General features: G+C 33.3%; 50 protein-coding genes (2 of these 50 only partly in view). 29 read left to right on the top strand and 21 right to left on the bottom strand.

Annotated features, from left to right (window positions below; all coding sequences use genetic code 11):
* The 4 genes from N4A35_09265 to N4A35_09250 all read left to right on the top strand — a co-directional run.
* Positions 1-1,009 carry the 3' portion of a hypothetical protein gene (locus tag N4A35_09265; protein MCT4581593.1) on the top strand. 677 nt of this gene lie to the left of the window's left edge, so 1,009 of the gene's 1,686 nt are visible here — the last part of the coding sequence; the start codon falls outside the window, past its left edge; it ends in the stop codon at positions 1,007-1,009.
* 31 nt (positions 1,010-1,040) lie between these two features.
* A complete protein-coding gene (locus N4A35_09260) occupies positions 1,041-1,490 on the top strand; it encodes a hypothetical protein (protein ID MCT4581592.1) in 450 nt (149 codons plus the stop codon).
* A gap of 49 nt (positions 1,491-1,539) precedes the next feature.
* Positions 1,540-2,451, top strand: a complete 912-nt coding sequence (locus N4A35_09255; protein ID MCT4581591.1) for a DUF4846 domain-containing protein — start codon at positions 1,540-1,542, stop codon at positions 2,449-2,451.
* A 138-nt stretch (positions 2,452-2,589) separates the two neighbouring features.
* Positions 2,590-3,456 (top strand): sigma-70 family RNA polymerase sigma factor, encoded by an 867-nt coding sequence (locus N4A35_09250; GenBank protein MCT4581590.1) that lies wholly within the window; start codon positions 2,590-2,592, stop codon positions 3,454-3,456.
* A gap of 94 nt (positions 3,457-3,550) precedes the next feature.
* Here N4A35_09250 and N4A35_09245 read toward each other — a convergent pair whose 3' ends face one another.
* Positions 3,551-5,209, bottom strand: a complete 1,659-nt coding sequence (locus N4A35_09245) for a metallophosphoesterase (protein MCT4581589.1) — start codon at positions 5,207-5,209, stop codon at positions 3,551-3,553.
* Between the two features lie 163 nt (positions 5,210-5,372).
* On the opposite strand from N4A35_09245, the gene N4A35_09240 reads away from it, so the two are divergent.
* Together N4A35_09240 and N4A35_09235 are read left to right on the top strand one after the other, a co-directional pair.
* Entirely contained in the window at positions 5,373-6,707 is a 1,335-nt protein-coding gene (locus tag N4A35_09240; protein MCT4581588.1) for a PhoH family protein, read from the top strand.
* Between the two features lie 62 nt (positions 6,708-6,769).
* On the top strand, positions 6,770-7,762 hold the full coding sequence (locus N4A35_09235) for a c-type cytochrome (GenBank protein ID MCT4581587.1): 993 nt from the start codon (positions 6,770-6,772) through the stop codon (positions 7,760-7,762).
* Positions 7,763-7,838: 76 nt separating this feature from the next.
* On the opposite strand, the gene N4A35_09230 is transcribed toward N4A35_09235, so the two are convergent.
* Positions 7,839-9,728, bottom strand: a complete 1,890-nt coding sequence (locus tag N4A35_09230; GenBank protein MCT4581586.1) for a M1 family metallopeptidase — start codon at positions 9,726-9,728, stop codon at positions 7,839-7,841.
* Positions 9,729-9,904: 176 nt separating this feature from the next.
* Here N4A35_09230 and N4A35_09225 point away from each other — a divergent pair, with 176 nt between their 5' ends.
* The gene (locus N4A35_09225; protein ID MCT4581585.1) at positions 9,905-11,020 is read left to right on the top strand and encodes a DEAD/DEAH box helicase; all 1,116 of its coding nucleotides are present in this window, start codon (positions 9,905-9,907) and stop codon (positions 11,018-11,020) included.
* A gap of 5 nt (positions 11,021-11,025) precedes the next feature.
* Here N4A35_09225 and N4A35_09220 read toward each other — a convergent pair whose 3' ends face one another.
* Together N4A35_09220 and N4A35_09215 are read right to left on the bottom strand one after the other, a co-directional pair.
* Entirely contained in the window at positions 11,026-11,679 is a 654-nt protein-coding gene (locus N4A35_09220; protein MCT4581584.1) for a hemolysin III family protein, read from the bottom strand.
* A 77-nt stretch (positions 11,680-11,756) separates the two neighbouring features.
* Complete coding sequence (locus tag N4A35_09215; protein ID MCT4581583.1) at positions 11,757-12,404, bottom strand: hypothetical protein; 648 nt, start codon at positions 12,402-12,404, stop codon at positions 11,757-11,759.
* 210 nt (positions 12,405-12,614) lie between these two features.
* Between N4A35_09215 and N4A35_09210 the strand changes: the two genes are divergently transcribed.
* From N4A35_09210 to N4A35_09185, 6 genes are all read left to right on the top strand, one after another.
* A complete protein-coding gene (locus N4A35_09210) occupies positions 12,615-13,220 on the top strand; it encodes a sigma-70 family RNA polymerase sigma factor (GenBank protein MCT4581582.1) in 606 nt (201 codons plus the stop codon).
* Positions 13,210-14,682 carry a hypothetical protein gene (locus N4A35_09205; protein ID MCT4581581.1) on the top strand — a complete coding sequence of 491 codons (1,473 nt, stop codon included), beginning with the start codon at positions 13,210-13,212 and terminating at the stop codon, positions 14,680-14,682. The genes N4A35_09210 and N4A35_09205 overlap by 11 nt, the downstream gene beginning before the upstream one ends.
* Positions 14,683-14,699: 17 nt before the next feature.
* Positions 14,700-17,063, top strand: a complete 2,364-nt coding sequence (locus N4A35_09200; GenBank protein ID MCT4581580.1) for a choice-of-anchor L domain-containing protein — start codon at positions 14,700-14,702, stop codon at positions 17,061-17,063.
* 109 nt (positions 17,064-17,172) lie between these two features.
* Positions 17,173-17,655 carry a 30S ribosomal protein S16 gene (locus N4A35_09195; GenBank protein MCT4581579.1) on the top strand — a complete coding sequence of 161 codons (483 nt, stop codon included), beginning with the start codon at positions 17,173-17,175 and terminating at the stop codon, positions 17,653-17,655.
* An 89-nt stretch (positions 17,656-17,744) separates the two neighbouring features.
* On the top strand, positions 17,745-18,269 hold the full coding sequence (rimM, locus tag N4A35_09190) for a ribosome maturation factor RimM (protein ID MCT4581578.1): 525 nt from the start codon (positions 17,745-17,747) through the stop codon (positions 18,267-18,269).
* 60 nt (positions 18,270-18,329) lie between these two features.
* The gene (locus N4A35_09185) at positions 18,330-18,653 is read left to right on the top strand and encodes a hypothetical protein (GenBank protein MCT4581577.1); all 324 of its coding nucleotides are present in this window, start codon (positions 18,330-18,332) and stop codon (positions 18,651-18,653) included.
* 65 nt (positions 18,654-18,718) lie between these two features.
* Here the strand turns inward: N4A35_09185 and N4A35_09180 are convergent, their stop codons facing one another.
* The 5 genes from N4A35_09180 to N4A35_09160 form a co-directional block, all read right to left on the bottom strand.
* Positions 18,719-22,270 carry an efflux RND transporter permease subunit gene (locus N4A35_09180; protein ID MCT4581576.1) on the bottom strand — a complete coding sequence of 1,184 codons (3,552 nt, stop codon included), beginning with the start codon at positions 22,268-22,270 and terminating at the stop codon, positions 18,719-18,721.
* A gap of 82 nt (positions 22,271-22,352) precedes the next feature.
* On the bottom strand, positions 22,353-23,495 hold the full coding sequence (locus tag N4A35_09175; GenBank protein MCT4581575.1) for an efflux RND transporter periplasmic adaptor subunit: 1,143 nt from the start codon (positions 23,493-23,495) through the stop codon (positions 22,353-22,355).
* 26 nt (positions 23,496-23,521) lie between these two features.
* Complete coding sequence (locus N4A35_09170; protein MCT4581574.1) at positions 23,522-24,856, bottom strand: TolC family protein; 1,335 nt, start codon at positions 24,854-24,856, stop codon at positions 23,522-23,524.
* A 26-nt stretch (positions 24,857-24,882) separates the two neighbouring features.
* Positions 24,883-25,488, bottom strand: coding sequence for a TetR/AcrR family transcriptional regulator (locus N4A35_09165; GenBank protein MCT4581573.1), 606 nt, complete (start codon positions 25,486-25,488; stop codon positions 24,883-24,885).
* A gap of 153 nt (positions 25,489-25,641) precedes the next feature.
* Positions 25,642-26,079 (bottom strand): DUF2141 domain-containing protein, encoded by a 438-nt coding sequence (locus N4A35_09160; GenBank protein ID MCT4581572.1) that lies wholly within the window; start codon positions 26,077-26,079, stop codon positions 25,642-25,644.
* A 118-nt stretch (positions 26,080-26,197) separates the two neighbouring features.
* Here N4A35_09160 and N4A35_09155 point away from each other — a divergent pair, with 118 nt between their 5' ends.
* Positions 26,198-26,725: a TetR family transcriptional regulator C-terminal domain-containing protein gene (locus tag N4A35_09155; GenBank protein MCT4581571.1), complete on the top strand. Its 528-nt coding sequence runs from the start codon at positions 26,198-26,200 to the stop codon at positions 26,723-26,725.
* 6 nt (positions 26,726-26,731) lie between these two features.
* Here N4A35_09155 and N4A35_09150 read toward each other — a convergent pair whose 3' ends face one another.
* Positions 26,732-27,757 carry a hypothetical protein gene (locus N4A35_09150; GenBank protein MCT4581570.1) on the bottom strand — a complete coding sequence of 342 codons (1,026 nt, stop codon included), beginning with the start codon at positions 27,755-27,757 and terminating at the stop codon, positions 26,732-26,734.
* A 155-nt stretch (positions 27,758-27,912) separates the two neighbouring features.
* Here N4A35_09150 and N4A35_09145 point away from each other — a divergent pair, with 155 nt between their 5' ends.
* From N4A35_09145 to N4A35_09125, 5 genes are all read left to right on the top strand, one after another.
* A complete protein-coding gene (locus N4A35_09145) occupies positions 27,913-29,244 on the top strand; it encodes a hydroxymethylglutaryl-CoA reductase, degradative (protein MCT4581569.1) in 1,332 nt (443 codons plus the stop codon).
* A gap of 19 nt (positions 29,245-29,263) precedes the next feature.
* Complete coding sequence (gene dapB, locus N4A35_09140; protein MCT4581568.1) at positions 29,264-29,980, top strand: 4-hydroxy-tetrahydrodipicolinate reductase; 717 nt, start codon at positions 29,264-29,266, stop codon at positions 29,978-29,980.
* Positions 29,981-30,065: 85 nt separating this feature from the next.
* A complete protein-coding gene (locus N4A35_09135) occupies positions 30,066-31,841 on the top strand; it encodes a S26 family signal peptidase (GenBank protein ID MCT4581567.1) in 1,776 nt (591 codons plus the stop codon).
* A gap of 144 nt (positions 31,842-31,985) precedes the next feature.
* Positions 31,986-34,025: an OmpA family protein gene (locus tag N4A35_09130; GenBank protein ID MCT4581566.1), complete on the top strand. Its 2,040-nt coding sequence runs from the start codon at positions 31,986-31,988 to the stop codon at positions 34,023-34,025.
* A 57-nt stretch (positions 34,026-34,082) separates the two neighbouring features.
* The gene (locus tag N4A35_09125; GenBank protein ID MCT4581565.1) at positions 34,083-36,494 is read left to right on the top strand and encodes a DUF5723 family protein; all 2,412 of its coding nucleotides are present in this window, start codon (positions 34,083-34,085) and stop codon (positions 36,492-36,494) included.
* Between the two features lie 90 nt (positions 36,495-36,584).
* On the opposite strand, the gene N4A35_09120 is transcribed toward N4A35_09125, so the two are convergent.
* The 5 genes from N4A35_09120 to N4A35_09100 form a co-directional block, all read right to left on the bottom strand.
* Positions 36,585-37,016 carry a hypothetical protein gene (locus N4A35_09120; GenBank protein MCT4581564.1) on the bottom strand — a complete coding sequence of 144 codons (432 nt, stop codon included), beginning with the start codon at positions 37,014-37,016 and terminating at the stop codon, positions 36,585-36,587.
* A gap of 45 nt (positions 37,017-37,061) precedes the next feature.
* A complete protein-coding gene (locus N4A35_09115) occupies positions 37,062-37,877 on the bottom strand; it encodes a purine-nucleoside phosphorylase (protein MCT4581563.1) in 816 nt (271 codons plus the stop codon).
* 76 nt (positions 37,878-37,953) lie between these two features.
* Positions 37,954-38,817 carry a ChaN family lipoprotein gene (locus N4A35_09110; protein ID MCT4581562.1) on the bottom strand — a complete coding sequence of 288 codons (864 nt, stop codon included), beginning with the start codon at positions 38,815-38,817 and terminating at the stop codon, positions 37,954-37,956.
* 62 nt (positions 38,818-38,879) lie between these two features.
* Positions 38,880-39,248: a hypothetical protein gene (locus tag N4A35_09105; GenBank protein ID MCT4581561.1), complete on the bottom strand. Its 369-nt coding sequence runs from the start codon at positions 39,246-39,248 to the stop codon at positions 38,880-38,882.
* Positions 39,249-39,551 carry a hypothetical protein gene (locus N4A35_09100; GenBank protein MCT4581560.1) on the bottom strand — a complete coding sequence of 101 codons (303 nt, stop codon included), beginning with the start codon at positions 39,549-39,551 and terminating at the stop codon, positions 39,249-39,251.
* Positions 39,552-39,698: 147 nt separating this feature from the next.
* On the opposite strand from N4A35_09100, the gene N4A35_09095 reads away from it, so the two are divergent.
* From N4A35_09095 to N4A35_09075, 5 genes are all read left to right on the top strand, one after another.
* Entirely contained in the window at positions 39,699-40,052 is a 354-nt protein-coding gene (locus N4A35_09095; GenBank protein MCT4581559.1) for a hypothetical protein, read from the top strand.
* A gap of 181 nt (positions 40,053-40,233) precedes the next feature.
* Positions 40,234-41,835, top strand: a complete 1,602-nt coding sequence (locus N4A35_09090) for a peptide chain release factor 3 (protein MCT4581558.1) — start codon at positions 40,234-40,236, stop codon at positions 41,833-41,835.
* A gap of 3 nt (positions 41,836-41,838) precedes the next feature.
* Positions 41,839-42,408, top strand: a complete 570-nt coding sequence (locus N4A35_09085; protein MCT4581557.1) for a hypothetical protein — start codon at positions 41,839-41,841, stop codon at positions 42,406-42,408.
* A gap of 116 nt (positions 42,409-42,524) precedes the next feature.
* Positions 42,525-43,103, top strand: a complete 579-nt coding sequence (locus tag N4A35_09080; GenBank protein MCT4581556.1) for a TetR family transcriptional regulator — start codon at positions 42,525-42,527, stop codon at positions 43,101-43,103.
* 45 nt (positions 43,104-43,148) lie between these two features.
* The gene (locus N4A35_09075) at positions 43,149-44,528 is read left to right on the top strand and encodes an AAA family ATPase (GenBank protein MCT4581555.1); all 1,380 of its coding nucleotides are present in this window, start codon (positions 43,149-43,151) and stop codon (positions 44,526-44,528) included.
* A 34-nt stretch (positions 44,529-44,562) separates the two neighbouring features.
* Here N4A35_09075 and N4A35_09070 read toward each other — a convergent pair whose 3' ends face one another.
* The 3 genes from N4A35_09070 to N4A35_09060 all read right to left on the bottom strand — a co-directional run bounded on the left by N4A35_09070 (position 44,563) and on the right by N4A35_09060 (position 47,226).
* Entirely contained in the window at positions 44,563-45,231 is a 669-nt protein-coding gene (locus N4A35_09070) for a response regulator transcription factor (protein MCT4581554.1), read from the bottom strand.
* 2 nt (positions 45,232-45,233) lie between these two features.
* Positions 45,234-45,995 carry an ATP-binding protein gene (locus tag N4A35_09065; GenBank protein ID MCT4581553.1) on the bottom strand — a complete coding sequence of 254 codons (762 nt, stop codon included), beginning with the start codon at positions 45,993-45,995 and terminating at the stop codon, positions 45,234-45,236.
* A gap of 607 nt (positions 45,996-46,602) precedes the next feature.
* A complete protein-coding gene (locus N4A35_09060; protein MCT4581552.1) occupies positions 46,603-47,226 on the bottom strand; it encodes a hypothetical protein in 624 nt (207 codons plus the stop codon).
* Between the two features lie 249 nt (positions 47,227-47,475).
* Here N4A35_09060 and N4A35_09055 point away from each other — a divergent pair, with 249 nt between their 5' ends.
* Both N4A35_09055 and N4A35_09050 read left to right on the top strand, forming a co-directional pair.
* Positions 47,476-50,097, top strand: coding sequence for a hypothetical protein (locus tag N4A35_09055; GenBank protein ID MCT4581551.1), 2,622 nt, complete (start codon positions 47,476-47,478; stop codon positions 50,095-50,097).
* An 11-nt stretch (positions 50,098-50,108) separates the two neighbouring features.
* Positions 50,109-50,675: a hypothetical protein gene (locus N4A35_09050; GenBank protein ID MCT4581550.1), complete on the top strand. Its 567-nt coding sequence runs from the start codon at positions 50,109-50,111 to the stop codon at positions 50,673-50,675.
* Positions 50,676-50,872: 197 nt separating this feature from the next.
* Here N4A35_09050 and N4A35_09045 read toward each other — a convergent pair whose 3' ends face one another.
* The 3 genes from N4A35_09045 to N4A35_09035 all read right to left on the bottom strand — a co-directional run bounded on the left by N4A35_09045 (position 50,873) and on the right by N4A35_09035 (position 55,079).
* The gene (locus N4A35_09045) at positions 50,873-53,653 is read right to left on the bottom strand and encodes a bifunctional aconitate hydratase 2/2-methylisocitrate dehydratase (GenBank protein MCT4581549.1); all 2,781 of its coding nucleotides are present in this window, start codon (positions 53,651-53,653) and stop codon (positions 50,873-50,875) included.
* A 185-nt stretch (positions 53,654-53,838) separates the two neighbouring features.
* Entirely contained in the window at positions 53,839-53,997 is a 159-nt protein-coding gene (locus N4A35_09040; protein MCT4581548.1) for a hypothetical protein, read from the bottom strand.
* A gap of 5 nt (positions 53,998-54,002) precedes the next feature.
* Complete coding sequence (locus N4A35_09035) at positions 54,003-55,079, bottom strand: PorV/PorQ family protein (GenBank protein ID MCT4581547.1); 1,077 nt, start codon at positions 55,077-55,079, stop codon at positions 54,003-54,005.
* A gap of 280 nt (positions 55,080-55,359) precedes the next feature.
* Here N4A35_09035 and rpmB point away from each other — a divergent pair, with 280 nt between their 5' ends.
* The 3 genes from rpmB to N4A35_09020 all read left to right on the top strand — a co-directional run.
* A complete protein-coding gene (gene rpmB / locus N4A35_09030) occupies positions 55,360-55,596 on the top strand; it encodes a 50S ribosomal protein L28 (protein MCT4581546.1) in 237 nt (78 codons plus the stop codon).
* Positions 55,597-55,762: 166 nt separating this feature from the next.
* Entirely contained in the window at positions 55,763-57,196 is a 1,434-nt protein-coding gene (locus tag N4A35_09025; GenBank protein MCT4581545.1) for an aminopeptidase P N-terminal domain-containing protein, read from the top strand.
* Positions 57,193-57,671: the 5' portion of a PHB depolymerase family esterase gene (locus tag N4A35_09020; GenBank protein ID MCT4581544.1), read on the top strand. The gene runs 730 nt beyond the window's last position; the window shows 479 of its 1,209 coding nt (coding positions 1-479); the start codon lies at positions 57,193-57,195; its stop codon lies off the right edge, out of view. Before N4A35_09025 ends, N4A35_09020 begins: the two co-directional genes overlap by 4 nt.

The raw sequence follows: 57,671 nt of genomic DNA, 5'->3' as shown, positions 1-57,671 counted from the left end.
GAATTTTTTAATGAGTAATACACTCAAACAAACAACAACATTTGAACAAGACAAAACACATTCCTTTGATGAAACTAGTTGGAAATTAGCATACAAAGAACAAAATATTGCCAATCAAAAATGGGAAAGAGCTCAAAAGGAACTTCACAAACATCTAACAACAGAACCTGTAGCTCCCAAGAAATTAATCAATAAAGAGGAGAGCTTTACATTAGATATTGACAAATACGAATTTCCAGAATTAGCAAGCTTTGGATCAGTTCAATTTGCCCCAATAAAATCAAGTAAAAACATACAGTACATCTACAATACAGAATGGGATGATATACAATTAAGGCCACACCATAAAGCAATGACGTATGAATTAGTTTTAAAAAATAAAACCGATGTTGAACTGGTAGTTGCTCAACCTGTATATACAGGAAAAGATTGGGAAAAAGCACAACATATATATGGTAATAAGTATGCCAAATATGTTGCTATTCTTGATCAAAAAGAAGAAAAGGCACAACGATTAAAAGAAGATTATGAAGAAAAAAAGAAGCGATTTGACGAACGAGATCAGCTGAAAAACAAAGCGAAAGAAGTCATTTCTACAGTTGCTGTTGCTTTGGCTGCTCCAATTGCTAGTTTTGGTGTTTTTAATTTCGATCGACCAATTATCAATCGACCAAAAATGCCGAGTCCACCTGAAAATAGTATCGCATTAAAAGCTGTTGAACAACCACTTTTTTTGAATACCAGTAATGATACCATTTCTTTTGAAAAAATTTATGTTATCGAAAGCAAACGTAACGCTTCCTTTACTTATTACCTCAACAAGAGTAATTACTTTTCTTATAATCCTCAATCGAACATCAGTATTATTGGAATAAAAGAAGGTCAACAATTGTTCTTGGTGAATAAAGCGAGTTTTAAGGATGCTATTAGCAATAATTCAGCTTTTCAAACCAATGAAATTAAGAACCTTTCGTTAGATGAACTAAAAAAGTTAATTTTGAAAATTTAGAGATTGGATTATTTTTTGTTAAGCAACATATATGAATCTACAAAAGTTAGCTTTAATATTACTGTTAGTAAGTACTTCAAACCTACTTTCTGCCCAGCATAGTATTAAAGTCAGAAAAACAGAAAAAATAGAAGGCCTATATCACAATTCACTGAAAAAAACGAAGTTACCTGCTTATTTTTTCTTTACCAAAGATGGTAATGTATACTATAGTTTAGCGAAAAAAATGTCTCCTAAAAGAGCACTTGTAAAGCTGACTTTATGTGCTTTAGACAGTACCTGTAATCAATTTCCAAAGACCACTTACAGTTATAAAAAAGGGCATATTCGATTTACAACAGTTGAAAATGTAAACAACAATTACTTTATCATTTATGATGGTCAGTTATCTGACAACCAGCAAAAACTATCCATAAGAAAGGAAGAAACGAACCAATTAATTACTGTTAATCAATATTATTTGATCACACCAAAAGAATAGGTGTACCCTTTTAATTAATTTGTATTACAACAACATAAAACCGATTACAATGAAACTATTCTTTTCGTTCTTAACAATCCTTTTTTTTGCTAACTGTAATACTGAAACTCCATCTAAAGAAAGTACTCTTAACCATTCAAGTCATATTATTGATCAAAGTCATCCTGTAAAAATATTAACCAACGACACCCTCAAATATTCACTTTCTTGGTTAGAAGACTTTGATTTAAACAATACATTGATCAATAGGATCCAACCTCCAGAAGGATTTCAACGTGTAAGCTCACCTCAAAATTCTTTTACACATTGGATACGAAGACTACCTTTAAAACAAGGAAATCCAAATGTAATGTTATATAATGGTGAAGAAAAATGGAATCAAGATGCTCATTTTGCTGTTTTTGATTTAGATATAGGAACGAGAGATTTACAGCAATGCGCAGATGCAACTATGCGAATTAGAGCTGAATATTTGTACCATACACAACAATACGATAAAATCCACTTTAATTACACCAATGGAGCTTATGTCCCCTATCAAAAATGGAGAAATGGCTACTACCCCATTCCTAAAGGAAAAAGTGTTTCTTGGGTAAAAAAAGAGAAATGTAACACTTCTTACAAAAGTTTCAAAAGCTATTTAATTCAAGTATTTAATTACGCTGGAACCCATTCATTAAGTAAAGAACTTACCCCTGTTCCTTATCAGGACATGCAAGTTGGAGACCTTTTAATCCAAGGTGGATTTCCAGGTCATGCAGTAATGGTTGTTGATCTTGTTGAAAGCCCTAATGGAACAAAAATGTACCTATTAGCTCAAAGTTATATGCCTGCCCAAAACTTTCAATTATTAAAAAGTCTTTCTACTAATTCTCCTTGGTACCCATTAGATCCAAATCCTTCAACAATCAACACTCCAGAATGGACTTTTGAGTCCTCTCAACTAATGAGATGGAATTAATTTTAACACTCAAGAAGTAGATTCTCATTCGTTTATAGCCATTTTATAAACAGATTTATTTTAATATTTATTTTTTTTTGTAACTATAAATCAGATTCTTACGTAAAACAATGCACACCACAAAATTTTACCATAAGAATGAGACAACTAAAAATCACCAAACAGGTAACCAACAGAGAAACCGCATCCTTAGACAAATACCTACAAGAAATTGGCCGAGTTGACTTAATTACAGCTCAAGAAGAAGTTGAATTAGCTCAACGAATTAGAGCTGGAGATGAAGAAGCCCTAGATAGAATGGTCAAAGCGAATTTACGTTTTGTTGTATCAGTTTCTAAACAGTATCAAAATCAAGGGTTAACACTTCCCGATTTAATTAATGAAGGTAACTTAGGCCTAATTAAAGCAGCAAAAAGATTTGATGAAACTAGAGGTTTTAAATTTATTTCTTATGCTGTATGGTGGATTCGTCAATCTATTTTACAAGCATTAGCTGAACAATCAAGAATTGTACGTCTACCTTTAAATAAAATTGGATCGATTAACAAGATTAATAGAGCTTTTTCTGATTTAGAACAACTTTATGGTCGTCCTCCTACAGCAGAGGAAATCGCTTTTGAATTGGATGTCACTGTTGCCGAAGTTAAGCAGTCGATGTCTAACTCTGGAAGACACCTATCAATGGACGCTCCTCTGGGAGATGATGATGGAAGTAGCAACATGTATGAAGTTATGCCCTCTGAAAATTCAGCAGGACCAGACAAAGAGTTAATGCATGAATCATTAAGAAAAGAAATTGAACGTTCATTAAGCACACTTACACCAAGAGAAGCAGATGTTGTTCGTTTGTACTTTGGTTTAGGTCAAAAATTACCGATGACCTTAGAGGAAATAGGAGAACGTTTTGAGCTAACAAGAGAACGTGTTAGACAAATTAAAGAAAAAGCTATTAGAAGACTAAAACATACTTCTAGAAGTAAAATGTTAAAAGCTTATTTAGGTTAAATTTAAACTACTTTTATATGAATTAAATCATTACATTAATAAAAAAGCTCGAAGAAATTCTTCGAGCTTTTTTTGTTTATAGAATACCTATATACTATATTTTCAATTTGAATATTCGCTTACTAACCATTGATTTATTCGTAATAATACTAAAATTATACATCCCTGCAGGAATGTTATTCAACTCTGTTTGAATAGTATGGTAATGTGTTCCATTCGTTAAATGTCCAAAATCTTTTGTGTAAATCAGTCGGCCATTCATATCATGTACATTAATACTTACCGGAGAATTTTCTGTTAAATCAAAACGGATTTTAAAATCTCCTGACTTATAATCACTAAACACCTTAACCACTACATTGTTAGTATGCTCTTGAATATTATTAGAAGTGGTATCTACAGTAGTTGTGTCACAACTTCCTACTCTTTGAATTTGAAACTTGTCAATTACCTGTCCATCAGAACGCATGTAAGTACCTGTTAGTGTGTCTGCTAAAATATCCAACACTAATGATCCTACAGCATTTTCTGCATCACTAATATACATTGCTGGATGATTAAGTCCCTCGTCATCCCCAGGACCAGTTTTAGATCCTGAATTTCCAACTACAGCATAAACTATTCCCTCATAATCTTCAGAACAATCTGAGCCATAATATTTTTTATACGGCTCCCCATTATCTGGATTTCCTGTGCTTCCATCTAAAAACATAGACGGCTGAATAGCTGAGCTATAGTCATAGTGCCCTTTCATTAAATATGAACGTTCATAATTATGACTATGTCCACTTAAGACTAAATCAGCTCCTCCGGCATCAAGAATAGGTAAAATATTCTTACGCATTCCCCTCATAAAAATCTCCCATATATCATCAGAATCATGTGACCCTCTTGAATAAGGAGCTTGATGAAAATATACAATAGTCCAATCTTGTGTATTTTGAGCTAAATCTTGAGTCAGCCAACTCTCCATAGCTGAGTTTCTTGAATTGGTATTTTGAATCTCAGAATTTAAACTAATGTAATGAACGTTTCCATAGTCAAAAGAATAAAACGCTTCTGTTCCAGAAGGGTGTCCACCTATTTCTCCATTTTCTGGAACGGAAATAATATCATAATACGCTCCTGAGTGCAAAGTATGTAATGTAGGGGTTAACAAATTATACCCACTCATACTATTATAATCGTGATTTCCTGGTGTAGGGAAAAAGGGCATAAACGGAAATATTGAATCATATTGATTAAATACTTTCGTTTGATATTCGGAATCATTCCCATCCTGATAAGCATTATCACCCATCCACAACCAAACATCAGTTCCTCTAGCACCAGTGTAATTTAGATAAGCATTCATAACGTCCAACTGACTTTGATTTCCTTTCCCAAAATCACCAATCACCCATGTTCTAATTGGTTCTACAGTTCCAATATTAGGGCTTGTTTTAAAATGATAATTAGGTTGAGCACTCAATTGTCCTAACGTACTACCTATTGCATAGTAATAGGTAGTAGATGGTTGAAGTCCTGTTAATATTACTTCATGATTTGTTCCTACATTATTATCAGTCGTTGATTGTGTTAAATTCCCTAATGAAGTTCCATACCAAACCTTGCTATTCAATGGCGAGTCTGTTCTCCATTTTATATTGATTTTTGTCGCGCTTACTTTCTGTAAATAAGGGCCACGCTCTATCGTTTGTCCAAATACAACACTCGTTAACAAAATCGCTAACATCAAAAAACTTACTTTCATCTCTAATAATTTATTATTGCTGCGAAAATACAATATAAAACTTAAAAAATCCACCTATAAAGAAATCGAGTATAGAAAACATTTAAACGTTAATAACTTTGGACTCATTCTTGCAACTTTTTTACTAAAAACAAGTAAATTTCAAAAACTAATAAACCTGCTTATGCCCAAAAAAAAGCCTTCCAAAAAAATATTTGTACTTGACACTTCAGTCCTTCTTTTTGATAGTACAGCTGTAAATAATTTTGAAGATAATGATGTAGCGATTCCCATTACTGTTCTTGAAGAATTAGATAACTTTAAAATCGGAAATGAAACCAAAAACTTTGAAGCTAGAGAAGTGATTCGTTTTTTAGACAAACTCTCTGGTGAACACGGATTAACGCAATGGATTTCTTTAGGTACCAACAAAGGTAACATTAAGATTGTTATGCCTGAAGAGTTTAAAGGTGTTAATGCCGAAGAAGTATATGGACAAGGAAAAAACGACCATAAAATTATCAATGCAGCATTAGCTCTAAAAGGCAATATCAAAAGTACGCAAGTAATTTTAGTAACTAAAGATATCAACCTCAGATTAAAAGCTAAAGCTCTAGGGTTAAAAGCTGAAGATTACGAAACAGGAAAGGTAAAAAATGTCAAAACAGTTTCTGAAGGCTTTCCCCTTATTCAATTAGAAGACACCACTATTATACCAACATTATATAAAAAGAATTTTATAGATGAAAATGGAATTTTGGGAGATGCCAAAACTCCAAATGGATATTATATTTTAAGTGAAAATCAAAAAACAATACTTGTTCGTTACAACGACCTCACAGAGTGTGTAGAACATATTGAAAAGCAATACGCTTATAATATCAAGCCTAGAAATGCGGAACAAACATTTGCCCTAAATGCTCTGCTAAATCAAGACATCAAACTCATTGCATTACAAGGGGTTGCTGGAACTGGAAAAACGTTGTTAGCACTTGCTGCTGCACTGGAACAACATAAAAAATATGAACAGATTATTTTAACACGCCCCATTATTCCATTAAGTAATAGAGACATCGGTTTTTTGCCTGGAAATGCTGAAGATAAAATATCGCCCTACATGCAACCTTTATGGGATAATTTAAAATTTATCAAAAGTCAATTCAGTGAAAACGAACGTAAGAAAGTTGCCTTAGAAGAAATGGAAAAAAACGGACAACTTTCCATTATTGCTCTAGCCTTTATTAGAGGACGTACACTTGCAAACAGTATCATTATTGTTGATGAAGCCCAAAACCTTACACCTATCGAAATTAAAACAATCATAACACGTGCCGGTGAAGGCTCTAAAATTGTGTTCACAGGTGACATTAACCAAATTGATACTCCATATATGGATGAACAGAGTAATGGACTCACCTATTTAATTGACCGTTTAAAAGGCCACCACTTATTTTCTCATATAAAATTAGAAAAAGGAGAGCGTTCAGAATTAGCTAATTTAGCCAACGATTTACTATAGAATTAGTTGAATTACTGAAAAAAATCATACTTAAACTCAAAATAAAACTTCATTTTTGTAAGATGAAGTTTTATTTATTTTTAGGAATACCATTGGTCTTATTTTCTTGTATTGAACAACCTCAAAACAGTTCTTCTTTTGAGGAAAACGTAACACAATATGACCAAACTATTGATTCTGAAATTACCTTAGGTGCAAAACTATTCTTCGATCCAATTCTTTCCAAGGATCAATCTATTTCTTGTGCTAGTTGCCATAATCCTGAATTTGCATTTGCTGATAGCTCTGCACTTTCTAAAGGTGTTTCGGGTGCTTTAGGGACAAGAAATACACCGACAGTAATGAACACACTTTCTCGCCCCTTTCTATTTCATGATGGTAGAGCTAATAGTTTAGAGGAACAAGCAGTAGGCCCAATTGAAAATCCAGTAGAAATGAATTTAAGTTATACCGAAGCAGTAGAACGCGTTCAAAATAGTGAACACTACCAATATTACTTTAAGAAAGTTTTTAACCACTCTCCTGACTCATCAAGTATTCTAACTGCATTAGCTGAATTTCAAAGAAGTTTAGAAAGTGATGGCTCTGCACCGCATGATTTATGGATGAATGAAGAGGATACAACAGCTATGTCTCCAGCTCAAATTAGAGGTCGTACTTTATTTTTAACTAAGGCGAAATGCTTTGATTGTCACTTTGGACCTGACTTCACAGGAGATGAATTTAGAAACATTGGATTATATGATGCCCAAACACTTACAGATAAAGGTAGATATGATGTAACAAATGATTCTAGTGATCTTGGTAAATTTAAAGTTCCAGGTCTTAGAAACATTACGTTAACCGCTCCGTATATGCATAATGGAATGTTTAAAACATTAGAAGAAGTAGTAGCCTATTATAATAACCCTTATCTAATTGTTAAACATCCTATTAATATGGATACACTAATGCTAGAACCCTTAAATTTAACAGAAGAAGAACAAAGTGACATTGTCGCTTTTATGGAGTCATTAACCGATCAAAACATTCCTTACAGAACCACCAAAGAATAAGTAAAACTATTCTTTTAGTTAATAATCAATAAAAATGCAGGGATTATCCCTGCATTTTTACTTTAATCAGATTCTATTATTTTAGTTGTAATATTTGCTCAATCGTATTGATGGAAACATAATGATAATTAGGTTTAGAAACCGCAAAGATAGCTCTTCCTCTTTCCAACCCTTCTGGTGTGCTTGCTAAAGCCTCATATAAAGGTTTTAAAAACTTTCTTCTTCCCACTCTCCCAAGAAAAGTCTTTAGAGCATTATCTATTCCTCTATAATTGGCGTAGATACTTTTTTCAAACCAAATAGCAGCAATTTCAGAGTTTCCAGAATTGGTTAAATCAAAGGCTCTATCTAACTCCTCGAACTGAGCAATGGTAAGTGTACTATCCAAATGTCTTAAAAAATGCAACCATTCATGAGTAGACCAATCCTCTGTTTTCAGTATTGAAACATCAAAATGTTCTTTATAATTCGCTAATTGTTGCTCTACATTTTGAAAACGAACAGCCACTACTTTTGGGCAATTTTGAGGCAAACCTGGTTTATCAACCCACTCCTCAATATTTAACGCTACTTGATTAGGCTTTAGCAATTCTTTGTCTAAATACGTTAAAAATTGATCTGTAGTAATTGTTTGAAATTTATGTTCGTCGAAATATGTTTTTAAGAATTGATCGAATGTTTCTCTACCAACCTGGTCTTCTAGTAACCTTAGGAAGAAATAACCTTTTTCATAAGCAATATCTGTCATTGCGTCATCTGGATGAAAGCCTGTTAAGTTTAACCTTAATTTCTGAAATTCAGGTCTTAATTCTCCTAATGAACGCTCTAAATCTTGATAACCTAATAAAGCTAACATATCTGCATAATCTTTCCCTTCTATCGCTTCCATAATACGGCGTTCGAAATAAACCGTAAAACCTTCATTCAACCAGAAATCATTCCAAGTAGCATTCGTAACCAAATTACCACTCCAAGAATGTGCTAACTCATGTGCTATTAACGACACTAAACTCTTATCTCCAGCTATAATAGTAGGCGTTGCAAAAGTCAATCTAGGGTTTTCCATTCCACCAAAAGGAAAACTTGGAGGCAAAACAATCACATCAAAACGCTCCCATTGATAGGGTCCATACAGTTCTTCTGCCTCATCAACCATTCTTCCCATATCAACCAATTCCTCAGCGCAACTATTTAACATTGATGGTTCAGCATAAACTCCTGTTCTAGCATCTAAAGCTTTGAACTCAAGTTCTCCCACAGCCAATGCCAACAAATAACACGGAATAGACTGTTTCATTTCAAAATGATAAGAATTATCTACATTCTTTTCTACAGGATTATTGGCACTCATTACAGCTAGCATACCTTCAGGAACTTTGATATCTGCTGAATAAGTAATTCTTAACTCAGGAGAATCTTGCAACGGGATCCAACTTCTAGTAAAAATAGACTGTCCCTGAGTATACATAAACGGACTCGTTTTATTGGCTGTTTGTTCTGCTACCAACCAATCTAAAGCCTCTGTTTGAGCTGTCGTAGAATAATATATAGCAACTGTTTCTGTTTCATCATTAATATTTACTGCTAATGGTGTTCCCAATAACTCATCAAATGCCCCTAACGAAAAAACAGCTTCAACAGTATCATTCAACATTACTTTTTCTATCGCTAAATATTTAGTATCAAATACTACTTGATCTACACCAGCTTTATTCTCTATGGTGTGCTTAGCAATACCTGAAAGCGTTTTAGTTTCAAAATCGACAGCTAATTGTAAGTCAATGTGTTTTGTACAAACTGCTTTATAATTAGACTGTGTATGCTCATCTCGAATTAACTCCTTGGATTCTTTTAGCTTCATTGATTCTTTATCTTTCTTTATATTGGTTGGATTTTCAACGGTATTGTTACTACCACAACTTTGGATTAAAAACCCTGATAATAAAATTAAATATATCTTCTTCATCGATTTTTTCTATTTCTATTGCTATAGCAATGCCTGCAAAAATAAGAATATAATTGAGCCTCCTTGATATGGTTTTGTTAAAACTCTAACTTTTTATAGTTGATCATTAATATATCCATAGATAAGCATTCATATTCAGCGATTTCTTTCTATTTTTGCACACAAATTCAAAAACCATGAGCAATTTCAAAGAATTGGGAGTCCACAATGATTATATAAAGGCCTTAGAAGAAATAGATATCGTTAAACCTACCGAAATTCAACAATCAGCGATTCCCTTTTTAATGAAAGTTAGAGAGGACTTTATTGGACTTGCTCAAACCGGAACTGGTAAAACGGCTGCCTTTGGTTTGCCACTTCTCAACCAAATTAAAGTTGAAGAAAAAAAAGTGCAAGCTTTAATATTAGCCCCTACAAGAGAGCTTGTACAGCAAATAAAAAAGCAACTTTTTAAATTTACAAAATATACTGATCGTATCTTTTTAGAGGCTGTTTATGGTGGTGAGAAAATTGACATTCAAAAAAAGAGATTAGGACGTCCTACACATATCATTATCGCAACACCAGGTCGATTGGTTGACTTAATTAATCAAAAAGTTATCCGATTAGATGATATAAAGACGGTAGTCTTGGATGAAGCTGATGAAATGTTAAGTATGGGCTTTAAATCACAGTTAGATGCGATCTTATCGAGAACCCCAAACAACAAGAAAACATGGTTATTCTCAGCAACAATGGGTAAAGATGTTCAAAGAATTGTAAAAAACTACATGACCAACAACCCCAAACAAGTCGTTGTAAAAAGCTACGGTTTAGTCAATGAAAATATAGCCCATCAATTTGTAAAATGTACAGCTTCTCAAAAGCTAAACAGTATGGTTCAGTTTATCAAATCACAAAATGATAACCGCGGTATTGTTTTTTGTAATACCAAGTCCAATGCTGATACTTTAGCTAAACAGCTAATCGCTAAAAATATTTCGGCAGATGCATTACAAGGTGATTTGACTCAGAAAGAACGAGAAAAAGTGATGCGTGCATTTAAAAATGAATCTATACAAATCTTAGTTTCGACAGATGTATCTGCCCGAGGAATAGATGTTAAAGATTTAGGTTATGTTTTACACCAACAATTACCTGTTCAAACGGAATATTATACCCACCGAAGTGGACGTACAGCTCGAGCAGGTAAAAAAGGAATTTCACTAGCTTTTATCACAGAGAAAGAACTACAATCGATGTACAACATTGAAAAAAAGTTAAAAATACGATTTGCTAAAACGAGTGTTTAATTAAATTATACAACTTGATCTACTAAATGCGATACAGATAAGAAGTGGCATCCTGTTCCTATCAATACAAATAAATGAAATATTGCGTGATTAAAAGGCATTTTTCGAATCATATAAAGCACAGCTCCTATCGTATAAGCTATCCCTCCAGCAAACAACCAATACAAACTATCTGAAGAAATCCCCTCTGATAGAGGTTGATAGGCGATAACTATCAGCCAGCCCATAGATACGTACAATATTGTTGAAAGCAGGTTAAACTTTCCAGTAAAAAACAGTTTAAAGATCACGCCAACTAATGCTATTCCCCACACTGTTCCAAATATAGACCATTTCCATCCCCCTTCTAATCCAACTAAAGTAAAAGGAGTATACGTTCCTGCAATAAGCACATAAATTGCTGCATGATCAAGAATGTTTAGTTTTTTTCTCAAATTAGGTTTTTGAACAGCATGATAAACAGTTGATGCTAAATAGAGGATAAGCATACTTGCTCCAAACACAATATAGCCTATCAAATGACTCATCCCCCCCTTTTCAAGAGCTAAATTTATTAAAAAAATTAGAGCAGGAATACTCAACAGAAAACCTATTCCATGTGTTAATACGTTAGAAATTTCTTCCGATTTTGAATAATACTTTAATCCTTTAGTAGACATAACACTATTTTTTGCAAAGTTACATTCCTGTAACGGCAAAATTGTTATGATAATGTCTAATAATTGTTAAAAATCGCTTATTCGTAATTATCTAATTGAGCTGCTATTTTCATTTTTGTTCGAATAATAGCATAGTCATCGGTAAATCCTTTATCGATTACCATTTTCGTGTAAGTTTGAAAATTACCTGCATGAATAAATTTATCCAACACTGCATTGGTATCTACATTCAATGTTATTTTAGAACCTACATTATCAGCGATATTATAGTGTTCTCCTATTTTTACAGCATTATAGTCAGCCTGTGGATTAGTTGCATCTCTAAAAGTAAAAGCATTAAAATCGGTAACACCTTCTAAGCATAGATATACCTCTACATCTTTTAAAAATGCAAACCCGCATTCTTCTAGTTCAACCTGAGATAACTCCATTTCCACAGCTAATGGTCTTAAGTTTCTTGTTAAGTGAGCATAAGGATTAGGATTTTCAGTAGGAATAAAAGCTTCATGATCTATCTCTAACCCAAGGAGTGTCCAACAGTTAGCAAAACCTCCTGCAGAAAAAATAGTATTAGGTATCGTTAAAGAAATATTTTCATCTAACACAAAATTAGCTTCTTTATACTCTTTATTATTCCCCTCTAATTTCGCAAGTTTTTTCTCTTTATTACAACTGTACGCGCCCAAAGCCACAGCTAAAGAGATAGCAATTATTTTTTTGATCATCTGTAGTAGTTTTAGTTATTGAACAAGCTAAAAATCAACCCATTATACTTTTAATAAAAAAACAACGGGATTGCTAATTTTAGACAATGCTCACGTAAATTTAATCTTTTTTTTATAAAAAACAAGTCTTCCATCAATTAAGCAACCATTTCATTTTCCAATAGTTATTACAGTAAGATCAAATCAAATACAATTTGTCAAAAAATACCTATGAACAAAACCCTAGCTATTGATAACATTAATTTAGTTAACTATCTTGCACCCCCAAAGGTGTTAACCGAAGATGATGTAATAACAGGTTGCAAACAAGGTAAACGTTCTGCACAAAATGAATTGTTCAACAGGTATAGTGGAGCAATGTTGGGGATTGCTATGCGTTATTCTAACAATAAAACAGAAGCTGAAGATGCATTACAAGAAGCGTTTATTAAAATTTACAAAAACATTGTAAAATTTGAGGGAAGACGAGATGGTTCGCTAACCAATTGGATCAAAACAATTGTGGTCAACACCACTTTGAGTCTTAACAAAAAAAACAAGAAACATAATTATACAGAAGATATTGAAACGACTCGTATTGGTTATGAAACAATAGAAAATGAAGTTCAAGACATTGCTGGAACTCAAAACAAAATAATGCACGCCTTAAACCAATTGCCATCTGGCTACAGGACTGTATTCAACTTATATGTTTTAGAAGGTTATTCTCATCAAGAAATTGCCGATATTTTATCCATATCTGTTAACACCTCCAAATCACAATTATCAAAAGCTAGAAAATTCTTAAAAAAAGTCTTAGGATACAATGAAAAATAATGAATTTGACAATATAATAAAAGACCAACTTGAAGGTTTTTCTGTGACTCCCTCAGAAAATTTAGGGAAGACCTTAGGTAAAAAGATGCTCTTTAAAAACCTGTGGTTTTTTCACAAACAAAAAATTTTGGTGGTTCTCATTTTAATAGGCGCCTCAACCTTTCCTTTATGGGATTTATCTGGTGAATCAATGCATTCAACAAACCAAGAAATAGTTCAAAAAGAGCACAACTCTTCTAAATCAGTGACTACGCCATTAAACCAAGAAAGAGCGCTTCAGGAATCTGAATTCCCACAACAACAACAACAACAACAACTAAAAAATCTTGTCCATACTCCCCAACAAAAAGAGAGTACAAGAGTCCGTCATAACAATACACCAGAGTACCGTTCAAAAAATCAGGTAACTAGCGTAAAAAACAAGCAAAACAAAAGTGAGGTTCGAACAACAGCCCCAACCAATAATAGCATTCCTAAAAACTCCTTAAAAGAATCTATCACCAGCCCATTGTTAGCCAATCAAACGAATAATGAGCCTCAACGTTTTGATAAAAAACAGCCTCAACTATTAGCTTTTGAAGCCCAAAAACAACTGGTTAATTACACACATCAACAAACGATGAATGATGATTATGCTAAATCTAAAAGAAGTCAATTTTCAGCAGATGCTTTTATTTCACCGTATAACCATACCAATGTCAACAATATATTAGAGCAGAAGTACCATAAAAACTGGTGGGATTTTTACAGAGAAACAGGTTTTGTGAGTAGTGGTATTGAAGCTGGTGCTCGTATCAATTATGATTGGAACAATATTGTTACCTCTACCGGGATTACTTACAATAAAATTAGAGACTATAAACCTAAATACATCTATGAATCTAATCACAACGAATATCTACTTGATGTTTTAGGTATTTCAGAAATTAGTGGTGTTCAAGTCAACGGTATAGATTCTGCTCACTATGTATTCTATACTGCTCAAGATGAAGAACTTATTAAACGAATTGAAGACGAGACTTACAGCACCTATCACTATCTAACAATACCTTTGAAAACTGGATATGAATTTAAGGCTTCTAATTTTTCCATTTTACTTCAAGTCGGATGTGCGTACAACCATTTATTTAGAGCCAATGGAACCTATTTAAGAAGATATACAAACAATGAAAACATCGACATTTACTATAACAAAGGCATTGAAACAGCATTGCTCTCTCGAAAAAACTCAATGCTTAAAACTTCTTATGTTTCTCTATTAGCCTCTTTAGCTGGAAATGTAAAAATAGCTCCATCTATCGATTTATTTGGAGAATTTAATTTCCAACAAAATAGAAATTCCATTACAAAAGAAGAATATTTCTTGCAAAAAGACGTTAATAACTTTGGTACAAATTTTGGTGTTAAATATTACTTTGAACCACGTATTAAAAGCTCAAAATTAGAACAAGAGATTTTTTGACTTATATGAATTATTATTTGACGATACTGTTAGTTTTTATAACCTCCTTAGCAACGCATGCTCAGTTGGTTACCAACAGTAATGTCTCCCCAAATAATCTTGTTCAAAATACGTTATTAGGTTCTGGTGTTAATGCATACAATATTACTTATACCGGTTCTAACGACGCCATAGGCTATTTTGATGGTAGCAACTGTAACATCAATTTATCAAGTGGTATTATTATGACTACTGGTACTGTACGTAATCAAACTTCTCTTTTTGGAGCTCAAGAAGGGCCTTTTGGTCCGAATGATGAAGCTAGTGCAGGGATAGACAACAATGAACCAGGCGATGGACAATTAGCGGCCTATGCAGGAGGCAACTCCACACACAATGCGGCTATTTTAGAATTTGATTTTGACGCTACAGGAAGTGTTGTCTCTTTTAATTATGTATTTGGTTCAGATGAATATCCAGAATTCGTCAATGCAGGGTACAATGATGTTTTTGCTTTTTGGATTAGCGGACCTGGAATTTCTGGGAGTCAAAATATAGCTGTTGTTCCAGGCACCTCTACACCAGTTACCATAGATAATGTCAATTCGAATAGTAATAGCAGTTATTATATTAATAATGGAGATGGCAATTCTTCTCCTCAAAACAACAATAGCACTGTTGTTCAGTATGATGGCTTTACTACAGTTTTAACTGCTACATCTAATGTTCAGTGTGGACAAACTTACCATATCAAAATTGCAATATGTGATGTTGGTGATGGTTCTTACGACTCAGGTGTATTTCTAGAAGGGGGAAGTTTTACAAGTCCATTACCTATGCAGACTTCTTCACAAGTGAACTCACTAGGAAACCTTAACTCTAACCAACTCCTTGAAGGTTGTTCAGATGCCACTGTGACTTTTACCCGATCAGACTCAATTGCTTACAGTAAAACTTACCCAATCAATTATTCTGGAAGCGCAACTAATGGAATCGATTATTCTAATTTACCCAATACTGTTACTTTTCAACCAGGACAAGCAACAACGAGCCTTTCATTACAGACCATAGCTGATGCTTTAAATGAGGGAACTGAGACATTAACCATTACCATGGCATATAGTGGATTATGTGGCCAACAAACAACTGTCTCAACGACTCTTCAAATTGTCGACCAACCTCCTCTATCACTCACCATGCCTAATGATCAAGAACTATCATGTATCACAGGAAATTCGATTACCCTTGAACCTATCGTTTCAGGAGGGACTCCAGCATACAACTATAGCTGGAATACTGGAGACAATACTTCTTCCATTCTGGCAAGTCCAACGGATACAACAACCTATGTGGTCACTGTAACCGATGCTTGCGGTATACAATCTGTAATTGACAGTGTAACCTTAACAGTTGCTATTTTCGAACCTTTAGTTGTAACAGCGAGTAATGATACAACTGTTTATTGCCCAAATTCGCCCATCGACATTTCAGCTTCTACTACTGGAGGCGCAGGAAACATCAATTATTCATGGTCCAATAATACGTTCACCGCTGCAACAACTGTCCAAACCTTAGTTGACCATTACTATGTTATTACAGCTACCGATGAATGTGGGAACCAAGATCACGATACTGTATTTATTGATATCATACGAGATACACTATCTACTACTACTTATGGAGATACTACAATATGTCCGTTTGGAGACGCTGTTGTTGGCGTAATTGCAACTAGTGGAACAGGAGATTATCGCTACGAATGGGACCATAATGAAACAACCAGTGAAGTAGAAGTATCGCCTGAAACATCGCAGTACTTTTATGTAAATGTATACGATTCATGTAACACTTATTATATTAGAGATTCTGTATTAGTTACAACGAAGAAACCTACAGCCAATTTTTATACTTCTCCATTAGAAGGCATTGAAAACTTACCGATTTATTTTGGTAATCAATCTCAAAATGCCATTACTTACTATTGGGACTTTGATAACAATGAATATGCTACAACTACCAACCCCACAAACACCTATACCCAAGAAGGTGAATACCAAGTTACTTTAGTGGCTACTGATGCGCTAGGATGCTCAGACACCATTGTTAAACCATTTACTGTTCACCCAGAATATTTTGGCTATGTTCCGAATGCTTTTTCTCCAAATGGAGATGGAGTCAACGATATATTTAAAGGTTCATTTGTAGGAATTAAAGAATCTCAAATGTATATTTTTAACCGTTGGGGAGAAATTATTTATGAATCATCAAGTATTCGAGCATTTTGGGATGGAACTGAAAACGGGCAGGAAGTACCTATAGACGCCTATATTTACAAGTATATAGTAAAAGATTATAGCAATATTACCCATGAATATACAGGGCATGTTGTAATAATTCGTTAGAAAGATGCTTTTGGGTATTGATTAATTCAATTTTCTTATTAATTTTGCAGGCTGAACAAATAATTTTTAATTAACAGGATTTAGGATCCTTTTAAAACAATTAAACAAAATGGCAACAAAATTAAGATTGCAAAGACACGGTAAGAAGGGAAAACCTTTTTATCATTTAGTAGCTGCTGATGCTAGAGCTAAAAGAGATGGTAAATTCATCGAGAAAGTTGGTACTTACAACCCAAACACTAACCCTGCAACTATCGACATTAAATTTGATAGAGCGTTAGATTGGATGATGAAAGGTGCTCAACCAACTGATACTGTTAGAGCTTTATTATCGTACACAGGTGTACTTTACAAAAAGCACTTATTAGTAGGAGTAAGAAAAGGAGCTTTAACTGAAGAGCAAGCTGAAGCAAAATTTGAAGCTTGGACTAAAGAAAAAGAAGCTAAAATTCAAGCGAAAAAAGATGGTTTAGCTAAATCAAGTGAAGCAAATACTGCTGCTAGATTAGAAGCTGAAAAAGCTGTTAAAGAAGCTAAAGCTAAAGAAATAGCTGCTAAAAATGCTCCAGAAGAATCAAAAGAAGAAGAATAAAAAATTTTGATACTTAAGATTGTAATAAAAAAGACCGAACATGTTCGGTCTTTTTTATTGAATATTATATACACATTCAACCTTAACAAATGAAAAAAGACGATTGTTTTGAATTAGGAATCATCACTAAAATACATAGTTTTAAAGGAGAAGTCATTTTATTTTTAGACACTGATCGACCTCAGAACTATTATAATATCGAACACCTTTTTCTAGAAATAAATAAACAATTAGTTCCTTTTTTTATAGAAAAAAGAAAAGTTCAAAAAACACAAAGCCTTCGTGTAAAATTTGAGGGAATAAACACAGAAGATGAAGCTTTAAGTATTACCAATAAAAAAGCTTTCTTACCGCTAAGTTCTCTCCCACAGTTGAATGATGACCAATTTTACTACCACGAGATTATTGGCTTTACAATTACTGATGCACAAAATAAAGTTGTGGGTCAAATTATTGAGGTAATAGACAACTCAGCCAATAGATTAGTCTCTGTTTCTATTAACAACAAAGAAGCATTACTCCCTTTTAATGACAACCACATTTTAAAAGTAGATAAACCTAACCAAACCATTCAGTTAGAGATTCCTGAGGGGCTTTTAGAACTTTATCAATAAAATACAGCAGGATTTATATTTAAACAGCGTCTATAAAGATACAATGTTAAAATATAAATCATGAAATCAACAACTTGTTTACCTTTATTTTTTATTGGCGTATTCGCGATATCATGTAGTACGCAAGATAAAGTAATTACTTATGATGAAAGCACCCCTAGAAGCTCTCAAAACAAAGCGCAGAGAGAACGTCCGAACATCTTTGAAATGGACACCAATAACGACGGCCTTTTATCCAAATCTGAAGTAAAAGGACCTATAGCCAATGACTTTGATCAAATTGATGCTAATGGGGATGGATACATTAGTAAAGAAGAATTTGAAAAAGCTCCAAAACCTGATAGAAATGGTGGACCTGGTGGTGGTCGACCTCCACAACGTTAAAAAACAAAAAGCCATTAAGAACTGATCTTAATGGCTTTTCTATTAATTTATATTCCTTGTTTAGTTTATAAATTAATCTTCATTTTCCACTTAAACACTTTATAAATCCAAAGTTTAAAACGGTATAATAAATAATACATAATCGGAACAACGATTAAAGTTAAGAACGTTGCGAACGTTAATCCATAGATAACTGTCCAACTCATAGGTCCAAAGAATATCGCATTATCACCTCCGAAGAATATTTGTGGATCCAAATCTGTATATAGTGTAAAGAAGTTAATATTCATTCCTGTTGCTAATGGAATCAATCCTAATATTGTAGTAATTGCTGTTAACAATACAGGTCTCAATCGAGTTTTCCCACCTTGAATAATTGCATCTACAATTTCAGCATTAGAAAGTAGGTCTGTTTCTTTCATTCCTAACTCTTCTCTTTTACGCATTCTCAATAGGTTGGTATAATCTACTAATACAATAGCATTATTTACAACAATTCCTGCTAATGATATGATACCAATCATTGTCATCATGATTACAAAATCATCCCTAGTAATTACAATTCCCATAAATACTCCTACTAAACTTAGGATTACTGAGAATAAAATAATTAATGGTGTTGAGAATGAGTTAAACTGCATAACAATGATTAAAAGAATCAAGAATACAGCAATTAACAAAGCCGAACTCAAAAAGCTCATTTCTTTTTCTTGATCAACGAGCTGACCAGTAAACTCATATTCGAATCCTGCTTCTTTAAACTGCTTTCCAGCTTCAGACAAATCAAACTCTTCCATTTCTGCTTTTAATTGATCTACAACTTCATTTGGATTAGCTCCTTGGTCTACATTGGAGAAAACCGTTACAATATTTTCCAAATCAATTCTTTCTATAGAACTATTATTATACTCTACTCTTACATCCTTAACAACAGAACGAATAGGGATATTTAACTTTTGACCTCTATTGTTCATGAACATGATTTTCTGATCTAATAGTGCATCAATATCTCCTCTAAACTTTGAACCTAATCTTAAATTCAAATCATAAGATTCATCGTCGTTAGGTTTTTGGTAAGTTGCAATATCACTACCAAAAAGAGCTGTACGTATTGTTGAAGCTATCTGTCCGGTTGACATCCCATTTCTTCTTAAATACTCTCGATCTAAATCAATTCTTATTTCTGCTTTATTTAGCTCAACATCAGTTGTTAACTTCTGTACACCTTTAGTATGTTTTTTGTCCAAGAATACACGTATTTGTTCTGCTGCCAACACTAAGTCTTTATAATTTTCAGAACCAGAAACTTCAATATTAACTGGTGGTTCTTGTGGTGGTCCATTCGCTTCTTTACCTACAACAATTTTAACATCAGCATACGACCAGTTTTTCAAAGCTGCTTGTATTTTTTCCATCACTGTAGAAGTATTCGCTCCCTTACGATGTGAAAATTCACAAAATGACACTGTAATTCTTGCTTTATGTGGTGTTTCTCCAAACGATGGCCCTTCCATTGGATCAGATGTCCCTTTACCTACTTGTTCAATAATAGATTCTACAAAATGAATTGTATCAGAACCAACAACCTTTCCATTCTCTTTTACTTTCACAACATCTACCAAATCGATGTAAGCAATTTCATCTCCTCGATATTCAACTGTATTTTCAGCTAAAACATTTTCTATTATTGCTGTTACTTCTTTTGTTGTTTCATTCGTCACATTAATTTCGGTTCCTGCTGGATGTTCGATAAAAATATTCAAATAATTGGGTTGATTATCTGGAAAGAACAATACTTTTGGAGGAAACGCTCCAACTAAAAAGAAAGAGAAAAACAACATTCCGAATGTTCCAAAGAAAATCCAAATAGGACGTTTCCCTTTCATCACCCACCTCAACGTATTTCTGTATTTTGCTTCTAAATAAGGTAAGAAAGCTTCTTGAAATTTTACTGAAAGTGGAATAAGGACAAATGTATTTAATAAAACAAAAACGGCGATTGTCATAAAAATATTTCCCATTAGAAGATCTGACAATACATAAAACATTATTGCCAAAATTAAAGTAGAAATACCAACAATTAAAGAACGTTTTTTGTTAGGCATGGCTTGCTCTACTTTCATTAAAACTGCTGTTAGAACTGGATTAATAACCAATGCTACAAATAAAGAAGACCCCAATACAATCATTAAAGTAATCGGTAAAAACTTCATAAATTCACCCATGATACCTGGCCATAATGCCAATGGCACAAACGCAGCCAATGTGGTAGCTGTAGAAGCAATAATCGGCCAAGCGACCTCACCTACTCCTTTCTTTGCTGCCTGGAAGCTATTCATACCCTCTTCCTCCATTAAACGGTAAACATTTTCAACAACAACAATTCCGTTATCCACCAACATTCCCAATGCCAATACTAACGAGAAGAGTACCATAACATTTAACGTTACACCTGCTGCATGTAAGAAAGCAAAAGACATAAACATCGATAAAGGTATGGCTACACCAACAAACAATGAGTTTCTTAATCCTAAAAAGAATAATAAAACTCCTACCACTAGTAAAACTCCAAAAATAATTGAGTTTTCTAGGTTACTTACTTGAGAACGAATCTGGTTAGATTGATCGTTAGTTAAAGTGATATCAATAGATTTTTTAGGAATTTCTGTTCCCCATGCTTCTCCCACAACAGCTTTAACTCCATCAATAGCATCAATGATATTTGCTCCAGCTCTTTTCTTTACATCTATCATTACCACTGGATTTCCTTTCTGACGTGCATAACTTACGGTATCCGTATCTCCAAAAGAAACATCTGCAACCTCAAATAGCCTAACATCGTCAGCTCCTTCGTGTTTAACCACCAAATTTCTAAGCGCTTCTTCGCTCTTAAACTTGCCGTCTATAATAACAAAGTGATCTATTCCATCGACTTTTAAATTTCCAGCACCTACAGCTAAATGATCATTTTGAATAGCGGTTTCAATATCTCTAAAGCTTACTTGTTTTGCTTCTGCATCGTATTTACGAATTTCAACTTTTAATTTTTGTTCTTGAACACCTCTAATATCAGCAGCATTAACTTCAGGAAGCCCCTCAATTTTATCTTTAAGGTATTCTGCCTTCTCTTTTAAAAATTGAACAGGATAATTCCCTGATATATTAATATTTAAGATTGGCATATCACTCAAATCCATTTTAGCAATAGTTGGATTTACGGGTAAGTCCTGAGCAAAATCTTTATCACCTCTAGCATCTGTAAGTGCATCTTCTACTAACCTTTTTGCATCATCAGGTTTAATTGAAAAATCGAATTCAACTTTTACTATTCCAAAATCTTGAATTGCAGTAGCTTCAATTTTTTCTACTCCTTTTATTGTATTGAGCTCCTTTTCCAGAGGTTTTATTATTTTATCTTGAATAATATCAGGGGAATTTCCAGGATAAGGTACATTTACATAAATCTCGGGGATTTGTACCTCAGGAAAACTCTCTCTTGCCATATTCATATACGAAGAAATACCTCCAATAAGAATTATAGCCAATATAAGATAAACAGTTTTTCTATTATTAACAGAAAGGGTCGACAAGGCAAACTCCTTTATGTTATCTAACATATTATTTGAAGACTTTTTGTCCATTTTTTTACATGTATTTACACAATGAGAACTCCCATTGTTTATAGTTTATACTTTTAAATTATTCTACAACAGTAACTATATCACCGTCAACTAATTTTCTAGCACCTTTATCAATCACCACATCTCCATTAGACAATCCAGCTAACACTTCTGTTTCTCCTTTATATGATTGTCCTGTAGTTATTTTTGTTTGAACTGCTTTTTTACCATTCTCTAGCACATAAACATAAGATTCTTGGTTGGCATCTTTAAGGATTACACTAGAAGGGACTACAATTGCTGAATCTTTTTTGTAATCTCTTACATTCATGACTGTCATTAAATTAGGCACCATATTTCCTTCTGTTTTAGGAATATTGACTTCTAGAGTCACGGTTCTATTTACTGGATTAACAAACTTCCCTATTCTCTTTACCTCTAAATCTTTTAGCTCTTTATCTAATGCTGGGAAATAAACATTAACTAAGTTATTACCATTTAAATTCTTTAAATAGGCCTCAGAAATTGCTGCTGTAGCTTTCATATTAGACAAGTCTATTAATTGAATAATCGGACTAGCTGGCCCAGCCATTTCTCCTACAACAGGAAACACTTGTTCAACATACCCAGAAAAAGGAGCTTTTAAAACGAATTTTCCTTTTTGAGTTTTTAATGTATTCAACGTTTTTTGCAAAGATTGGTATTGTCCCTCAGCTTGTTTAAAGTTAATCTCAGTTCCTACACCTTGATCCATCAAAGACTTTTGTTTTTCGTACATGTATTTCGCCAATTCTAATTGCTCTTCTAATTCTTTTATATTTGAAGCGATTACATCAGAATCAAAAGTTGCTATCGTCTGCCCTTTAGAAATATACTGTCCCTCTTTTACTGGTAATGATTTAATTAAACCACCTGTTTCAGGCACTACCATTACATTTTTTTCAGCTTCTAAAGATCCTTGGATTTCAAAAAAGTGGTTAAAAGTTCTTGTCTTTAAATTCACAATAGAAACTCTTGGATAAACAACATCGTTTGATTGAGTTGTATCCATTTCTTTTATTTGTCCCTCAACCTCTTTAAGCTCTCCTTGCTTAGCCTTAATTTCTCCTTCTAGTTTTGTTTGTTTAGCAATTAATTGATCAAGAGAAGATGGTTCTCCACAACTTGTCATCCACAATGCAAAAGCTATAGGAATCAATGCTATTTTATAATTTGTATTCATTTTTTTAGTGTTTTTATGTTTTAATCTTATTGATTGAATTTGTTGAATAATTTATCTAAATCTAATTTTGCTTTAATCAATTCAAAGCCAGCATTTGTTAAATCTGTTTGAGCTTGTAATAACTGGTTCTGTGCCTGCGTTAGCTCCATACTTGAGACAACACCTTCTTTGTATTTAATCTCTGTACTGTTTAAAATTTCTTTAGCTACGGCTACAGCTTGTTGTTGTGTTTCAAAAGCATCTTTAGCACTGTTGTATTGACTTGAAAATTGAATGTATTGCAATTGTAGCCCTTTATCCAGTTGTGCCATGGTATTTTCTGTCTTTTGAACTTCTAATTTAGCTTGACTCACCTGAGAAGCTCGTTGACCACTACTAAAAATTGGAATGTTTAATGTTAATCCCCAAACAGTAGTAGGAAACCAATCTTTATCTCCATCAAAAAAGTCGAAATCATTTCTCATTGCAACTTGTTGGTGCGACAGAAAAGCGGCTAAAGACGGTAAGTAATTGGCCTTTGTATTTTTTAAACTTAGCTCATTAAGCTTTAACTGCGTTTCCAACAATTGATAATCAATATTATTAGCACTAGCAAACTTCTCATCAGCATAATTTGCTGCACTATTGGTGATATCAGCATAAGTGTCAGCTAATGTGATTGCAGTGGTTAAATCCATTCCCATTTCCATTTTTAATAAAGAATATGACACCTCCAGTTGAGATTTCACTTTTGTAATTCCATTTTCAACTTGAAGCACTGATAATCTTAGCTGAGAGGCATTGGTAGACTCCATTACCTTGTTATCTACCAAAATTTGTGTTGTTTTCAACAATTCTTTCATTTTTAACAATGTAGAATCTAACGTCACCACATTTTCTTGTAAAACAAGTACAGTGTAATAAGCATTGGCTACACTACTTTTCACCTCTTGCTCAGACTTATCTTTCATCTGCTTACTCAGGCTAGTGTATGTTTTTGCTGCCTGCAATCCCACTAAATAGTTTCCACTAAATAACAATTGACTTACCTGAAGTGTACCAGTTACATTGTAATCAGTACCAAACTTTACCCCAACTAACTCATCTGCAGGAGCCATAGGATTAAAAGCATTTGCTGGTAAAACTGTTGTTGGAATGTCGATGAAATTTTGTAACTCTCCTTTTGCTGATATTTGGGGTAACCCTGATGCTGTGGTTTCCCAAACCTTTTTCTCGGCTATTTGCAAATCTAAATCTGCATTAAGCACTTCTTGATTATGCTCTAGCGCATAATCTTGAGCCTGTTTTAAAGTAAAGCTCTGTTGACTAAACGAGGACTTTACCAAGAGTAAAAACAGGATGGCATAAAAATTGTTTTTCATGTGTTTTTGTGTTTATTATTGTGTGTTTAAAAATTGTATTCTTTTAATTGCTTTTTACCCTTTTCACTTAAAATCGCATGTAAATGATAACTCATCATCTCTTTATTGACTGCTGCCAAATCAAAATCAGTATGTGGGAAAATATCTGGATCAAATAAAATGTCAAAACGAGAAATAAACAATTTAGCTATGATGGCTGAATTTAATTCTTCTCTGTAAACTTTCTTTTTCTTCCCTCGCTCAAGATTATCCATAACAGATAGATAGATGTGATTGTCTTTATGACATTCAAACTGCTCCCACGCTTGAGGATGAAACTTTTGAATATCAAAAATTACAGAAGGATGTATTGATTTTAAATGCTTTTCTGCTAATTGAGAAATTTGAATTAACTCCTCTATTGGATCTTCCACTTGTGCACTGATTTCTTCAAACTCACACTCTTGCTTATCTAAAACGATTGACATGGATTTAACAACCAAGTCATTTTTATCGGTAACAAACTTATACAAGGTCTTTTTGGATATTTTTAACTCGCGAGCAATATCGCTCATTGTTAAACTTTTAATTCCATATCGTTTAAATAACTCACCTGCACTCTCTAATATTTCTGCTTCTTTTTCACTTTTCATAACTAATGAATTTTCAGTTATCGAATGCAAAGATAGAAACAATTACTATTTCGGAAACGTTTTTTGTGATTTTTGTTTCCAAAGTTTCTTAATAAATGTTAAAGTGCTTAAAATAGGGAAGTTAAATCATCTAAAAAAAACGTTCATAACTAATTAATTTAACAGTCTTATCCCTAACGTTTCCTCTTTTTCACCGACAGTAAATGCACAATCATTGAAATTTGGACTACTCATAAAAGGTTGAAAATTATTACTGAAAGCGTATTGTTCAGTAGGGATTCCCAAAAAATTCAAATCACATTTATTATTATTATTTGCATCATAATAAATGGCAATAGCATAGGTTCCAGGATCCAAATATAACGTTAGCTTTTTTGCTTTTTCTGTATTCACTTTGAAGCCTTTTTTAACGACTTCTTTTCCTTTATCCAAAAAATTTTGCTCTTGAAAAACACTAACATATATGGTTCCGTTTTGCTTTTTTATATTGCTAACAGTAATAGAAACTTTTTGCTTTTCTCTTGTCATAGAGAATGAAGAGATAACGATTAACAAAACCAACAACAACAATCCAATAATAAACTTTTTCATATTTTTTTTGATTCAAAGCAACAGTTCTATTTGATGAAAAAAAATACATTTATAGCAGCATTTGAATTTTATCGAACAATTCTTTAGCTAATTGTTCGTTTACATAAAAAATGATAAAATGGATCAAAGAGTAAAGGTGACCAAATTGATGTTAAAAAATGCATTGCTCTCACTAATGGAAGAAAAGCAATTAACTTTTATTTCTATTACTGAACTTTGTAAAAAAGCTAGCGTTAATCGAAATACATTTTACAGCCATTATGACGCTATCGTGGATTTATATAAAGAAATCGAAGAACAATTAATTAAGGAAATTCATTCTACCTTAAAAAAGCCTTATACTAGAAAAGAGCGATTATATGAAGTTTGTAAAACAATTCAAATACACTTCCGATTTTTTAAGCTTGCATTTTCTCAAGAACATCAAAATCAAACAATCAATAAGCTATTACAAACAGCAAGAAATGTTTTTTATTATAGAGCTATAAATCAAACTCCTCAATACCTATACAAAGAGAGTGGAACTATGGCTATTATTAAAAATTGGGTACAAAATAATTGTCAAGAAACTCCAGAACACATTGCGCTCTTACTCTACAAACTCAATCACCCTATTACGTCTAAAAATGCTCAACAATATTCTTAAAACCATTTAAAACAACTTAAAATTAAGATCATCTACAACTCGTAATATTTTCTGTTCGCCTACCATTCCAACAACACCTGTTACTCCAGTTACACCAACCAATCCATTTTGTTGAGAAACAGATCCGTCTATGTTTTTACCAGCTTCTCCTGCTGCTCCACCTTTACCTGGTTTCCCTCCTTCTCCACCTTGGTTTTGAACAATAATTTTTTTGGCATCGTTTGCTACCCCCCGATGAACATATACCTCAACAACACCTCCTATTCCTCCATTTCCACCACTTCCGCCGTTACCACCATCTCCTCCGTCTCCTGAACGCTTAATTTTTCCATTATTCTTCTCAACTTCATTTCTACCATCCTGACCAGCGCTTCCATCTCCTCCATTTCCACCTTTCCCGCCTTTTGCAAAAAAGGTGATTCCATTACTAAGACTTGTAGTCTTATAACAATACAACTGATTATTATCTAAATTAAACACATCTATAAGTATGAAGTCTGACAACGAATCTTTACGAACAAAAGCTTTAAGATAGGGACCACTATTACCATCTTCTCCATTCCCCCCTTGATAACCATCATCGCCGTCACGGCCTCTAATTGAACGTTCAATTAGGTTTTCTTTCTTTCCATCAACCCCATCTTTCCCATCAGCACCAGAAAAATTACATAAAACACGGCCTCGATAATTGAGTTGAACGCTATCTTTTCCTTTAAAGAAATAATCTCCCTTTGTAAAACTATAGTTGAGGACGTAAGTTTCTTTTTCGCAATCATTGGATTTTAAAATTAATAATTCATTTCTCCCTCGTTTTTCTATGCCCTCACCATAAATTTCCACACCAGAATTATTGGACAACTCTTTCACTTTTCCATTTTTCATTCTAGCACAAATAGTATATTTAAACTTACTCCCTTTGTTAAAGTTTTGCTTTTTATTCAATTTAAGAAATATTTCATCTACTTTTTTGGCCTTAACTCCAAATTGAGCATGAACAGTGACCGTTAAAACAACAGCTATCAGGGACATCATCAAAAGTTTCATTTCTTTAGTTTATAGTGTTTAACAAAAATTAATGTTTCAACAAAAACAACACCAAAATTTATACGTTGTTAATATCTTACTCAGTAACATCATAAAGTAAAACGCCCAATGAGTATATTTGTAAACAATTATAAGCATATAAGATGGAAAACAAAATAATAAAAGGATTTAGTAAGCTAAATAAAGAGGAAAAGATAGATTGGATTATTGAAAACTATTTAGATAATGATGAATCCCAAAAAAATTTCCTTCAGTCATATTGGCACCAAAACCCTAAAACTCAACAATTACATGATGAGTTTATTGAAAATACTATTTCAAACTTCTATATTCCACTTGGAGTTGCTCCAAACTTTAAAATCAATGACAAGGTTTATTGTGTCCCGATGGCCATTGAAGAAAGCTCTGTAGTTGCTGCATCTGCAAAATCTGCTTCTTTTTGGTTAAACAAAGGAGGCTTCAAAGCTGATGTTGTTTCTATGATTAAAATAGGCCATGTTCACTTTGCTTGGCATGGAGACTATTCAAAATTGGTGAAGTTTTTTGAAAGAACAAAAGAACGCTTTTTCCAAGATACTGAAAACTTAACTGCTAACATGCGTAAAAGAGGTGGAGGAGTTTTAAGCCTTGACTTAATCAATAAGTCTGACCTTGAACCCAATTACTATCAATTAATGGCTAAGTTTGACACCTGTGATTCGATGGGAGCTAATTTTATTAACAGCGTTTTAGAACAATTTGCTCAAACATTAAAAAGAGAACTAGCTAACGATACTACGTTGTCTGAAACAGAACAAAAGGTTCAGATCATTATGTGCATTTTATCCAATTATACACCTGAATGCATTGTAAGATCTGAAGTAAGTTGTAAAATAGAAGAACTTACTCAAGGCACTGATATGTCTGCTGAATTATTTGTAGAAAAGTTTCAGCAAGCAGTTCATATTGCACAAATAGAGCCTTATCGAGCTACCACTCACAACAAAGGTATTTACAATGGTATAGACGCCGTTGTTATTGCTACAGGAAATGATTTTAGAGCAGTAGAAGCCTCTGGACATACTTATGCTGCTAGGGATGGACAGTATCGTAGTTTAACAAATGTAGAAGTCAAAGATGGAATATTCAAATTTTGGATAGAAGTTCCTATGGCATTGGGTACTGTTGGTGGATTAACAAAATTACATCCAATGGTTAAATTTGCCTACCAGTTATTAGGAAATCCTAATGCAACAGAATTAATGCAAATAACTGCGACTGTGGGGCTTGCTCAAAATTTTGGAGCATTACGATCTTTGGTTACCACTGGAATTCAAAAAGGACACATGAAAATGCACCTTTTAAATATCTTAAACCAATTAGGAGCGACCAATGAAGAGAAGAAGTTTATTGTTGAAGCGTTTAAAACCAAAACAGTAAGTCATCAAGCAGTAGTAGAATTATTCGAAAAAATTAGAGCAGAAAAAACTGTTTAACTCCTTAGATTGATTCATTATGAAAATCGCATTATTAGGATATGGAAAAATGGGAAAAGCAATCGAAAAAATTGCTTTAGAACGTGGACATCAAATTGTTTTAAAGACAAACAGCACGACTTTATTTAGCCCAGATGACTTAAAAGATACTGACGTTGCAATAGAATTTTCGACTCCAAAGAATGCCTTGTATAACATTATGACCTGTTTTGAAGCAAATACGCCAGTTGTAGTAGGTACAACAGGTTGGTATAAAGACTTCAAAATGATTAGTGAACGTTGTTTGAAAGAAAATCAAACCATGCTTTATGCGACTAACTTTAGTGTTGGGGTTAATTTATTTTTTGAAATCAATAAAAGACTTGCGGAGTTAATGAACCCCTACCCTCAATACAATGTCGACATTGAAGAAATTCATCATACTCAAAAATTAGATGCTCCCAGTGGTACTGCAATTACGCTTGCCGAACAAGTGGTGGAGAACTTAGAGCTCAAAAAAGGATGGAAAAATGATGCACCAGTATCTGAATCAGAAGTTCACATCGCTTCAAAGCGTGAAGAAAACGTTCCTGGGACACATGTTGTTCAATACGACTCTTCAATTGATTCTATAGAAATTAAACACACTGCTAAAAATAGAGAAGGCTTTGCTTTAGGAGCTGTATTAGCTGCTGAATTTACATTAAAACGCAAAGGGTTATTAACCATGAAAGATGTTTTATTTTGTTATGAATAAATAGCCTTTCTCGATCCCCTAATTCTAAAACAATTATTTTATCTACTTTTGTTATTCAAATTAGCGCATTAGATTACTCAATATTATGGAAATAGCTCAAATTTTAATTTATTTAATGGTGGTGCTCCACTTTGCTTCACTTTGGAAGATCTTTGAAAAAGCAGGAAGACCAACGTGGGAAGGATTCGTTCCTGTATACAACTACATTATCTGGCTAAAAGTAGTCAATAAACCATGGTGGTGGATTTTCTTCTTTATTATTCCTTTTGTAAACATTGTCGTTACAGTTGCTTTACATGTTGAAACTATCCGATTATTTGGAAGATATGAACCTAAAGATACTATTTTAGCTATTGTTTTACCATGGTACTATATTCCTGCATTAGCTTATGATAAAACAGCTACGATTGAAGCTCCTACTGATTGGAGTAAGAAAAAAGATGTAGAGCGAAGAACATTACATGATCACATCACCTTGTTCTTTATGGCTCCATTTATAGGGCATATCATTTTGATTACCTTTAAATTATTAGGATCAAAAGATAAACCTAATAAGCCAACCATGCCAGCTGAATGGACCAACGCTTTAGGATTTGCCATAGTTGCTGCAACGATTATAAGAACCTTTACTTTCGAGGCATTTACGATTCCTACAGGATCGATGGAAAAAACGATGTTAATTGGCGACTATTTGTTTGTTAACAAGTTAAAATATGGACCAAGAATTCCTGAAACGCCATTATCTGTGCCATTTGTACATAACAGAATTCCAGGAACTTTTACCAAAAGTTATGTTGAATGGCTAAAGAATGACTATACCCGTTTACCTGGTTATGGAGAAATAACTCGCGGAGACATTATGGTTTTTAATTGGCCTGTTGGAGATACAGTTCTTCTAAACGAAACTGTTATTGCTCATGATTATTATGCTTTTGTAAGAAATGGTGCATTTCAAAGAAGCGGATTAAACATTGAGCAATTTGAAAAAGTAAAAGAAAAAGCATTTGCTCAAGAACGAAAAAGATTGGCTGAAGGTGGAGGCGTTGCTGACATGGGAGTAATGAAAACGAAAGGTATCCAAACATTAACGAATGATAAAAAAGAAAATTATATCAAAAGATGTGTAGGGGTTGCTGGAGATTCACTATCGATAATTGATGGAGTTATTCACATCAATGGAAAACCTCAAGATTGGCCTGAATTCGCTCAATATTCTTATCGTTTTGATTTTAAAAACAGTACAACTTTTAACCCAGATTATTTGGTAGAGGAATTCGATATCTACCGTAAAGATTTTCAATATAATATGGGAGTGGATAGAATGACCAATAAAGGAGTGGCTATGTTTACTTGTACTCCTGCTATTGCTGAAAAACTTAAATCTTATCCAGATGTTGCTACTGTTTCTAAAATGATACATCCAAGAGGATTCGATTTTGCGAATAACAATGGAAGAAAAGAATACTTCCCGATCTACCCACACCACCCTGCGTTTGATTGGACAAGAGATAATTTTGGTCCACTTTATATCCCTAAGAAAGGAAGTACAATTGAGTTAAATGCCAAAAACTATATCCTTTATAAAAGAGCTATACAAGCCTATGAAAATCATAAAATAGAGCAACGAAAAGATGGTTTTTATATTGATGATGAAAAAGCAACAACATATACATTTGAAAGTGACTATTACTGGTTAATGGGAGATAATAGACACGGGTCTGTTGATTCTCGTTATTGGGGATTAGTTCCAGATACACATGTCGTTGGAACGGCTTCATTTGTATGGATGTCTCGCCACCCTGAAAAACCAATTTCTGCTGGGGGAATTCGTTGGAACAGAATTTTTTCGTTTGTAAAATAAATAACACGCGACTAATCAATTTAAGGTTTTAAAAGGTAACATTATGTAACTTTTTAAAACCTTTTTCTTTTATATGAGTATATAGTCTCGTTGAATAAGAAATGGAACAAAGTTTGAGCTATAAGCACTAGAATAAAAAGAACAATGAAAACTTACCTATATTTACTACTATTATTTATTACTCCATTTATTGGGTTTAGTCAAGACGACGAAGAAGAAGTAGATCCTAACTGTATTCCACCAACAGATAAATCAGCTGTAAAAATTTGGGATAAAGCTCATGATAAAAAAAAGTACGATTATAAGGAGCGTATGCGTTTCTACAAAGATCTTTTAGAAGATTATGAAGACAACGCTGCTATAATGTGGGAAATTGCTAAAATGACTTACCCTAGAGCTAAAGCAAGTGGTGATTATGCTATTCCTGAAAAATATTATAAAAAAATCTTAACGGTCTGCCCTGAATATCACGCAGATGTTTATTATCAATTAGGGGTAATTTACTACCAGCAAAAAGAAGATTGTAAAGCTTATGAAACCTTTCAAAAATTCTTAGCGTTTCCTTCTGACGACGATACCAAACTAAGTAGAAAATACCCTAAACAAATTGAAGATGTAGAAGCTATTCTACCAGAAATAGATTACTACTGTAATTTCTATAAAAAACCTGTACAATTTAATCCCAAGGTTGTTAAAAATGTTTCCTCTGCTCCTAAAGATGAGTTTCTACCTATGATATCACCTGATAACGAGTTAATGTTCTATACCAGAGAATACGAATACAAAGGGAAAGGGGATATTATTACACAAAAACTTCAAGAGTTTACAAAGAGTAAAAGAAGTGATGCATACTCCGATTTTGATCAAGGAATGAAAATGCCTTCTCCATTTAACATTGGTCCTCGTTATGGAGGAGCAACCTTATCGTTAGACAATAAAGAATTATATATCTGTTCTTGTGAAAAAGAAGCCAACTATTTTAATTGTGACCTCTATGTAACGGAATATGACATTGTAGAAGTTAAAGGCAAAAAGCAATATGTTTGGTCAGAACTAAAAAACCTTGGGCCACAAATTAATGGAGCACAAACATGGGAAGCGCAACCCTCTCTATCCGCTGATGGACAAACACTTTACTTTGCATCTGCTCGACCAGGAGGCTTTGGAAAAACAGACATTTATTATTCTGAAAGACAAGATGATGGTAGTTGGGGACAAGCTCAAAATATTGGGCGACCTATTAATACTGAAGGCTCAGATAAAGTTCCATTTATACACACCGATAGTAAGACACTTTATTTTGTTTCTGAATGTTCACCAACAAGGCTTGGAGCTGGAGGTTTAGATTTATTTTTTACACGGTTTAATGAAACAACTAAAAAATGGAGTAAGCCTAACAATATTGGTTATCCCATCAATACTGAAGCTGATGAAGATGGAATTATAGTAAGTACCGATGGAACAATTGCTTACTTCTCTTCTACACGATCGAGAGAAGGTGTTGGAGGGAAAGACATTTTTACTTTTACGATGCCTCAAAAAGCAAGGCCAGATGAAGTTAAATTAATTAAAGGAAAAGTTGACACTGAAAATATAGAAGACTTAAAGGACACAGAAATTGAGTTTAGATATAAGGACGGAAAAACAAAGAAAACCAAATTAAATGCTGATAAAGATGGTAATTATGTTACTATCGTAAATATGGGAAAAAAGAAAGAAGATGTTTTGATGCAAATTAAACAAAAAGGGAAAGCCTTTGAATCGAAATTAATTAAAAACCAACCCACTCAACAAAACAATACTTTTGTTAAAGGTCAGGCACTAGAAGTTAAAGCACTCAAAAAAGGGGGGAGTTATACATTAAACAACATTCAATATGCTACCAACTCTTCAAAGATTTCTGAAGATTCAAAATTAGTATTAGATGGATTTGCAGAATGGCTTTTAGAAAATAAAGAATTAAAAATAGAAATTCAAGGACATACAGATGATTTAGGTAACGACGCTAGTAACTTGGCTTTATCACAAGATAGAGCTTACTCAGTAATGGAATACTTATCGGAACGTGGTTTGAAATTAAGTAGAATGAAATTTAAAGGTTATGGCGAAACTCAGCCTAAAGTGCCTAATGATTCCGACAAAAATAGAGCTATCAACCGTAGAACAGACTTTAAGATTTTATAGTTATAAGACAACTTTTCTGCTATTATTTAGTTTTAGTATTAAATGATGTATTAGTATATGAAAAATTCTTTTGGTTTAATTTTAATCGCTACGTTCTTACTCTTTTTTAATAGCCAGGCCCAACAGCAATTCACAGGATATAGTATTGATAATTTTTCGGGTTATCATGCTGCGTTTATCAATCCAGCTTTAATTGCCGATTCTAGGGTAAAACTTGAAATTGGCGGAAGTAGTAACCTCTCTATTTCTAACAACTTTAATGCGTTAAACACCAATATTTTTTATGGAAATTCGCAAATTAATTTTCATAACCCAGCAAAAAGATGGTACCGTTACTATAACAACGACATTAATATTTTAGGTTTATTAGTTAACCTTGATAACAAAAATGCTTTTAGTTACTCATGGAGAGTCAGATCTTTTTCTAATGCTCATGGTAATTCTGACAATTTTTCAAAGCTAATTTTTGATAATTACTCGCCTGAAGCAACGACCAACTCCAGTATTAAAAATTTAAGTCTTCAAACGCAAACTTATGCCGATCACTCTATTTCTTACGCTAGAGTTTTACATGATGGAAAAAGACGATTTTTTAAAGCGGGCGCAACTTTTAAAATCATCAATGGGATCAATGCTTCCTACCTTTATAGCTCAAATGCTGACCTTACTTTTAATACCGATAATACCGTCAACCTTAATCAATCGGCATTTGAATATGGTGTAGCTGAGAATAGCAATGCTCTTGCCAATAGAAAACTAAGCATCGGAGGTGACATTGGTGTTGTTTATGAGTTTCGACCAGAAAAAAACAGCTTTAAATATGAAATGAACGGTAATCAAAATAAAGTACGCCATGACCTCAACAAGTACCAATACAAATTAGGTGTTTCACTATTGAATATAGGGCGAATAAAATATGCCACAGATACCTCTACTTATCATTTTACAGGTAATAATGCACAAGTAAATGCAAATGATTTATTCACCTCTATGGCTGGTAATAATGTTGTCAGTAACGCTATCCAATCTGGTGTTTTACCTTTAGTTACTGAAAATACCAACACACCATCAACTTTTAATGTGGCTTTACCAAGTGAATTAAGTATTCAAGGGGACTACCATATCAAAAAGCAGTTTTATGTTGCCTTAACAAGTAATATTCCTATTTGGTTTCCTGGTGATGCCCATAAATCACATAACATTTTTATCACCTCTATTATTCCTCGATATGAAGGTTATATTAGACCTAAACCAAGTTCTTACTACCAATACATTCCTAAACGAGAGCTACCCGTTGGTATAGCTATGCCAATTTCTATCCAAAGAAACGGACAAATTAATTTGGGACTATCTGGACGAATAGCATCATTTGCTATTGGGTTTAACAACATCAACCCACTTTTAGGAAAAAGAAAACTCTACGATGCCAATATTTTCTTTGCTTATAAAATAACCATAAGACACCGAAAAGAAGACGATTTTGATGAAGATCAAGTCTCTGATGACAAAGATTTATGCTTTTATGAAAAAGGGGACTGGAGACAATTTGGATGTCCCGACAGTGATCAAGATGGTATACCTGATCATAAAGATTATTGTCCTAATAACTTCGGTCCTCAATCAACAAATGGTTGCCCTGATTCAGATAAAGATGGCGTATTAGATTTTCTTGACCATTGCCCTGACCAAAAGGGAATCCCAGCTTTAAATGGATGTCCTGATTCAGATAAGGATGGAATTGTGGATGCCGTTGATCGCTGTCCAGAAACTGTAGGTCCATATCAAAATAATGGATGCCCTTACCCTCCTGTAGAAACTGGTTGCTGTAAGGATAGTGACGGAGATGGAGTTTTGGATAAGGTAGACCAATGTCCTAATATAGGAGGGGCAGTGACTAATCAAGGATGTCCTGTAACCCAACCTACTGCTCCAACTATTGATTCTACCAAGACAACGCCTTCAAAAGAACATAACGAAAGAGCGAATAATACTCCAACTAAAGAAAACACATCCAATGTTCCTAGTCATGTTCAATCGCCTTATGACCTAAACAATCACCATTTCGACACTATTAATCAATCGAAAAATGATTCTGTTAGACCTATTGCTTACAGCGAAGCAATCAAAAGTCGTCTTATGGTTTACTTCGGAAATGATAGTCATTACATAGCTGATAAACATCGAAAAGAACTGGATAAGTTATTAACCAAATGGAACTTAGGAATTAGTGTTAAAGAATATTCGAAGGTTAGAATAATTGGTCACACAGATAATGTAGGTGACGATATTTACAACCTTATTTTATCTAAAAAGAGAGTGGAAGCCGTAAAAAGTTATCTCATTAATTTAGGTATTCCTAACTCAGCCATAGAAATGTATTATTTAGGAGAAGATGCACCTGTTACAGGCAATCAAAATGAAATAGATAAAGCACTGAATAGAAGAGTTGAAGTTATTATGTTAAAATAATAAAACTAATTCCCCCTTGTTTTAATTTATACAAGGGGGTTATTACAGTTTATTGTTCAGGAAACTAAACTTGTATTTTATTGATTAGGTTTAATTTTGAGAAGCTTGTTTTGCCTTGATCAGCAATGATAATACAGCAACAACAACAACCATTAATAAGCTTGACATCCACAACCAGTAACCAGCTCTATAGTCTGTTATCTCTTCTGCACGAGCTTCAGTAACAAAGATTTCACCTCCTAGCAAAAAAGCACTTCCTATAAGAAAAGCAATACCAGACAATAGCAAACTAATTTTAGGCTTTTTTTTGTTTAAAATAAAAGCCATTACTGCAATGGGGTTAGCTAACCAAACAAGGTAGATTCCAAAAAATAAAAATGTTCCCATCCAACCAAAGAAAAAGCAATTAAAGCCTCTCATAACTTCAGTACAATCTTCATTGGTACAATAAACAGGTAAAAACAATGAAAGAGTCAATAATATAAGAGCCAGCCAAGCTACTATTTTCTTTAAACGTAACATCTTAAAAATTATAATTAGGAATACACCTAATGTATAAAATCTTATTTAAATGCTATCAATCAACCCAATAAAAAGTTCTGTTAACTTTAATTCAGCTTTACCAGCTACCTCAATAATTTCGGCAATATCTACAGGTTTCAGATTATCTGGATCACACTCATCTGTTAATACAGAAACGGCACAGCAAGGCAAACCAATATGATTAGCTGCAATTACTTCTGGTACAGTACTCATTCCTACCGCATCTCCTCCGACAATTTTAAGCATTCTGTATTCTGCTGGTGTTTCCAGCATTGGTCCTTGTGCTGTTACATATACTCCTTCTCTTAACGTTATTCCTTTTTCTTGCGCAGCAGTTCTTAACTTCGCATTAAGTTGCTTGCTATATGGCTCACTCATATCTGGAAAACGAGTTCCTAATTCAGGTTCATTCTGCCCTAATAACGGATTAGCAGGAAATAGGTTTACATGATCAGTAATTAACATTAAATCTCCTTTTTGAAAATCTAAATTAATCGCTCCTGCTGCATTAGAGATCAACAAACTCTTTACTCCCAATAATTTCATGACACGAATAGGAAACACCGTTTCTTCCATAGAGTATCCTTCATAATAATGAAAACGACCTTGCATTGCCAATACCTGCTTCCCTCCTATTTTACCATAGATTAGCTTCCCTTTGTGCATCTCTACAGTCGAAACAGGAAAGTTAGGAATCTCTTCATAATCAATCTCAAAATCAGCTTCAATTTTGGTCGCTAAATTCCCTAAGCCTGTTCCTAGAACAATTCCTATTTCAGGTTGAGTAATTCCTTTTTGTCTTAAAAATTCTGTGGTATGTTTTATTTGCTCTAAATTCATTTTCCTATTTTATTCGCTAAAAGCTCCATTTGCCCATCATCTCATCATCTAATTAGCTAATCATCTAATTAGCTAATTAATAAGTAGTTGTCATATCTTCATCTACACAGATAATAAAATCTGCTTTTCCGATATTTTCCTCCAAAAGTTTTTTAATATTTTCTTGAGAGACTGTGGTAATTGTTTGATAGTTCAAGTTTATATTTTTACGTTTTAAGTACCATAATATTCCTTCATAGTTATCAGAATGGTAGGCTCCATTATAATGGATAACCGTTAGCTTATCTTTTTCACTAGCTGCTTCGTAAGCCTTATATATAGACTCTGCCATTGTAGCATCTTTAATCGCTTGAGCTTTAGGGAAAGTTTCTCCTCCATGTCCTCCCATCATCTCCAACATTTTTTGATATCCAGGGAGGTTTTTATCATAAGCTATTGGTAATTTAGCGATCCATTCTTTTTCATTTGCAGGCAATGAATCCAAAGCTTTAAAATCTCCTTTGTAAACCATACTTGCATACCTACGTGGTATATTAGCTGCTACAAACTGTAATTTATGTTGTTTAGCATAATCGACTAAAGGTTTATAGTCAGTTTCAAAATTATTCCATAACCGCGCTAAAGAATCCAAGCCCTTTTCGTCAATTTTTCCACTTAAATAATCATTCAGTGCATTTTGATTATCGCGTTCAAACATTTCTGCTGCAAGAATTAGGTTTCGTTTTTCCCCCAATGAGTTCGTTACTTCTAATTGCAACCAATGTGAAATTGGATTATTATGTAATTCACCAAACAAAGTAATATCGCTTTCATTTAACGATTTTATCATTTTTTTATACGATACTTTTTTTCCTTTAGCATTATAAATTATAAATGCTTTATCCTGCGCTATACTAACCAATGAACTGATAATAAAAGCTAATCCTACAATTCTTTTCACTTTACTGTTTTTTTTATTTAATAATGTTTAAAATAATTGAGCTGCTAAACCCAATTTCTATCTTAAACAACCTTGCTGCCAAAGATACGATTTTGAAGATAATAAAAGATTATCCCTCCTAAGAAATACATTACAACATCTATTTTATCAGCGGTATATATTGAACTTCTCGCAGGGAGATAGTATTCAAAAATAAAACTTACAAAAAGGAAAGTCACCAATAACATTGGTAGTGTTAATGTTAAGGCATGGTCACGTTTAATTAATCGAGTCATCCAAAGAGCAAATGACAAAAGCAAAGGCATAAACAACAAATCTGTTCCATAAGAATTGAGTAACTCTGGAAGCTGTACTTCTAACTTTCTAAATAGTTGAACGAACAAATAGACTACACTAAAAACGATAAAATAAATATTCTTAACTGGATGCATTTAACCAGGTGTTAAAGCGACAAAATAGACCACAGCAGAAACTATCAACATAAAAACAACCCACGTAGAATAAACTATTCGAAATAAAACGCGAACAAAAAAATTAGGATGATCTTTTAAACGTTTTAGATAAAGATCAATCTTATCCAACGGCTTTTCTTTTTCTTCCTTAACTCTTTTCTCTTCCCTCGTTTCTATTATTTTTTTTGGTGAAATTGGAGCATTACAAAACTGGCAAAACTCTTGATTACCTACATTCCATTGACCACAATTACTACATTTACGTTCAATTTTTGACTCCATGTTCTATTAAACTTAGCATTCTACCTATTCATCCATCAAATTTAAGAGAAAATAATCAATTTTAACATCTTTAAATAAAATCAATTTTTAAGTTCTATGCCCTTCAACATTATTCGTACATTTAATTAAAAATTAAACAATTATGACATGAAAAAAATTATTTTATTGACCGCCCCCCTATTTTTTTACGCTACCACTTTTTTCGCTCAAGCCAAAGTAGAGCGCAATTGTGAAATAGAAAACATTGAGTTAATTACCTTGGATCGTAACATTCCACAATCTGAAGTCATTTCAAAGTATAACACTATTCGTATCAATAGAACAATAACGGATATTAGTGAGTTGACTAAAAGGGAAACGAAATTATTAAAAAAGAAAGCTAGACGAAATTCAAGTTGTAAGATATATATTGACTTTGAAAACAAGCTCTTTGAAAAAGACAACATTTATTTACAAGAAAACAATGAAATTGTATATGTTTTCACAAAAGACAAACTCTAACAATTAAATTGGCTCGATTATCACTAAACTTTTACAGTAACAAAAATAGAACACTTTAACATTAAAAACAGGATTGAGTGCTCCCCTTAAAAAGCAATAATTTTTACTTAAATAAAATCTCTTAAATATTTCCAAAACTCAATGATAAAGGATAATTTAGCACCCTTATCAAAAGTACTAGATGAGTTTACAAGAAGAGATTAATATTAGGAGAACATTTGGAATTATTAGTCACCCAGATGCAGGGAAAACGACATTAACAGAAAAACTGCTTTTATTTGGTGGAGCGATTCAATCTGCTGGAGCTGTAAAGAATAATAAAATCAAAAAAACAGCTACATCAGATTTTATGGAGATTGAAAAGCAAAGAGGGATCTCAGTTGCTACATCTGTAATGGCTTTTAACTATCGAGATAAGCAAATAAACATCTTGGACACACCAGGACATAAGGATTTTGCTGAAGATACCTATAGAACATTAACGGCTGTAGATAGTGTAATATTGGTAATAGATTGTGCAAATGGTGTAGAGGCTCAAACTGAACGACTAATGGAAGTTTGTAGAATGCGTAATACTCCTGTTATTGTTTTCATTAATAAAATGGATAGAGAGGGACGTGATGCTTTTGACTTGTTAGATGAACTAGAAGAAAAACTATCGATAAAAGTTCGCCCTATGAGTTGGCCAATTGGAATTGGAGCGACGTTCAAAGGGGTTTATAATATGCATCGTGGTAATCTTAATTTATTTAGTGGAAATAAAACACAAATAGAAAAAGAAGTTGTAGCTATCGAAGATATTAATGACACTGCGCTTGATGAAACCATAGGAGAATCTTTTGCCGAGACTCTTAGAGAAGAAGTTGAACTTGTAGACGGTGTTTACGAAACATTTGACAGGGAAAGTTACCTCTCTGGTGAAGTAGCTCCTGTATATTTTGGGTCTGCATTAAACAATTTTGGAGTTCAAGAATTATTAGATTCATTTGTTGAGATTTCCCCAACTCCTCAAGGTCGACTTTCAGACAAAGGTTTTGTAGAACCAGAAAACAATAAGTTTAGTGGTTTTGTTTTCAAAATTCATGCGAATATTGATCCTAAACATAGAGATAGAATTGCATTCTTAAGAATTGTGTCTGGTCAATTTAAACGTAATACATTTTATAAAAACATTCGATTAGATAAGAAAGTTAAGTTTGCCAACCCTACAAGTTTTATGGCTTCTAGTAAAGCTGTCATTGACGAAGCTTACCCTGGAGATGTTATTGGTTTGTATGATACTGGAACTTTTAAAATTGGAGACACCCTAACTACTGGAGATGAATTTATGTATAAAGGGATTCCTAGTTTTTCTCCAGAGATATTTAAAGAAGTTCAAAACGATGATCCAATGAAAACTAAACAATTGGAAAAAGGGCTCCAACAGTTAACTGATGAGGGGGTTGCTCAATTGTTTATTAAACAACCTGGAAACAGAAAAATTATTGGAACAGTTGGAGAACTTCAATTTGAAGTAATTCAATATAGATTAAAACATGAGTATGGAGCATCTTGTAGCTTTATGCACAAACCGCATCATAAAGCTTGCTGGATGACTTCTGATAACCAAGACAAAATTGATGAATTTGTAAAGAGAAAGCACAATAATATTGCTTACGACAAAGATGGAAACCCTGTATTTTTAGCAGATTCACCTTTCCTACTCACTCAAGCTGAAGGAGATTATCCTGAGATCACTTTCCATACAACATCTGATTTTAAACTAGATGAACAAACTCTCTAAACTATGGTTACTCAATTAGAAAAACTTCATACAGTAGCTCTTGGGCTATTTAAATCTAAAGGTATTGAAAGCACAACGATATATGATATAGCGCTAGCTTCGAAGATTCCGTATAGTGTTCTTGATGAAAAATACCCATCTACTAAAGAACTAATTTTTGAGCTCTTTTCGATAGGTCAGGATAACATGTTTCAATTTGTCTATGGCGATTTGGCAAAATTAGAAGATTTTAAAGCCATGATGCGTACTATTTTTCACCAATCAGTACTTTGGGCTGTAAACAATTCTGAGTTGTTTTGTTTTATGGATTATATCTCTCAACCATATCAATGGGAAACAGAAGACAACAAAATCTATCCTAGGATAAACGAGACCATTATGGCGAGAGTGGAAATTGAAATCAAAAAAGGAAACCTCAAAGATTTACCCATTGATTTTGCTGCACATATTATGACCAAAATGTTAGGCGCTTGTGTTTCCTATATTGTTGCATTAAACCCTATGACTGAAGAAGAATTCGCACACTTAATCGAACCAATGTTTGAGACCTGCTGGGATGCTTTAAAGGCCTAATTATCGAAAAATATAAGCCTATATTTAAAATTTATTTCAATATTTGTTTATAAAACTTTATTTATTATATTCGTTAAGTAAATGTTTACAACACTACTCAAAAACACTACACTACTATGAATAAAGAAAATGAAAAAATAAGAAATGCTGCCCTCCATTTATTCAACACTAAAGGCCTTGTAAGTACGAGCTTAGAAGATATATATACAGCTGCTGAAATAAGCCAAGAAAAGTTACAAGAACTATATCCTAGTAAGAAGTCTCTTGTATCAGAGATTTATACACTTGGTAAGAATGATATGTTCAAATTTGTTTATGGAGAAGTGCTAGAGATAGAAGATTATCAGAGTCTAATGCGTAAAGTATTCCACCAATCGGTAATATGGGGGCTAAGTAATCGTTCTTTATTCAACTTTATGAATCAAGTTCAAGCTCATCCTTATTCATGGACAGAAACTTCTGATGAAAAAATATACCCAAGTGTTAACGAAAAAATCTTAGCTCGAACAACTCAAGCAATAAAAGAAGAGGTAATCAAAGAGTTTCCTTTGGACTTTGTCGTTCACTTTATGACTGGAATGCATGCTTCATGTGTTTCCTATATCCTTTCATTAAATGCTGTTACCGAAGAAGAGTATGCTGACTTAATTGAGCCTATGTATCAGGCATGTTGGGACGCTTTTAAAAAACACTAATTACGCCTTATTAAATCTACTGTAGTTCAATTACTTAATACAGAATTGGGTTTTATCCCAACTTCTGATCAGAAAAAAGCAATCTCTAAATTGGCAGATTTCTTACTTTCTGAAAATCCAGATGTGGGTTTTATTTTAAAAGGGTATGCTGGTACTGGAAAAACAAGTCTAATTGGAGCACTTGTAAAATCTTTGGGACTCATCAAACGAAATGTTGTATTGATGGCTCCCACTGGAAGAGCTGCAAAAGTATTGAGTAAATATAGCAACAAGACAGCTTACACTATTCACAAGCAAATCTATTATCAAAACGAAAAAGAAGGAACCCTAAGTTTTACAAAAGGAAAAAATAATTATCACAACGCTGTTTTTATCATAGATGAAGCTTCAATGGTTAACTCTGATGATGGATTAAGCTCTGCTTTTTTAGATAATGCAAGTTTATTGGACGACCTTATTTCTTATGTTTACTCTGGTATCAATTGCAAGCTTATTTTTATTGGAGATAGTGCCCAATTGCCTCCTGTAGGTAGCACTGAAAGTCCTGCTCTAAATAAAAACAGGTTAGAACAAAACTATCCTTTAGCATTTTTTATCTCTGAACTAAAAGAAGTTGTTCGACAAGAACATGACAGTGGTATTTTATTTAACGCCACCAATATTCGAGAACAAATTAGAAAAGAGGAAGATTTTCATCTTGAGCTTTCTAGCTCGTTTCCTGATGCTCTGGCGATTACAGGAATGGAATTGCAAGATGAATTAGAAACTTCAATTAGCACCTATGGTATTGAAAATGTTATTATTATTTGTAGAAGTAATAAACGTGCCAACATTTTTAACCAAGAAGTGAGAAGTAGAATTTTATGGATGGAAGAAAAAATCGCTCCACATGACTTGTTAATGGTTGTCAAAAACAACTATTTCTGGCTAGATAAAAAATCCAAAGCAGGTTTTATTGCTAATGGAGATATCTTAGAGGTGAAACAAATTTTGAAACATGAATACATTTACGGTTTTGATTTTGTTGATGTAGTGGTTCGCTTTGTAGACAATGAAGATGAACCTGAATTTACCTGTAAACTATTATTAGAAACTTTGAATGTAGAAAGCGCAGCACTTCCACGCGAACGTTTAAAAACATTATTCTATGAAATAGAAAAAGATTTTTACAATATCTCTAGTAAACGAAAACGTCAACAACTCATTATGAAAACCCCACATTTTAATGCGTTACAAGTAAAATTTTCTTACGCATTAACTTGTCACAAAGCACAAGGAGGGCAATGGCCAGTTGCTTTTATAGACCAAGGATATCTTACACAAGAAATGCTAAACAAAGAATATCTACGCTGGTTGTATACTGCTATAACTCGTGCTACTGAAAAGGTTTATTTCTTAAATTTCAATGAGCAGTTCTTGGATTAACCTATCTCCTCATTTTTCAGTTTTGTATCTTATTCTAGACTAAAGGAATCTCGTTAATGTCTATAATCTTATTTTGAATGGCGTAGACTACTAACCCTGCAATATTTTTAGTTTCAGTTTTTAAAAACAAATTGTTTTTATGCCCTTCAACTGTTCTTGTTGAAAGAAACAATTCTTCACTAATTTCTTTAGCCGTTTTTTGAAGACAAATTAACTTTAAAACCTCCACTTCCCTTGAACTCAACACATCACCTTTATTAAGCACTGGAGCTGGTGATTTTGGTGATATTTGTTCTCTTACAATATTTAACTGGTCACTAAAAAATGAGTAACCATTTTTAGCAACCTCTCGAACAACGTTGGTTAACTCTTCTGGAGAAATACCTTTCGGAATAAATGCTGAAACACCAGTTTTTAGCATAAATCCCATAAACGATTGTTTATAATGAGAAGACATCACGATTACCTTAATTTCTGGATAGTTCTTTTTTAAACTTTTCATTACATCTATACCACTCATATTCTTCATTTTTAAATCTAAAATCAGAATATCAGGAAAAGAACTAGCTGCTTTAATATTGGTTAAAAACTCTTCACCACTACACGCAGTGCTCAGCACTTCAATATCTTCTTGAAGGGTGAAATATTTTTCAAGTAATGACACTATTAAAGCATCATCGTCGACTATCGTTAAACTTATCATACCTATTCTTTTTCCATTTTAAAGTAAAAAAGATAATTTGTTCCTTGGCCAATAAATGATTTAATATGATACTTCCCTTTTAAATAACTAACTCTATTTTCGATATTGGTTAAGCCTAAACCTTTTACGTTTTGCTTCCTATCGAACCCTACTCCATTATCAATTATTTGCACCACCAAACTTCTCTTTGTTTGCCTATATCTAAATTCTATTTTCGTTGCATCAGCATGCTTAATTATATTCGTTATTACTTCTTGTAAAATACGTGTTAAATTGATCTTAAAACTATCCGAATACTTTACATCATATCTAATTTCTACAATTGAATCAATTGTTTTGATTTCTTTCCATGGTTCCATGACTTCTTGCAATAAATCGATTAATTGAGTATACTCAATTAATGGAGGACTTAGGTCATGAGAAATTCTCCTGGCAACACTAATGCTATCTTCTAGTAATTTACTGTTAACTCCATTTGCTTTGTTGATTTGGTTTTCCATCTGGAGTACCAATAATTTACCAATTAGTGCATCGTGTATATCTTCTGCGATTCTTTTTCTTTCTTTTTCCTGGGTTTCAATAGCTGATTCAAACAACTCTTGTTGATGCTTTAACTTAGCCTTAGCTTCTGTCATTCTAGCTTTTACCATTTTATTAAACATCAACTTCACCAATAGTATTATGAATGCCAATAATAACAGCACTAATAATACACCCAATGTTACCCACAATGCAATTGTTTCCGTTTTCTCCCATTCTTCCATAAGTAATATGATAAACTAATATAAAACGCAACAGTGATCAAAAGGTATACTGTCCATATATATATCGTAACCTCAATCTTGGCATTAATCAAATAATTAATTGGCAACAATAAAAGAACATTCATTGAAAAATAAACTAAAATAAAACTATTGATATATTGCTTTTTTAATGAATCTAAATCCTCCTTGATTATTTGTTGGTAAAATTTTATTAAAGCAAACAAAACAATAATAAAAGACGAGATAACTTTAGAATAGGGTTGAAAATTCTGAATGTTATACACATCTATATAATACAATTCTGTAAGCATATATATACTGCCCAATATCAAAAAGAGAAAAATAGCTCTACTGTACAAATTTGTTTTTAAGTAATAAATTGAGAAAGTAATTAACTCTGCTAGACTTAATAAGGGCCATAGTAAAAGATTATTATTACTATCACTACCTATTTTTCTAGATACTAAATCAAAAATCAAACTGACAATCAGATATCCTAAAATAACATAGTTCGGTTTGGAAATATACTTCAAATAATATATTCCCCAAAAAACCCCTATTATTAAAACAATTGGCGAGCCATAGGTTAGTATATATTTATATACAATCACTTAATATCCAACGATTTTAGCAAACCAAACTTTGCATAATCATCTCCAAAAGGAGGCACCGAATGTACCATATCTTCAATATTTTGAGAGATGATTCCATCGGTCTTATTCACCACAATTAAGTCAGCATCAAAGCTACCATTTTCATCATCTTTTAATGATAAATAAAAATCATGTTCTTTTCCTTCTTTAACATCTGCACTATCAACCACAAAAGCTAAAAAAATTGCCTTATCACTTCCTAGGCTCGCAAACCGCTCGTCAATCCAGCTTTTTCGAACCGAATCATTGATCCAATTGTTGATGCATTGATTTGCTTTTTCCCAAGGTATACTGTGATCATTATTTTCTTCTTTCAAAGTCAGCTGAGGCAACTTCTTTTTGGTATTAGATAACAAAGCATGTGCTAAAAAACTTTCATTACTTTCAACATCTTCGCTCTCTTTTATTACATAAAAACTATTCTCTGCTTCACTTATTCCAAAATAGATGTGTAGCTTATCCGAAAGCTTTTCATCTAATGTAAATGAAAAAAAATTACCGACTTCTTTAAAAAAACTAACGACTTCTTCCTGTTGTACTCTTTTGTCGTTCCAGTTAACAATTATATCCTTATTCATTTCTTTTATTTTTTAGAATTTGACTTCTTCTTTTTCCTGTTTGATGTCCTAAATTTTAGATCAAATTATACACAATTACAAAGAAACTAAAAAGTATCCAATCATATTCTATTTTCTACAATTTATATAAAATAGTAGCTAAACAGGTAATTCTACCCTTTTTTACTATTTAGGTAATTCTACCCTTTTGCAAAAAACTCTTAATGCTGATTTTTGCGCCCAAATTATTCTCATAAAACCCTATATATAATGAATACATTAAACCTTGAAGATATTAAAGACCCTTTTGCTGCGGTTGTACAATCATTAAAAGATTCTTTATCTTCAATTCAACCAGTAACTACAACAGTAGAGGAAACAGCAAATATCTGTAATGAGATAGCAGGCACCTTAGATTATGCCATAGAAGTCCCTCCTACATTAACAACTTGTCAAGAAAGTTTAGAAGTACTGAGTTCACTATGTCAAGCACTTATCGAAATACCGTTTATTGATGTGGTTGCCGAAATGGCTTCTGGAATAATGGATGATGCAGTTGGGTTTCTTGGAGAAGTTAACACTGCTATTGACCCAATAATTGAAGATACGGTAAAGCCTTGTCAAACAATTTTTAACGAATTGGCCGATACGATGAATGAGGCTGACACGATTATTAAAACCATATCAACAACTGTCCCAGATGTCCTAAACACAGTTCAGATCTTAAGTTATTGTCTTGATATTACCCAACAAGTTTTACCTGTTTTAGCAGGAACAAAAGCAGAAGAAAGCACACAGAACTTTGTTGATCAAATGGTTAACGTTAGGACTGAAGTTACCAAAGTTTTAAAACCACTAGCAGAATTTACAAGTGATATTTCCAAAACAATACTTTCTATTAATTCTGCTTTAGGTGACTCCACTTCAGAAATTCAATCAACGTTAACAACAGTAAAAAATGGTTTAGGAAACTTCGAAAACATCATTTCTCCAATAAAAAGTGCTTTCCATGCTATCGAAAATGCTATAGCACCAGTGAAATGGGTATTGGATGCAATGGAAAGTATTATCAAACATATTTTGGAGCCAGTTGTTAATGCAGTTTTAAAAGCTACAGGTATAGAAAGTTTATTGCAGCCATTACTTAATGAAATTGAAAAAGCATTAGGTGTACAACCACTCTTTGACCTTGTAAAAACGAATATCAACACATCAACCTCAAGCAATTGGCAACAAAATGGGGGAACTCAAACGGTTCAAAGTGGCAGTGCAGCTTGGACAACTATGAATACTAGTCTTTCTAAATACGACTCAAGAGACAAAGGTAAAACTTATGATTTAGTTGTATCTATGGTTCAAGCCATTTCAGGAAGCCCATCTGGTAAAGGACCTTTTAATCTACCTAACTGGCCAGTACAACCTTCAATTAAAGGTATTCAAAGCAATTCGAGTTTTGCAATTCGTTCAATCGAAATAGCTAAAACACAGCAAAGAATTGTTAGACAGAAAAAAATGAAAACCTGTTATCTAGCGCTTGCTGAAATAACAACCCCTTACATAAAAACAGCTTCAAATCCTTTATGGGTCAGTGATGTTCTATTAAATGACCATGTGATTAAAGACAGTTATGACGATATAGGGTTAACAAACATTACCCTACTATTACAAGCGGCGAAAAATGCTAAAAACTCGCTGGAATCAGCCGAAACAATTGGGCCTACACTAGCGAAAAACTTAAAATCATTCGACTTATCAAGAGCACTTCCCACTCATTTTCACGAAGAAATTGATGACTTTAATGCTTTATTTTTAGATGGTGTAAAAGTCATGGATTTCTTATTAAATTTTGATTGGGCAAAAGGAATTTTTACAGATATAGAGCAATCGTTTAAAGACCAAGCCAAGGCTATCAACGATATCTATTTACAAACAACGGCATTGGTTAAATCTGGAGAAAGCGTTGACTCAGCTATTCAACAAGTTGAAGCGCATAATCCAAGTAAGCAGCAATTTACTTCTGCACTTCAATACATTGACCAAATAGCAAGTAGTGCCGCTAGTTTAGGTAATACCCTTAGAAGAGGTCTAGCATTAAACAGTAAGTTGGACAACCAATTTAGTTCAGATCTTGAAGCTTTAAAAACGGAAGTAAACACTGGTGCTGAAACTGTTTTAAAACAAATGCAAAACATTCAATCTACTATATCATATGCTTTATCTCAAGCTGATGCTATCAATAACTACCTAAGCAACTATGCTCAAAAATTTATTCAATTAGGTAAAGATGCCGAATTAGTTTCTTCTACTGGATTACCTCAACTCTCTAAAGCCGTTAAGTATTCTAATACTTTTGCTTCTATTCTGGATCCACTAACTGGAATCCTTGTAGATATGAATTGTATAGCTAAAAATCCTATTACTACTGGAGCCAATATCGAGCTATCGCTATTCAAAAGATCAATGAAGACAATTATTACAACGCAAAGTCCAGCAATTACCAAAGCTCTTAATTTTATCATTGCTAAACTTCTCCCAACTAATGATATTTCTAATGATATCTCAGCAATCAACAACTTTGTGAGCACCAACAACACCTCTTTTACAAGTTCGGCAAGCAATTTATCCAAATCGTTTGATCAACTTAAAAATTTAATGACACCTATAAAATCATTTAATTATTCGGCTACAGTATCCTACAAATCGAACCCTCCAATTACAATTGGGCCAGATGGGAAAGCGCAAGGAGGAGGAGCTACTAAAACTAAAGTTATTCATCAAAAAGTCAACAACTTTTTTGTAGACCAAGACTTACAACAAAAGCTTTTAGCATTAGTCAATAAAATGAATGACGCAGCCAATAAAGCCAATCTAAATAAAAATATTAACCAATAAAATCTATAAGAATGCAAAAGGAATATACACCTCCAACATTAGAACAAATTAACAACATTGACGTTGACGCACTCAACCCAATGGGATGGGATTCATTAACTGTTGTGAAAAGAACTATCCCACAACAAATAAATGATTATACCAAATGGAATGAATGGATTGTAATGGGCGCTAACCTTGTTCAAACAATGGATGCTGTACTTTTAAAAGCTGTTAGTAACGAAAAGGCCATTACAGCGATTAATGCAGCATGTCATTCATTTTATGATGCAGCTGTAGGGATGAATAATGAAATAGTAACAGCTATCAATGGATTGGAAGCTACTCCCCCAGTTGAACCAGTAGTAGAGTTCCCTCCAAACACTTTACCACCTTGGCCAATCACATCAAAACCCAACTTATTTAGTTCAGTTTGGGGAACGGTTCAACCACTTTTACAAATGCTTGACCAAAAACTAGTTAAAACACATCCTGATGATCCTATTGTAGTCGCTTTGGGAGGCTTAATCTCAGCTGGTGAGAATATTGTTGATGTTTTATCGACCTATTATCCTAAATGGGCCCCAAAGAATAAATAGACTTAATTAAATATCGTTTATTACCAACAACAAACTCTGACTATAAGTTAGTTTGTTTCCCCCATATTAGTTACCATTGTCTCCTCTAAAAGGAGCAATGGTAACTAATTAAAATAATAAACTATTTAGGTTACCTAATAAAAAATCCCTTTACAAAATGAATTGTAAAGGGATTTATATATTAATATTTAGGTAAATTACTTAACTAAATTCTTTGTTGAAGGTTTGAATTTGGTTAATACAATTCCATCAACAGCAGCTTCGTATTCAGCCATAGTAGGAGTTCTACCTAAAATAGTAGATAGTACAACTACTGGTGTAGAAGAAAGTAAAGACTCTCCTTTTTTCTCATCCGTGTCTCTTACCACTCTTCCTTGGAACAGACGAGTAGATGTAGCCATTACCGTATCTCCTGGTTCAGCTTTTTCTTGGTTCCCCATGCATAAACTACAACCTGGGCGTTCTAAGTATAATTTGTTTTCGTATTTAGTTCTTGCTTCTGCTTTTGGAGCATTATCATCAAATACAAATCCTGCATATTTTTCTAACACTTCCCAATCACCTTCTGCTTTCAATTCATCTACAATATTATAAGTAGGAGGAGCAACAACTAAAGGAGCTTTAAACTCTACCTTTCCTTTTTGAGCCTCAAGGTTTTTCAACATTTGAGCTAAAATTTGCATATCTCCTTTATGCACCATACATGAACCAACAAAACCTAAATCAACTTTCTTCTTTCCTCCATAAAAAGATAAAGGCTGAATATTATCGTGTGTATAACGTTTAGATACATCTTCATTATTTACATCTGGATCAGCAATCATTGGTTCAGCAATTTTATCTAAATCGATCACAACTTCAGCATAATACTTAGCATCAGCATCTGGCTTTAACGCAGGTTTAGTTCCAGACTTAATTTCTTCAATACGTTTATTCGCTTTATCAACTAAACCTTTCAAATCCTGGTTCTTATTATCCATTCCTTTATCAATCATGATTTGGATACGATCTCTTGAAATTTCTAATGATTCAATTAATGTTTCATCTTCAGAAATACAAATAGATGCTTTGGCTTTCATTTCAGCAGTCCAATCTGTAAATGTAAATGCTTGATCAGAAGTTAAAGTTCCTATATGTACTTCAATAATTCTCCCTTGGAATACATTCTCTCCTTCGAATTGATCTAACATTTGCTGTTGAGTAGCATGTACTACATCACGGAAATCCATATAAGACTTCATATCTCCTTTAAAGGTCACTTTTACAGACTCCGGAATAGGCATTGTTGCCTCTCCAGTTGCTAACGCTAATGCAACTGTTCCCGAATCAGCACCAAACGCTACACCTTTAGCCATACGAGTGTGAGAGTCACCACCAATAATTACATCCCAATCATCTACTGCAATATCATTTAATACCTTATGTATTACATCTGTCATTGCATGATATTTCCCTTTAGGATCACGTGCAGTAACCAAACCAAAGTCATTCATAAACTTCATTAACCTTGGAATATTCGCTTTTGATTTATCGTCCCATACAGAAGCTGTATGACATCCAGATTGATATCCAGCATCAACAATTGGAGAGATCACTGTAGCAGCCATCATTTCCAATTCCTGAGAAGTCATTAATCCTGTTGTATCTTGAGAACCAACAATATTTACTTCAACACGAACATTAGATCCAGTATGCAACGTTTTTCCTGGCGTTGTTCCTACTGCATTTTTATTGAATATTTTTTCAACTGCAGTTAACCCTTGTCCTTCAATAGAAACTTCTTTAGAAGGAGCATATACTTGAGGTACATCAATACCTAAAGCTTTACATGCGAAAGTCTGTAGTTTTTTACCGAAAACAACAGCATAAGAACCACCTGCTTTTATAAACTCCATTTTTGGAGGTGTTAAAGCTGCTGAGATATCTTTTAACTCTTTATCTCCGTTATATAATTTTTTTGTTTTTGTATTTATTGTTAGAACTGTTCCAGTAGCTACAGAATACTCTTCTTTTAATATTGGCTCACCATCTTCATCTACAATGGTATTTCCATCAGCATCTTTTTGCTTTACCCAGTTTTTTAAATCAATACCTATACCTCCTGTTACTCCGACAGTAGTTAAGAAAATAGGTGCAATTCCATTTGTCCCTGCAATTACTGGAGCAATATTAATAAAAGGTACATAAGGACTAGATGAAATCCCTGTCCACAAAGCAACATTATTTACACCAGACATACGAGAAGACCCAACTCCCATAGTTCCTTTATCAGCAATTAACATCACACGTTTATTCGGATGTTTTTCTTTTAATGCCAATAATTCTTGTTGCATTTCTTTATTATGCTCAAACATAGATTGCCCGTGCAACTCTCTATCAGAACGAGAATGTGCATCAGCTCCAGGCGACAATAAATCAGTAGAAATATCACCAATACCAGCGACATAAGTTACAACCTCTATCTCCTCATCAACTTCAGGTAACTTTGTAAAGAACTCAGCTTGTGCATAGCTTTCGATAATTTCTTTAGAAATTGGACAACCTTTTTTCATTGCCTCTTCTAAACGCTCCGTATCAGCTTCGTATAAGAATACTTGTGTTTTTAATACTTCAGCTGCTTTTTTAGCAATTTCAACATCTTTTTGATCTAACACTAAATCCAACAACACTTCTATAGAAGGCCCTCCTTTCATATGAGCTAATTGTTCGAATGCAAAAGCTGGAGAAATCTCTTCTACAACCTCTTCACCTAAAATAATAGCTTTTAAAAACTTAGCCTTTACACCAGCAGCACTTGTTGTTCCTGGTAAGACATTATAAATAAAGAACTTTAGAGAATCTTCTCTATCTTTATTTCCTTTATCTTTAATTTGATCAATAATTGCAGTTAACAACTCTGCACCATCAATTGGTTTAGGATGTAACCCTTGTCCTTTTCTTTCTTCTATTTCTTTAATGTAATCGCTGTAAGTATTCATAATGAAGTTCTTTACTAATGTCTAGCAGATTTAATTGTTTTTATTAAATTTTGAGGTAGCGAATATAAGAATTTCAAAGGAAAAATAGAAGCAATAAGGAGGTTAGCTCTCTTATCTTGACTAAATCTAAATAACAACAATAAATTTTCAGAAAACGGCTAGAATCCTATTACAAAAACTAATGCTTATTTTTCTTTCTCTTGAATTCTTTGGACAATATATACTCCAATAATCCCTAAAATAACATTGAGCATTGTAAAAGTATTCGTATCTAAACCTAAAAATCTTTTAAGGGTTAGAGAAATCCCCACGACTAATAAACCTACAATTATAAAATGTTTCATAATTATTATCCTTTTTGAGGATTTAGATTAAAACGTAATGAAAATACATTACTGTATAAAGCTGCAGAAGCATCTCCTATATCAGTTAATGCATAATCAATTGCAACACCTTTGAACTGAATACCTAACCCTATATTAGGCTGAATAGTGTACGTAGTTTTATTATTTAAATCCGTTATACGTTGCGTATTACTTAATCCTCCTCTTACATATACAATATTCTTAAATCCTAACTCTAACCCTAGGTGTGGATCTATAGAAAAAGGATCTCCAACTACCAATACATTTCTTTTTCCATCAGTTGTAACTGCTGCATTGAGCTCAGATAAAAAGGTAAAATTCTGATTAATATTCCATTTTTTTGAAGCTGCTAAAATAAACCTTGGTAAAGTTAACTCTAGACCATTCTCAGGGATTTCATTATCCGTCAAAGTAAAAACCTCTATAACATCATCAGACAAGGTATAACTCCACGCATTAAAAGTAGAAGTTACATCTCTAGCAACGACCGCTAATCTCCAATCCTTTTTCTTATAAGCAATAGCTCCATCAATACCAAAGCCCCAAGCTCTAGCAAAATCTCCTACTCTCCTGTTAATCACTTTAACATTTCCTCCAATTGATAAATTAGGTTTTAATTTTCTAGCATAAGAAAAAATAAAAGCCATATCAGTAGCCGAAAAATAAGTAATCCGATCATAATCTAAATTTCCTTGTGCATCAATCAATTCAGTTGTATTGGGTATATTATCAACACCAAAACGGATAAACGAAACACCAAATGCACTAGCAGTATCAATTGTTTTAGCCAACCCTCCAAAATCATATTTGGCTATTCCAGCAAAATATTCAGAGTGCATTAACCCTAATTGCAAATCTGTATTAATATTAAGCAAGCCAGTAGGATTCCAATAGCCAGCTGTAGCGTCATCTGTAGAAGCACCTACAGCATTCCCCATACCTAAAGCTCTAGCTCCAACACCAATATTTAAAAACTCATTACTGTATTTTGGGGCATTGGTTTGAGCACTTACCAAGTTGCTAACAAAAAATATAATTACTATTAAAGCAGTGATTTTCATTTAAAAACAAATTTATATAATCTTTGTACTATAACTCAAACAAATTGTATTTATTTTTAAGCTTTCTGTTATTTTTTCTTCTTTTTACATGCTCTTACACTTATGAGCATATAATTAAAACTCATATTTTTTGGTTATCTGATACTAAATTCACTAATTTTGCATTCGATTAGTGCAATTAAATTGATAATCATTTGGATTCTTAAAATATTATCAGGTTATTTGCAAGCCGAAATAAAATTTAGCAATAGCGAACATAAATAAATTTATATAAAAAGAGATGTCTAGAGTTTGTGAAATATCAGGAAAGAAAGTAATGAGTGGAAATAACGTTTCTCACTCTTTAAGAAGAACAAAGAGAAAATTTTACCCAAATTTAATTACTAAACGTTTTTATATTCCTGAAGAAGACAAGTGGGTAAAATTAAAAATTAGTGCTTCAACATTAAGAACTATCAATAAAAAAGGTATTTCTGCTGTATTAACAGAAGCAAGAGCTCAAGGAGTTATAAAATAAGTATACATATAATGTATTTACATCATATTACCTTGTCGCTATATAGTGACAAGGTTTTTTTGTTGGTACATATATAATAGCTCTCCCTTATTATTTCTAATTTGGTATAATTCGTGCGTAAATAATTAAAAAATAAGTTTGCTAAGCCCCCCTTATTTAATTCAATATGCTTTTTCCAAAACATATCTTACTCGTATTACTTTTTCCCTTTACACTTTTCTCACAAGAGGTCAATAAGGGACAACAACTTAAATTAAACCAATTTGGGATTTACGACACCGACATGCTTCCTGCTTCATTTCACAAAAGAAACAGGGAACAATTGCGAAACTACATGCCTAAAAACTCTGTTGCTGTTTTTTTCTCAAGCCCTATAAAAAATAGATCCAATGATGTAGACTTCCAATACCATCAAGATCCAAACTTTTATTATTTAACAGGACTCAAAGAACCCAATTCTATACTCATTATTTTAAAAACTCCTCAAAAAATTAATGGGGAAATGACAAAAGAAATTTTATTTGTTCAACCTAGAGATAAGAGTAAAGAAGTATGGACTGGAACTCGTATTGGGACTATGGGAGCTGAATTAGTCTTAGAAATAGAAACAGCATTTAGTAATAAAGAGTTTAATCAAATTGATTTTAATTTTGAAAATTTTGATCAAATTTTTCATACTCCAATACCTCAAGATATCAAAGATGATCCTTTTGACAAAGCTGACTTAAATAATTTATGCTTACAATTTGGTGCAAAACTTAGTAAAACAGATAACAGTAACATTAGTAAATCCAAACTCAATGAATGGTTAGCTGCTATGCGTGAAATAAAATCTGATGAAGAACTTCTTTTAATGCGCAAAGCAATTGATATCACCTGTGAAGCTCAGGTTGAACTAATAAAGGCACTGGAGCCCAATATGACTGAATATCAATCTGAAGCAATCATTGAATATATTTTTAAAAGTAATGGTGCTGAATATCCTGGTTTTCCATCAATTATGGGAAGTGGCAAGAACTCTTGTATTCTACATTACAGTACCAATAGAAAAACCATGACAGGCGATAACCTATTAGTGAGCGATGTTGGTGCTGAATATCATGGATACACCGCAGATGTTACAAGAACACTCCCTGTAGACGGCCATTTCTCGAATGAAGAGAAAATTATTTATGATATTGTATTGAAAGCACAAGAAGCCGGTATCAAAAAATGTAAAGAAGGTAATTCATTCTGGGACCCTAATGTAGCTGCTACAACTGTTGTTTCTCAAGAATTACAAAAACTTGGAATTATTAAATCTCCTATTGAAGTCCGTAAATATTTTATGCATGGCACCTCACATTATTTGGGATTAGACGTTCATGATGTTGGGACATACCTTCCACTTAAGGTCAATTCAGTAATTACCGTAGAACCTGGTATATATATACCCGCTGGTTCTCCATGTGATAAAAAATGGTGGAACATTGGGGTTAGAATTGAAGATGATGTATTGATTACAGAAACGACACCAGAGGTCTTATCAGATTGCATCCCCAAAACAACAGAGGAAATAGAAACTTTAATGCAACAAACCAGTATTTTTAATAAAAAATGAAAAACTTAATTTTAACGCTAACTTCTTTAGTTAGCTTATCTATTTACGCAACACTTACGCCTATAACCAACTTTGGAACTAACCCAGGTTTTTTAAATGCTTATTCATACATTCCAACCAATCTAACAGGAACTTCTCCACTAGTTATTGTATGCCATGGTTGTGATCAAGACGCTCAGGAAATTTCGGATCGTACAGAATGGAATCAACTAGCAGATACCTATGGCTTTAAAATTCTTTACCCTGAACAAAACATATTGAATAATGGAGGTAAATGTTTCAATTGGTTTAATTCTTTCGACAATGAAAGAGGACAAGGGGAAATGGCATCTATTAATCAAATGATTGATTATATGGTAGCTAACCACAATATTGATGGAAATAGAATTTACATTACAGGGTTATCAGCTGGCGCAGGAATTACAATTGCTTTTTCAGCGGCCTATCCTGATGTCATTAATAGAGCTGCTCCACT

The sequence above is a fragment of the Flavobacteriales bacterium genome (assembly GCA_025210295.1).
GTDB lineage: Bacteria > Bacteroidota > Bacteroidia > Flavobacteriales_D > Parvicellaceae > S010-51.
This window is presented reverse-complemented; position numbering and strand designations above follow the sequence as displayed.

What these genes read in the sequence shown, in the direction of transcription:
- N4A35_09215 (MCT4581583.1), bottom strand. Translation starts at nt 12,404, where the DNA reads ATGATCAAAAAAATAATTGCTATCTCTTTAGCTGTGGCTTTGGGCGCG.
- N4A35_09180 (MCT4581576.1), bottom strand. Translation starts at nt 22,270, where the DNA reads ATGTTAGATAACATAAAGGAGTTTGCCTTGTCGACCCTTTCTGTTAAT.
- N4A35_09165 (MCT4581573.1), bottom strand. Translation starts at nt 25,488, where the DNA reads ATGAAAAGTGAAAAAGAAGCAGAAATATTAGAGAGTGCAGGTGAGTTA.
- rpmB (MCT4581546.1), top strand. Translation starts at nt 55,360, where the DNA reads ATGTCTAGAGTTTGTGAAATATCAGGAAAGAAAGTAATGAGTGGAAAT.
- N4A35_09090 (MCT4581558.1), top strand. Translation starts at nt 40,234, where the DNA reads ATGAGTTTACAAGAAGAGATTAATATTAGGAGAACATTTGGAATTATT.
- N4A35_09235 (MCT4581587.1), top strand. Translation starts at nt 6,770, where the DNA reads ATGAAGTTTTATTTATTTTTAGGAATACCATTGGTCTTATTTTCTTGT.
- N4A35_09250 (MCT4581590.1), top strand. Translation starts at nt 2,590, where the DNA reads ATGAGACAACTAAAAATCACCAAACAGGTAACCAACAGAGAAACCGCA.
- N4A35_09230 (MCT4581586.1), bottom strand. Translation starts at nt 9,728, where the DNA reads ATGAAGAAGATATATTTAATTTTATTATCAGGGTTTTTAATCCAAAGT.
- N4A35_09040 (MCT4581548.1), bottom strand. Translation starts at nt 53,997, where the DNA reads ATGAAACATTTTATAATTGTAGGTTTATTAGTCGTGGGGATTTCTCTA.
- N4A35_09205 (MCT4581581.1), top strand. Translation starts at nt 13,210, where the DNA reads ATGAAAAATAATGAATTTGACAATATAATAAAAGACCAACTTGAAGGT.
- N4A35_09025 (MCT4581545.1), top strand. Translation starts at nt 55,763, where the DNA reads ATGCTTTTTCCAAAACATATCTTACTCGTATTACTTTTTCCCTTTACA.
- dapB (MCT4581568.1), top strand. Translation starts at nt 29,264, where the DNA reads ATGAAAATCGCATTATTAGGATATGGAAAAATGGGAAAAGCAATCGAA.
- N4A35_09125 (MCT4581565.1), top strand. Translation starts at nt 34,083, where the DNA reads ATGAAAAATTCTTTTGGTTTAATTTTAATCGCTACGTTCTTACTCTTT.
- N4A35_09245 (MCT4581589.1), bottom strand. Translation starts at nt 5,209, where the DNA reads ATGAAAGTAAGTTTTTTGATGTTAGCGATTTTGTTAACGAGTGTTGTA.
- N4A35_09115 (MCT4581563.1), bottom strand. Translation starts at nt 37,877, where the DNA reads ATGAATTTAGAGCAAATAAAACATACCACAGAATTTTTAAGACAAAAA.
- N4A35_09105 (MCT4581561.1), bottom strand. Translation starts at nt 39,248, where the DNA reads ATGCATCCAGTTAAGAATATTTATTTTATCGTTTTTAGTGTAGTCTAT.
- N4A35_09150 (MCT4581570.1), bottom strand. Translation starts at nt 27,757, where the DNA reads ATGATGTCCCTGATAGCTGTTGTTTTAACGGTCACTGTTCATGCTCAA.
- N4A35_09225 (MCT4581585.1), top strand. Translation starts at nt 9,905, where the DNA reads ATGAGCAATTTCAAAGAATTGGGAGTCCACAATGATTATATAAAGGCC.
- N4A35_09055 (MCT4581551.1), top strand. Translation starts at nt 47,476, where the DNA reads ATGAATACATTAAACCTTGAAGATATTAAAGACCCTTTTGCTGCGGTT.
- N4A35_09050 (MCT4581550.1), top strand. Translation starts at nt 50,109, where the DNA reads ATGCAAAAGGAATATACACCTCCAACATTAGAACAAATTAACAACATT.
- N4A35_09255 (MCT4581591.1), top strand. Translation starts at nt 1,540, where the DNA reads ATGAAACTATTCTTTTCGTTCTTAACAATCCTTTTTTTTGCTAACTGT.
- N4A35_09045 (MCT4581549.1), bottom strand. Translation starts at nt 53,653, where the DNA reads ATGAATACTTACAGCGATTACATTAAAGAAATAGAAGAAAGAAAAGGA.
- N4A35_09155 (MCT4581571.1), top strand. Translation starts at nt 26,198, where the DNA reads ATGGATCAAAGAGTAAAGGTGACCAAATTGATGTTAAAAAATGCATTG.
- N4A35_09085 (MCT4581557.1), top strand. Translation starts at nt 41,839, where the DNA reads ATGGTTACTCAATTAGAAAAACTTCATACAGTAGCTCTTGGGCTATTT.
- N4A35_09145 (MCT4581569.1), top strand. Translation starts at nt 27,913, where the DNA reads ATGGAAAACAAAATAATAAAAGGATTTAGTAAGCTAAATAAAGAGGAA.
- N4A35_09210 (MCT4581582.1), top strand. Translation starts at nt 12,615, where the DNA reads ATGAACAAAACCCTAGCTATTGATAACATTAATTTAGTTAACTATCTT.
- N4A35_09080 (MCT4581556.1), top strand. Translation starts at nt 42,525, where the DNA reads ATGAATAAAGAAAATGAAAAAATAAGAAATGCTGCCCTCCATTTATTC.
- N4A35_09095 (MCT4581559.1), top strand. Translation starts at nt 39,699, where the DNA reads ATGAAAAAAATTATTTTATTGACCGCCCCCCTATTTTTTTACGCTACC.
- N4A35_09260 (MCT4581592.1), top strand. Translation starts at nt 1,041, where the DNA reads ATGAATCTACAAAAGTTAGCTTTAATATTACTGTTAGTAAGTACTTCA.
- N4A35_09185 (MCT4581577.1), top strand. Translation starts at nt 18,330, where the DNA reads ATGAAATCAACAACTTGTTTACCTTTATTTTTTATTGGCGTATTCGCG.
- N4A35_09065 (MCT4581553.1), bottom strand. Translation starts at nt 45,995, where the DNA reads ATGGAAGAATGGGAGAAAACGGAAACAATTGCATTGTGGGTAACATTG.
- N4A35_09070 (MCT4581554.1), bottom strand. Translation starts at nt 45,231, where the DNA reads ATGATAAGTTTAACGATAGTCGACGATGATGCTTTAATAGTGTCATTA.
- N4A35_09100 (MCT4581560.1), bottom strand. Translation starts at nt 39,551, where the DNA reads ATGGAGTCAAAAATTGAACGTAAATGTAGTAATTGTGGTCAATGGAAT.
- N4A35_09120 (MCT4581564.1), bottom strand. Translation starts at nt 37,016, where the DNA reads ATGTTACGTTTAAAGAAAATAGTAGCTTGGCTGGCTCTTATATTATTG.
- N4A35_09220 (MCT4581584.1), bottom strand. Translation starts at nt 11,679, where the DNA reads ATGTCTACTAAAGGATTAAAGTATTATTCAAAATCGGAAGAAATTTCT.
- N4A35_09135 (MCT4581567.1), top strand. Translation starts at nt 30,066, where the DNA reads ATGGAAATAGCTCAAATTTTAATTTATTTAATGGTGGTGCTCCACTTT.
- N4A35_09175 (MCT4581575.1), bottom strand. Translation starts at nt 23,495, where the DNA reads ATGAATACAAATTATAAAATAGCATTGATTCCTATAGCTTTTGCATTG.
- N4A35_09195 (MCT4581579.1), top strand. Translation starts at nt 17,173, where the DNA reads ATGGCAACAAAATTAAGATTGCAAAGACACGGTAAGAAGGGAAAACCT.
- N4A35_09035 (MCT4581547.1), bottom strand. Translation starts at nt 55,079, where the DNA reads ATGAAAATCACTGCTTTAATAGTAATTATATTTTTTGTTAGCAACTTG.
- N4A35_09130 (MCT4581566.1), top strand. Translation starts at nt 31,986, where the DNA reads ATGAAAACTTACCTATATTTACTACTATTATTTATTACTCCATTTATT.
- N4A35_09060 (MCT4581552.1), bottom strand. Translation starts at nt 47,226, where the DNA reads ATGAATAAGGATATAATTGTTAACTGGAACGACAAAAGAGTACAACAG.
- N4A35_09160 (MCT4581572.1), bottom strand. Translation starts at nt 26,079, where the DNA reads ATGAAAAAGTTTATTATTGGATTGTTGTTGTTGGTTTTGTTAATCGTT.
- N4A35_09170 (MCT4581574.1), bottom strand. Translation starts at nt 24,856, where the DNA reads ATGAAAAACAATTTTTATGCCATCCTGTTTTTACTCTTGGTAAAGTCC.
- rimM (MCT4581578.1), top strand. Translation starts at nt 17,745, where the DNA reads ATGAAAAAAGACGATTGTTTTGAATTAGGAATCATCACTAAAATACAT.
- N4A35_09240 (MCT4581588.1), top strand. Translation starts at nt 5,373, where the DNA reads ATGCCCAAAAAAAAGCCTTCCAAAAAAATATTTGTACTTGACACTTCA.